This window comes from Methylopila jiangsuensis (assembly GCF_027922305.1).
Lineage (GTDB): Bacteria > Pseudomonadota > Alphaproteobacteria > Rhizobiales > Methylopilaceae > Methylopila > Methylopila jiangsuensis.
In genome coordinates this window covers 651083-706549 of the sequence record NZ_BSFK01000016.1, presented here as the reverse complement: position 1 = coordinate 706549, position 55467 = coordinate 651083, and the positions used below count along the sequence as shown (strand labels likewise).

Annotated in this window: 54 protein-coding genes and 1 tRNA gene (2 of these 55 only partly in view); 18 read left to right on the top strand and 37 right to left on the bottom strand. The window is 71.2% G+C overall.

All coding sequences use genetic code 11. The annotated features are described in order from the left end of the window. The 8 genes from PKE85_RS16185 to PKE85_RS16150 form a co-directional block, all read right to left on the bottom strand. Window positions 1-1225, bottom strand: partial view of a S41 family peptidase gene (locus PKE85_RS16185; protein ID WP_487353020.1) — the 5' portion only. 104 nt of this gene lie to the left of the window's left edge; 1225 of the gene's 1329 nt are visible here — the first part of the coding sequence; its start codon is at window positions 1223-1225; the stop codon falls past the left edge of the window. Beyond that, the gene (locus PKE85_RS16180; protein ID WP_271205793.1) at window positions 1225-2499 is read right to left on the bottom strand and encodes a murein hydrolase activator EnvC family protein; all 1275 of its coding nucleotides are present in this window, start codon (window positions 2497-2499) and stop codon (window positions 1225-1227) included. The genes PKE85_RS16185 and PKE85_RS16180 overlap by 1 nt, the downstream gene beginning before the upstream one ends. A 60-nt stretch (window positions 2500-2559) precedes the next feature. Further along, window positions 2560-3042 (bottom strand): 23S rRNA (pseudouridine(1915)-N(3))-methyltransferase RlmH, encoded by a 483-nt coding sequence (gene rlmH / locus PKE85_RS16175; RefSeq protein WP_271205792.1) that lies wholly within the window; start codon window positions 3040-3042, stop codon window positions 2560-2562. A gap of 18 nt (window positions 3043-3060) precedes the next feature. Next, window positions 3061-3444 (bottom strand): ribosome silencing factor, encoded by a 384-nt coding sequence (gene rsfS, locus PKE85_RS16170; protein WP_271205791.1) that lies wholly within the window; start codon window positions 3442-3444, stop codon window positions 3061-3063. Window positions 3445-3594: 150 nt separating this feature from the next. Beyond that, window positions 3595-4197 carry a nicotinate-nucleotide adenylyltransferase gene (locus tag PKE85_RS16165; protein WP_271205790.1) on the bottom strand — a complete coding sequence of 201 codons (603 nt, stop codon included), beginning with the start codon at window positions 4195-4197 and terminating at the stop codon, window positions 3595-3597. Continuing rightward, the gene (locus PKE85_RS16160; RefSeq protein ID WP_271205789.1) at window positions 4194-5477 is read right to left on the bottom strand and encodes a glutamate-5-semialdehyde dehydrogenase; all 1284 of its coding nucleotides are present in this window, start codon (window positions 5475-5477) and stop codon (window positions 4194-4196) included. Before PKE85_RS16160 ends, PKE85_RS16165 begins: the two co-directional genes overlap by 4 nt. An 87-nt stretch (window positions 5478-5564) precedes the next feature. After that, window positions 5565-6689: a glutamate 5-kinase gene (gene proB, locus PKE85_RS16155; RefSeq protein ID WP_271205788.1), complete on the bottom strand. Its 1125-nt coding sequence runs from the start codon at window positions 6687-6689 to the stop codon at window positions 5565-5567. Window positions 6690-6747: 58 nt separating this feature from the next. Further along, window positions 6748-7692, bottom strand: a complete 945-nt coding sequence (locus PKE85_RS16150) for a hydrogen peroxide-inducible genes activator (RefSeq protein ID WP_271205787.1) — start codon at window positions 7690-7692, stop codon at window positions 6748-6750. Window positions 7693-7896: 204 nt separating this feature from the next. Here PKE85_RS16150 and PKE85_RS16145 point away from each other — a divergent pair, with 204 nt between their 5' ends. The 3 genes from PKE85_RS16145 (at window position 7897) to PKE85_RS16135 (ending at window position 10005) form a co-directional block, all read left to right on the top strand. Beyond that, the gene (locus PKE85_RS16145; protein WP_271205786.1) at window positions 7897-8451 is read left to right on the top strand and encodes a peroxiredoxin; all 555 of its coding nucleotides are present in this window, start codon (window positions 7897-7899) and stop codon (window positions 8449-8451) included. 259 nt (window positions 8452-8710) lie between these two features. Next, on the top strand, window positions 8711-9262 hold the full coding sequence (gene ahpD, locus PKE85_RS16140; protein WP_271205785.1) for an alkylhydroperoxidase, AhpD family: 552 nt from the start codon (window positions 8711-8713) through the stop codon (window positions 9260-9262). A 200-nt stretch (window positions 9263-9462) separates the two neighbouring features. Continuing rightward, window positions 9463-10005, top strand: a complete 543-nt coding sequence (locus PKE85_RS16135; RefSeq protein ID WP_271205784.1) for a flavin reductase family protein — start codon at window positions 9463-9465, stop codon at window positions 10003-10005. 179 nt (window positions 10006-10184) lie between these two features. Here PKE85_RS16135 and PKE85_RS16130 read toward each other — a convergent pair whose 3' ends face one another. The 5 genes from PKE85_RS16130 to rplU all read right to left on the bottom strand — a co-directional run bounded on the left by PKE85_RS16130 (window position 10185) and on the right by rplU (window position 14159). Then, window positions 10185-10907 carry a glyoxalase superfamily protein gene (locus tag PKE85_RS16130; protein WP_271205783.1) on the bottom strand — a complete coding sequence of 241 codons (723 nt, stop codon included), beginning with the start codon at window positions 10905-10907 and terminating at the stop codon, window positions 10185-10187. 201 nt (window positions 10908-11108) lie between these two features. Beyond that, window positions 11109-12155 carry a GTPase ObgE gene (gene obgE / locus PKE85_RS16125; RefSeq protein ID WP_271205782.1) on the bottom strand — a complete coding sequence of 349 codons (1047 nt, stop codon included), beginning with the start codon at window positions 12153-12155 and terminating at the stop codon, window positions 11109-11111. 101 nt (window positions 12156-12256) lie between these two features. After that, on the bottom strand, window positions 12257-13408 hold the full coding sequence (locus PKE85_RS16120) for a GNAT family N-acetyltransferase (RefSeq protein WP_271205781.1): 1152 nt from the start codon (window positions 13406-13408) through the stop codon (window positions 12257-12259). A gap of 128 nt (window positions 13409-13536) precedes the next feature. Beyond that, window positions 13537-13812 carry a 50S ribosomal protein L27 gene (gene rpmA, locus PKE85_RS16115; RefSeq protein ID WP_271205780.1) on the bottom strand — a complete coding sequence of 92 codons (276 nt, stop codon included), beginning with the start codon at window positions 13810-13812 and terminating at the stop codon, window positions 13537-13539. 26 nt (window positions 13813-13838) lie between these two features. Continuing rightward, entirely contained in the window at window positions 13839-14159 is a 321-nt protein-coding gene (gene rplU / locus PKE85_RS16110; protein ID WP_271205779.1) for a 50S ribosomal protein L21, read from the bottom strand. Between the two features lie 438 nt (window positions 14160-14597). Between rplU and PKE85_RS16105 the strand changes: the two genes are divergently transcribed. After that, a tRNA-Gly gene (locus PKE85_RS16105) sits at window positions 14598-14672 on the top strand. A gap of 283 nt (window positions 14673-14955) precedes the next feature. Here PKE85_RS16105 and PKE85_RS16100 read toward each other — a convergent pair. The 6 genes from PKE85_RS16100 to PKE85_RS16075 all read right to left on the bottom strand — a co-directional run bounded on the left by PKE85_RS16100 (window position 14956) and on the right by PKE85_RS16075 (window position 21466). Continuing rightward, window positions 14956-16155 (bottom strand): DUF3644 domain-containing protein, encoded by a 1200-nt coding sequence (locus tag PKE85_RS16100; RefSeq protein WP_271205778.1) that lies wholly within the window; start codon window positions 16153-16155, stop codon window positions 14956-14958. Between the two features lie 69 nt (window positions 16156-16224). Then, window positions 16225-16806 carry a hypothetical protein gene (locus PKE85_RS16095; protein ID WP_271205777.1) on the bottom strand — a complete coding sequence of 194 codons (582 nt, stop codon included), beginning with the start codon at window positions 16804-16806 and terminating at the stop codon, window positions 16225-16227. A 31-nt stretch (window positions 16807-16837) separates the two neighbouring features. Continuing rightward, complete coding sequence (locus tag PKE85_RS16090; RefSeq protein ID WP_271205776.1) at window positions 16838-17686, bottom strand: hypothetical protein; 849 nt, start codon at window positions 17684-17686, stop codon at window positions 16838-16840. Beyond that, a complete protein-coding gene (locus PKE85_RS16085; protein WP_271205775.1) occupies window positions 17662-18471 on the bottom strand; it encodes a metallophosphoesterase family protein in 810 nt (269 codons plus the stop codon). The genes PKE85_RS16090 and PKE85_RS16085 overlap by 25 nt, the downstream gene beginning before the upstream one ends. Continuing rightward, window positions 18468-20825, bottom strand: coding sequence for an ATP-dependent helicase (locus tag PKE85_RS16080; RefSeq protein ID WP_271206089.1), 2358 nt, complete (start codon window positions 20823-20825; stop codon window positions 18468-18470). Before PKE85_RS16080 ends, PKE85_RS16085 begins: the two co-directional genes overlap by 4 nt. Window positions 20826-20983: 158 nt before the next feature. Then, a complete protein-coding gene (locus PKE85_RS16075) occupies window positions 20984-21466 on the bottom strand; it encodes an acyl-CoA thioesterase (RefSeq protein WP_271205774.1) in 483 nt (160 codons plus the stop codon). Between the two features lie 168 nt (window positions 21467-21634). On the opposite strand from PKE85_RS16075, the gene PKE85_RS16070 reads away from it, so the two are divergent. Further along, window positions 21635-25138 carry an AsmA family protein gene (locus PKE85_RS16070; protein ID WP_271205773.1) on the top strand — a complete coding sequence of 1168 codons (3504 nt, stop codon included), beginning with the start codon at window positions 21635-21637 and terminating at the stop codon, window positions 25136-25138. A gap of 55 nt (window positions 25139-25193) precedes the next feature. On the opposite strand, the gene PKE85_RS16065 is transcribed toward PKE85_RS16070, so the two are convergent. Beyond that, complete coding sequence (locus tag PKE85_RS16065) at window positions 25194-25424, bottom strand: ribbon-helix-helix domain-containing protein (RefSeq protein ID WP_378774952.1); 231 nt, start codon at window positions 25422-25424, stop codon at window positions 25194-25196. A 134-nt stretch (window positions 25425-25558) separates the two neighbouring features. Beyond that, complete coding sequence (locus tag PKE85_RS16060) at window positions 25559-25753, bottom strand: DUF4169 family protein (RefSeq protein WP_271205772.1); 195 nt, start codon at window positions 25751-25753, stop codon at window positions 25559-25561. Between the two features lie 162 nt (window positions 25754-25915). Here PKE85_RS16060 and PKE85_RS16055 point away from each other — a divergent pair, with 162 nt between their 5' ends. The 5 genes from PKE85_RS16055 (at window position 25916) to PKE85_RS16035 (ending at window position 31038) form a co-directional block, all read left to right on the top strand. Next, window positions 25916-26434, top strand: coding sequence for a 2Fe-2S iron-sulfur cluster-binding protein (locus tag PKE85_RS16055; RefSeq protein ID WP_271205771.1), 519 nt, complete (start codon window positions 25916-25918; stop codon window positions 26432-26434). Beyond that, the gene (locus PKE85_RS16050) at window positions 26431-27447 is read left to right on the top strand and encodes an FAD binding domain-containing protein (RefSeq protein WP_271205770.1); all 1017 of its coding nucleotides are present in this window, start codon (window positions 26431-26433) and stop codon (window positions 27445-27447) included. Before PKE85_RS16055 ends, PKE85_RS16050 begins: the two co-directional genes overlap by 4 nt. 11 nt (window positions 27448-27458) lie before the next feature. Next, entirely contained in the window at window positions 27459-29690 is a 2232-nt protein-coding gene (locus PKE85_RS16045) for a xanthine dehydrogenase family protein molybdopterin-binding subunit (RefSeq protein WP_271205769.1), read from the top strand. Between the two features lie 98 nt (window positions 29691-29788). After that, on the top strand, window positions 29789-30637 hold the full coding sequence (locus PKE85_RS16040) for a TIGR02587 family membrane protein (protein ID WP_271205768.1): 849 nt from the start codon (window positions 29789-29791) through the stop codon (window positions 30635-30637). Beyond that, a complete protein-coding gene (locus tag PKE85_RS16035; RefSeq protein WP_271205767.1) occupies window positions 30634-31038 on the top strand; it encodes a TIGR02588 family protein in 405 nt (134 codons plus the stop codon). Before PKE85_RS16040 ends, PKE85_RS16035 begins: the two co-directional genes overlap by 4 nt. Before the next feature lie 19 nt (window positions 31039-31057). On the opposite strand, the gene PKE85_RS16030 is transcribed toward PKE85_RS16035, so the two are convergent. From PKE85_RS16030 to PKE85_RS16000, 7 genes are all read right to left on the bottom strand, one after another. Further along, window positions 31058-32206 (bottom strand): c-type cytochrome, encoded by a 1149-nt coding sequence (locus PKE85_RS16030; RefSeq protein WP_271205766.1) that lies wholly within the window; start codon window positions 32204-32206, stop codon window positions 31058-31060. Next, window positions 32203-32844 (bottom strand): cytochrome c oxidase assembly protein, encoded by a 642-nt coding sequence (locus tag PKE85_RS16025; RefSeq protein ID WP_271205765.1) that lies wholly within the window; start codon window positions 32842-32844, stop codon window positions 32203-32205. The genes PKE85_RS16030 and PKE85_RS16025 overlap by 4 nt, the downstream gene beginning before the upstream one ends. Further along, window positions 32841-33236 (bottom strand): hypothetical protein, encoded by a 396-nt coding sequence (locus PKE85_RS16020; protein ID WP_271205764.1) that lies wholly within the window; start codon window positions 33234-33236, stop codon window positions 32841-32843. Before PKE85_RS16020 ends, PKE85_RS16025 begins: the two co-directional genes overlap by 4 nt. Further along, window positions 33236-35773, bottom strand: a complete 2538-nt coding sequence (ctaD, locus tag PKE85_RS16015; protein ID WP_271205763.1) for a cytochrome c oxidase subunit I — start codon at window positions 35771-35773, stop codon at window positions 33236-33238. Before ctaD ends, PKE85_RS16020 begins: the two co-directional genes overlap by 1 nt. A 118-nt stretch (window positions 35774-35891) precedes the next feature. Further along, window positions 35892-36824, bottom strand: coding sequence for a cytochrome c oxidase subunit II (gene coxB / locus PKE85_RS16010; RefSeq protein WP_271206087.1), 933 nt, complete (start codon window positions 36822-36824; stop codon window positions 35892-35894). 163 nt (window positions 36825-36987) lie between these two features. Continuing rightward, a complete protein-coding gene (locus PKE85_RS16005) occupies window positions 36988-37626 on the bottom strand; it encodes a LysE family translocator (protein ID WP_271205762.1) in 639 nt (212 codons plus the stop codon). Window positions 37627-37755: 129 nt separating this feature from the next. Continuing rightward, the gene (locus PKE85_RS16000; RefSeq protein WP_271205761.1) at window positions 37756-39090 is read right to left on the bottom strand and encodes a dihydroorotase; all 1335 of its coding nucleotides are present in this window, start codon (window positions 39088-39090) and stop codon (window positions 37756-37758) included. A gap of 96 nt (window positions 39091-39186) precedes the next feature. Here PKE85_RS16000 and ygfZ point away from each other — a divergent pair, with 96 nt between their 5' ends. Together ygfZ and PKE85_RS15990 are read left to right on the top strand one after the other, a co-directional pair. Then, on the top strand, window positions 39187-40044 hold the full coding sequence (gene ygfZ, locus PKE85_RS15995; protein ID WP_271205760.1) for a CAF17-like 4Fe-4S cluster assembly/insertion protein YgfZ: 858 nt from the start codon (window positions 39187-39189) through the stop codon (window positions 40042-40044). Further along, window positions 40041-40628: a DNA-3-methyladenine glycosylase I gene (locus PKE85_RS15990; protein WP_271205759.1), complete on the top strand. Its 588-nt coding sequence runs from the start codon at window positions 40041-40043 to the stop codon at window positions 40626-40628. The genes ygfZ and PKE85_RS15990 overlap by 4 nt, the downstream gene beginning before the upstream one ends. A gap of 100 nt (window positions 40629-40728) precedes the next feature. Here the strand turns inward: PKE85_RS15990 and PKE85_RS15985 are convergent, their stop codons facing one another. The 6 genes from PKE85_RS15985 to PKE85_RS15960 all read right to left on the bottom strand — a co-directional run bounded on the left by PKE85_RS15985 (window position 40729) and on the right by PKE85_RS15960 (window position 46061). Further along, window positions 40729-41496, bottom strand: coding sequence for a 2-keto-4-pentenoate hydratase (locus PKE85_RS15985; RefSeq protein WP_271205758.1), 768 nt, complete (start codon window positions 41494-41496; stop codon window positions 40729-40731). Window positions 41497-41579: 83 nt separating this feature from the next. Next, the gene (locus PKE85_RS15980; RefSeq protein ID WP_271205757.1) at window positions 41580-41924 is read right to left on the bottom strand and encodes a hypothetical protein; all 345 of its coding nucleotides are present in this window, start codon (window positions 41922-41924) and stop codon (window positions 41580-41582) included. Between the two features lie 121 nt (window positions 41925-42045). Beyond that, window positions 42046-42933 (bottom strand): LysR family transcriptional regulator, encoded by an 888-nt coding sequence (locus PKE85_RS15975; protein ID WP_271205756.1) that lies wholly within the window; start codon window positions 42931-42933, stop codon window positions 42046-42048. Between the two features lie 84 nt (window positions 42934-43017). Beyond that, window positions 43018-44460 carry a phospholipase D-like domain-containing protein gene (locus PKE85_RS15970; protein ID WP_271205755.1) on the bottom strand — a complete coding sequence of 481 codons (1443 nt, stop codon included), beginning with the start codon at window positions 44458-44460 and terminating at the stop codon, window positions 43018-43020. A gap of 60 nt (window positions 44461-44520) precedes the next feature. Then, window positions 44521-45501 carry an NUDIX hydrolase gene (locus PKE85_RS15965; protein WP_271205754.1) on the bottom strand — a complete coding sequence of 327 codons (981 nt, stop codon included), beginning with the start codon at window positions 45499-45501 and terminating at the stop codon, window positions 44521-44523. Next, window positions 45498-46061 carry a tyrosine phosphatase family protein gene (locus PKE85_RS15960; RefSeq protein ID WP_271205753.1) on the bottom strand — a complete coding sequence of 188 codons (564 nt, stop codon included), beginning with the start codon at window positions 46059-46061 and terminating at the stop codon, window positions 45498-45500. Before PKE85_RS15960 ends, PKE85_RS15965 begins: the two co-directional genes overlap by 4 nt. A gap of 185 nt (window positions 46062-46246) precedes the next feature. Between PKE85_RS15960 and PKE85_RS15955 the strand changes: the two genes are divergently transcribed. Next, entirely contained in the window at window positions 46247-46714 is a 468-nt protein-coding gene (locus tag PKE85_RS15955) for a hypothetical protein (protein WP_271205752.1), read from the top strand. Window positions 46715-46758: 44 nt separating this feature from the next. Here PKE85_RS15955 and PKE85_RS15950 read toward each other — a convergent pair whose 3' ends face one another. After that, window positions 46759-47313: an HD family hydrolase gene (locus PKE85_RS15950; protein ID WP_271206086.1), complete on the bottom strand. Its 555-nt coding sequence runs from the start codon at window positions 47311-47313 to the stop codon at window positions 46759-46761. A 77-nt stretch (window positions 47314-47390) separates the two neighbouring features. After that, window positions 47391-48632: an alpha/beta hydrolase gene (locus PKE85_RS15945; RefSeq protein ID WP_271205751.1), complete on the bottom strand. Its 1242-nt coding sequence runs from the start codon at window positions 48630-48632 to the stop codon at window positions 47391-47393. Between the two features lie 313 nt (window positions 48633-48945). On the opposite strand from PKE85_RS15945, the gene PKE85_RS15940 reads away from it, so the two are divergent. The 5 genes from PKE85_RS15940 to PKE85_RS15920 all read left to right on the top strand — a co-directional run bounded on the left by PKE85_RS15940 (window position 48946) and on the right by PKE85_RS15920 (window position 54866). Next, complete coding sequence (locus tag PKE85_RS15940) at window positions 48946-50913, top strand: OmpA family protein (protein ID WP_271205750.1); 1968 nt, start codon at window positions 48946-48948, stop codon at window positions 50911-50913. 213 nt (window positions 50914-51126) lie between these two features. Continuing rightward, window positions 51127-52527, top strand: a complete 1401-nt coding sequence (locus tag PKE85_RS15935; RefSeq protein WP_271205749.1) for an APC family permease — start codon at window positions 51127-51129, stop codon at window positions 52525-52527. A gap of 19 nt (window positions 52528-52546) precedes the next feature. Continuing rightward, window positions 52547-53488 (top strand): diacylglycerol/lipid kinase family protein, encoded by a 942-nt coding sequence (locus PKE85_RS15930; protein WP_271205748.1) that lies wholly within the window; start codon window positions 52547-52549, stop codon window positions 53486-53488. Then, window positions 53485-54351 carry a metallophosphoesterase family protein gene (locus PKE85_RS15925; protein ID WP_271205747.1) on the top strand — a complete coding sequence of 289 codons (867 nt, stop codon included), beginning with the start codon at window positions 53485-53487 and terminating at the stop codon, window positions 54349-54351. The genes PKE85_RS15930 and PKE85_RS15925 overlap by 4 nt, the downstream gene beginning before the upstream one ends. Window positions 54352-54431: 80 nt before the next feature. Continuing rightward, the gene (locus tag PKE85_RS15920) at window positions 54432-54866 is read left to right on the top strand and encodes a YqaA family protein (RefSeq protein WP_271205746.1); all 435 of its coding nucleotides are present in this window, start codon (window positions 54432-54434) and stop codon (window positions 54864-54866) included. Window positions 54867-54869: 3 nt separating this feature from the next. Here the strand turns inward: PKE85_RS15920 and PKE85_RS15915 are convergent, their stop codons facing one another. Further along, window positions 54870-55467, bottom strand: the 3' portion of a protein-coding gene (locus PKE85_RS15915) for a hypothetical protein (protein ID WP_271205745.1). It continues 1070 nt past the right edge of the window; the window shows 598 of its 1668 coding nt (coding positions 1071-1668); its start codon lies off the right edge, out of view — the gene reads right to left on this strand; its stop codon occupies window positions 54870-54872.

Here is a 55467-nt window from a genome sequence, read left to right as displayed (position 1 = left end):
CGGCCGGAACGTAGGCCGAGGAGCCCGAGGCCTCGTCGTCGCCGTTCTTCAGGTGGCCCTTCAGGCCGGCTTCGCCCTTGGTCTCGTCCTTGCCCTTCACGTCGTCCGGGATCTCCTGGACGCTCTCGATGTCGGGCACGATGCCCTTGGCCTGGATCGACTTGCCGGACGGGGTGTAGTAGCGCGCGGTGGTGAGCCGGATGGCGCCGTTGCCGCCCAGCGGGATGATGGTCTGCACCGAGCCCTTGCCGAAGGACCGGGTGCCGAGGATGGTCGCCCGGCGGTGGTCCTGCAGCGCGCCGGCCACGATCTCCGAGGCCGAGGCCGAGCCGCCGTTCACCAGCACGATGATCGGCTTGCCCTTGGCGAGGTCGCCGGAGCGGGCGTTGAAGCGCTGCGACTCGTCCGGGTTGCGGCCGCGGGTGGAGACGATCTCGCCCCGCTCCAGGAAGGCGTCGGACACGGCGATGGCCTGATCCAGCAGACCGCCCGGATTGTTGCGCAGGTCGAGCACGTAGCCCTTGAGCTTCGACTTGTCGATTTTCTGCTCGAAGTCGTCCAGCGACTTCTTCAGGCCCTCGAAGGTCTGCTGGTTGAACTGGCTGACGCGGATGTAGCCGATGTCGTCGCCCTCGACGTTCGACTTCACCGAGCGGATGCGGATGATGTCGCGCACGATCTTGATCTTGACCGGCTCGGCCGCGCCCTCGCGGGTGACGGTCAGCTCGATCGGCGTGTTCACCGGCCCGCGCATCTTCTCCACCGCCTGGTTCAGGCTGAGGCCGGAGATCGACTGGCCGTCCAGATGGGTGATGATGTCCTTGGCGCGGACGCCGGCGCGGGCGGCGGGCGTGTCGTCGATGGCGCCCTCGACGCGGACCTGATTCTCGAACATCTGCACTTCGATGCCGAGGCCGCCGAACTCGCCGGAGGTCTGGGTCTGCATCTCCTTGAACGCCTTGGCGTCCATGAAGCTGGAATGGGGGTCGAGGCCGGAGAGCATGCCGTTGACGGCCGATTCGATCAGCTTCGAATCGTCCGGCTTCTCCACGTAATCGGCGCGCACCCGCTCGAACACGTCGCCGAACAGATTGAGCTGGCGGTAGGTGTCGGCGTTGCCGGCGGCCTCCGCGGGAGCGCCGAAGAAGGCCCTCGGCTGCAGCGCCATGCCGGCCGCCGAAGCGCCGAACACCGCGCCGACCAGAACCAGGGAAACCTTACGCATCATCCGCCCACCTTCTCGCCAGGGGCGCCGGCCCACCAAGGCGATGGGTCTATAGCGCCGCCGTTCTTGCGGAACTCGACGTAGAGGACGGGCCGGGATGCGCCGGCGGCCTGCTCTGCGCCTGACGGATCGCCGCTCATCGTGGCGACGGGCTCTCCCGCCAGCACGAACTGTTTGAGGCCGACGGTGATCCGGTCCATTCCCGCAAGGAGCACATGATAGCCACCGCCCGCGTCCAGGATCAAGAGTTGGCCGTAGGACCGAAACGGGCCGGCGTAGACCACCCAGCCGTCGCAGGGGGCGCTGACCGGCGCGCCGGGCCGGGTTCCGATCGACACGCCCCTGGACGGCCCCCCCGGACCGTTCGGCCGCCCGAAGGCCACCAGCCGCGGCCCGGCGGCGGGAAACGGCAGCTTGCCCCGCGCCTGCTCGAACGGCATCGCGGGCGCAAGCCGGGTCGCCGATTCGAGCGCCGCCAGATCGCCGCGCCGGCGCGCGTCCTCGGCGGCCTTCTCCGCCGCCGCGCGGGTGTCGGCGATCTCGCGCTCCACGCGCGCCACCAGCGCCTCCAGGTCCCGCACTTCCCGGCCGATCTCCTCCGAGCGGCCCGCCTCGGCGGTCAGATCCTGCTCGCGCTGGCCGAGCTGGCGCTGGCGCTCCTCCATCAGCGCGGCCACGCGGGCGCGCTCCTCGCCGAGCTGCTCGATCTCGCCCGCAAGCGCGTCGCGCTCGCGGGTCATCAGGCCTTTCAGCCGCTCCATCTCCCGAAGGTCGGAGGCGAGCTCCTCGGCCTCGGCGCGCATGTCCGGCACCACGGCGCCCAGCAGGATGGCGGAGCGCACCGCCTCCAGCGCGTCGCGGGGGCGCACCAGCAGCGCCGGCGGCGGCTTGCGGCCCATGCGCTGCAGGGTGGCGATCACCTCCGCCAGCACCCCGCGCCGGGCCTCCAGCGAGGCCTTGAGCTGGCGCTCCGATTCGCCGAGTTCGGACAGCCGGGTCTCGCGCTGCTGCACCTGCGGCTCGCGCTCGCGGATGGCGGCGGCGGAGGCCACCAGCGCCTCCTGCAGCTTGCCGCGCTCGCCGCGCATGGCTTCGATCTCGGCGGCGATGCGCTGGCGCGCCTCTTCGGACAGCTTGAGCTTCTCCCGCGCCTCGTCCAGCGCCCGGCGCTGCGCGGCGGAGGCCTCCGGCTCGGCGGGGGCCGCGTCCTGCGCATGCGCGGACGACAGCGCGCAGCAGGCGGCGAGGACGAAGGCGAGCGTTCGGCGCGTCATGCGGGCGATTGAAGGCTCAGGTGGATTAAGGTTTCGTCAACCACGATCGCGGGATCGCGGTCAGACGCGATGATAGGGGTGGCCGGCCAGGATCGTCGACGCCCGATAGAGCTGTTCGGCCAGCAGCACGCGCACGATCTGGTGCGGCCAGGTCATGGCGCCGAAGGCGAGCCGCGCCGTGGCGCGGGCCAGAAACTCCGGGGCCAGCCCGTCGGCGCCGCCGATGACGAAGGCCACACCCGCCGCGCCGTCGTCGCGCCGGCGGCCGAGATCGGCGGCGAAGGCCTCGCTCGAGGGCGACCGGCCGCCCTCGTCCAGCGCGTAGATCAGGAGTTTGGGATCGAGCGCCGCCAAGAGCGCGGCCGCCTCGTCGCGCTTGCGGTCGTCCGGGCGGCGGGCGCGGCTCTCGTCCAGCTCCACCACCTCGGGCGGGCCGAGGGCGACGCCCCGGCCCATCTGGCCCGCGCGCTCCAGATAGCGCGCCACGAGCTCGCGCTCCGGCCCGGCCTTCAGGCGGCCCACGGCCGCGACGACGACGCGCATGCGGTCAGACGCGAGCGGTCAGGAGACCGCGCCCTCCACCGGCCGGCCTTCGGACCACATCTTCTCCAGATTGTAGAAGGCGCGGACCTCGGGGCGGAACAGGTGGACGATCACGTCGCCCACGTCGATCAGCACCCAGTCGCAATGCGGCAGCCCCTCGACGAGGGCCTTGCCGAATCCCTTGGCCCTCAGCTCCTCGACCAGCTTGTCGGCGATGGCGCCCACATGCCGGTTCGAGCGGCCGGTGGCGATCACCATCTCGTCGGCCAGCGCGGATTTCCCGCGCAGGTCGATGACCACGGTGTCTTCCGCCTTGTTGTCGTCGAGCACGTCGAGGATGAGATGAAGCAGCGCCGGGTCCGCCGCAGCGGGCGTGCCGGCGCCGATGTGAGCCGCCGCCACGGGCGTCTCCTTCAGCGCTATGGTGGACAGGGGTTTTTCCTTCCCGTCTGCCGTCCTCTCGAGGCCGGAGACCTCCCCGGCGAGGACATATTAAGGTTTTTGGCGGGCTTTTTTCAACCGAAACCGCTTAACGCCCCGCCGCGGCGGCCTTCACGCCTGCGAAACCGCGGCTCTGAGAGCTGTGGACGACAGGGTCGAGCGGCGATCGTGCAGCAGCACCCAGGCCGGCGGAGACGCGTCCGCGAGCCGCGGCGCGTCCCGTTCAGGCAGCCGCGCCGCCTTGAGTCGCCCGCCCGCGAACGCGCCGCGCAGGGTCGCGCCCGGCCGGTCCACCACCGCGAACGGCGTCTCCGCCGCCATCTCCCGCCAGCGCCGCCAGCGGTGCAGGCCGGCGAGGTTGTCCGCGCCCATGATCCAGACGAAGCGCGCGGCCGGGCAGCGCAGCCTGAGCGCCTTGAGCGTGTCGGCGGTGTAGCGGGCGCCGAGCGCCTCCTCGACCCCCGTGACCACGATGCGCGGGTGGCGCGCGATCTTCCGCGCCGCCGCGACCCGATCCGCCACCGAGGGCAGGCCAGCGGTGTCCTTGAGCGGATTGCCGGGAGAGACCAGCCACCACACCCGGTCGAGCCGCAGCCGCCGCAGCGCGATCAGCGACACCAGCCGGTGCCCGGCGTGCGGGGGGTTGAACGACCCGCCGAACAGCCCGATCCTGAGGCCGGGCGGATGCGGCGGCAGCCGGACCGGCCCTCTCACGGCCGGGTCTGGCCGGTTCCGTGCAGGCGGTAGTTGAACGAGGTCAGCTGCTCCACGCCCACCGGCCCGCGGGCGTGCATGCGCCCGGTGGCGATGCCGATCTCGGCGCCGAAGCCGAACTCGCCGCCGTCCGCGAACTGGGTCGAGGCGTTGTGCGCCACGATGGCGCTGTCCACCTCGCGCAGGAAGCGCTCCGCCAGCGCCTCGTCCCCGGTCACGATGGCGTCGGTGTGGTGCGAACCGTAGTCGGCGATGTGCGCCAGCGCCGCGTCGATCCCGTCCACCACCCTGGCCGCTATGATGGCGTCGAGGAACTCCGTGCCCCAGTCGTCCTCGGTCGCGGAGGTCACGCGGGGATCGACCGCGCGCACGGCCGCGTCGCCGCGCACGGCGCAGCCGGCGGCCAGCAGGTCCTGAACCAGCGGCGCGAGATGGGTCTGCGCCACGGAGCGGTCCACCAGCAGCGTTTCGGCCGCGCCGCAGACGCCGGTGCGGCGCATCTTGGCGTTGAGCACGATGGCGCGCGCCATGGCGAGGTCGGCGCCCGCCGCCACATAGACGTGGTTGTTGCCGTCGAGATGGGCGAAGACCGGCACCCGCGCCTCCGCCTGAACCCGGGCCACCAGCCCCTTGCCGCCCCGGGGCACGATCACGTCCAGATTGCCGTCGAGGCCCGCCAGCATCTCGCCCACCGCCGCGCGGTCGCGGGTCGGCACCAGCTGGATGGCGTCCTCCGGCAGGCCGGCTTCCCGCAGGCCGTGGACCAGCGCGGCGTGGATCGCGGCCGAGGAGCGGAAGCTGTCGGTTCCGCCGCGCAGGATGGCGGCGTTGCCGGCCTTCAGGCACAGCGCGCCCGCATCCGCCGTGACGTTCGGGCGGCTCTCGTAGATCACGCCGATCACGCCGAGCGGGGTGCGCACGCGCTCGATGCGCAGGCCGTTGGGCCGGGTCCAGTCGGCGATCACCTCGCCGACCGGATCGGGCAGGCCCGCGACCGTCTCCAGCCCCTCCGCCACGGCTTCGAGGCGCGGAACCGTCAGCGTCAGCCGGTCGAGGAACGAGCCCGCCACGCCCGCGGCGCGGGCGCCGGCGAGATCGGCCTCGTTGGCGACGAGAATCTGCGTCGTGGTGGCGCGGATGCGCGCGGCCGCCGCCCGCAGCGCCGCGTCCTTCGCCGCCCGCGGCGCCAGCGCCAGCGCCCGCGAGGCCGCGCGCGCGCGCCGGCCCAGCTCCAGCATGATGGCGTCCACTTCGATGAGCCGTTCGGCGGCGGCGGACATGACGCAAGCTCCCTTCACACGCGAAGGCGCGATGTAGCGCGTTTCGCGCGGGGCGTCATCACGGGCGGGCGGGAGGGCTCCCGCGCGTCACGCGCCGGTCATCACCAGATCGTCGCGGTGGATGAGCGCGGAGCGGCCGCGATAGCCGAGCAGCGCCTCGATCTCGGCGGACGGGTGGCCGGCGATGCGGGCGGCCTCGTCCGCGTCATAGGCCACGAGGCCGCGCGCCACCTCCTCGCCGTCCGGCGCGCGCACCACCACGGCGTCGCCGCGGGCGAAGGCGCCTTCCACGCGGGTGACGCCCGCCGGCAGCAGCGAGCGGCCGCGGTTGAGCGCGGAGGCCGCGCCCGCGTCCACGAACAGCGCGCCCCGGGGCGCCACCACGCCGGCGATCCAGCGCTTGCGCGCCTGCGCGGGGTTCTCGCTCGGCAGGAACCAGGTGCAGCGGCCGCCGTCCTCCACCGCCTTGAGCGGGCTGTCCACCTTGCCGGAAGCGATCATCATGTGCATGCCGGCGCCGGTGGCGATGCGGGCCGCGGCGATCTTGGTGCGCATGCCGCCGCGGGACAGCTCCGAGCCCGCGTCGCCGGCGATGGCCTCCACCTGCGAGGTCACGCGCTCCACCACGGGAATGTGGGTCGCGTTCGGGTCCTGGTTCGGCGGCGCGGTGTAGAGCCCGTCGATGTCGGACAGCAGCACCAGGCAGTCCGCCCCCGCCATGGAGGCGACGCGGGCGGCGAGCCGGTCGTTGTCGCCGTAACGGATCTCGGAGGTGGCCACCGTGTCGTTCTCGTTCACCACCGGCACGGCGTGGAGCGCCAGCAGCCGGGCGAGCGTGGCGCGGGCGTTGAGGTAGCGGCCGCGCTCTTCGGTGTCGCCCAGCGTCAGCAGAAGCTGGCCGGCGGTGATGGCGTGGGCGCCCAGCACCTCGGACCACGCGCGGGCGAGCGCGATCTGGCCGACGGAGGCCGCCGCCTGGCTGTCCTCCAGCCTGAGCGGCCCCTTGGGCAGGCCGAGCACCGTGCGGCCGAGCGCGATCGCGCCGGACGACACCACGACCACCTCCGCGCCGCGGCGGGCGTGGCGGGCCAGATCGTCCGCGAGGCTTTCGAGCCAGCGCCGCTTCAGCGCGCCCGCGGTCTGGTCCACGAGCAGCGCCGAGCCGATCTTGACCACGATGCGGTTGAAGGAAGCGAGTGTGGGCGTCGTCACGACAGTCCGCCGGTCTGGTGGGAAGGCGGGTTCCGCATAGGCCCGCGCGGCGCCGCGTTCAAGCCCGGCGGCGCATGGCGGACCTGTCGGCCAGCGCGTCGAAATGCCGTTCGCACAGGCCCTGCAGGTGCTCGGCGAACAGCGCGAACTCCGCCCGGCGGCTCGCGCCCTTGCGCCACACCAGCACCAGACTGCGGGACGAACGGTCGCCGTCGCAGGGGATCATCTTCAGCGGCGCGCCGTCGGCGACGCCCGCCGCCACTGCGATCTCCGGCAGGATGGTGAGGCCGAGGCCGTTGGCGGCGAGCTGCACCAGCGTGGCGATGCTCATGGCCTTGACCTCGCCCAGCTCGTCCTCGGCGCCGAGCCCGGTCAGGTTCAGCACCTGGTCCCGCAGGCAATGGCCCGGCTCCAGCAGCAGGATGCGCTCGCCCGCGAGCTCCTCCGCCACCACCGAGGGACGGCCCGCCAGCCGATGGCCGTTGGCGGCGGCGACGAAGAAGCGGTCCTGCCAGAACGGCGCGGTTTCGCAATCGTCCACCGCCAGCGGCAGCGCCATGATGGCCGCGTCGAGCGCCCCGGAGCGGATGTCGCCGATCAGGGTGCGGCTCAGCGCCTCCCGCACCGACAGGCTCAGCTCCGGAAACGCCTCGCGGATGCTGGGCAGGGCGCGCGGCAGCAGGAACGGCGCGACGGACGGGATGACGCCGAGCCTGAGCCACGAGGTCAGCGGCCGCTCCGCCTGCGCCAGCAGGTTCGGCAGATCGTCCACCTGCGCCACGATCGAGACCGCCCGGTCCACCAGCGCGGCGCCGGCGGCGGTGAGCTCGAACCGGCGGCCGCTGCGCTCGGCGAGCCGCACGCCGAGCGTGGTCTCCATCTCCTGGATGGCGGCGCTCAGCGTCGATTGCGTCACGCCCACGCGCCGGGCCGCGGCGGAGAACGAGCCCAGCTCCGCCAGGGCCACGAAATAGCGCAGCTGCCGCAGCGAAAGGTTGATCACGGTCCGCTCTCCGAAACGCGGCCCCGCCGCGGATTATCGAATGTGGCGATAGTTGGTTTCTTTTTTATCGGTTGGACCGGCGTATAGACCATATGCGAAACAGTTTCACATGCGAGCGCGGTGAAAGCGGCGGACATATTGTCCCGCCCGCGCGTCCCCGCGCGCGCCGGTCACATCCACCCTTGAGCTCATCGGAGCGGATCCATGCTCGGCATCGGCGACACCCTTCCCGAATTCACCGTCACCGGCGTGAAGCCGGGCTTCAACGAACACGAGGAAGGCGGCGTCTCGGCCTTCGAGCCGGTCACCCGCGACAGCTTCCCCGGCAAGTGGAAGATCATCTTCTTCTACCCGAAGGACTTCACCTTCGTCTGCCCGACCGAGATCGCCGAATTCGCCAAGCTGGCGCCCGAGTTCGAGGACCGCGACGCGGTGGTGCTCGGCGGCTCGGCCGACAACGAGTTCGTCAAGCTCGCCTGGCGCCGCAACCACAAGGACCTCGACAAGCTGCCGATCTGGTCCTTCGCCGACACCAGGGGCGAGCTGATCGACGGCCTCGGCGTGCGCTCCGGCGACGGCGTGCCCTACCGTTACACCTTCGTGGTGGACCCGGACAACGTGATCCAGCACGTCTACGCCACCAACCTCAACGTCGGCCGCGCGCCCAAGGACACGCTGCGCGTGCTCGACGCGCTGCAGACCGACGAGCTCTGCCCCTGCAACCGCCAGGTCGGCGGCGAAACCCTGAAGGCGGCCTGATCCGCACTAAAGAGCCTGTTTGAAACCTCGCTCGCCGTCATGCCCGAGCTTGTCTCGGGCATCCACGACTTGAACGTTCAAGCTTGTGATGCCGCCGAAGTCTTGGATAACTGCCTGTGGCGGGCATGACGCGAGCCTAGATTGCGCACTCGCGCAACTTCCAAACAGGCGCCAAGCGCGCGCCACTCGAGCGCGCCGTCATGCCTGCGCCATCGCGCGGACCTGACGGTTCGCCCGTCATCTCCGAGAGAGAACCCTCATGTCGATCGATGCGCTGAAGTCGGCGATCCCGGATTTCGCCAAGGATGTCCGGCTCAACCTGTCCTCCATGGCCTCGGACGAGAGCCTGACGGACCAGCAGAAATACGGCCTGTTCGTCGCCTGCGGCATCGCCTCCCGCAACGCCGCGGTGCGCGACGCGCTGATCGCCGAGGCCGCGCCGAAGCTGTCGCCGGCGGCGCTCGCCGCCGCCAAGTCGGCCGCCGCCATCATGGGCATGAACAACGTCTACTACCGCTTCGTGCATCTGGCCGCGAACAAGGAATACCAGACCATGCCAGCCAAGCTGCGCATGAACGTCATCGGCAATCCGGGCGTGGACAAGATCGACTTCGAGCTGTGGTCGCTCGCCGTCTCCGCCATCAACGGCTGCGGCCTGTGCATCGACTCGCACGAAGAGGTGCTGCGCAAGGGCGAGGTCTCGACCGCGACCATCCAGACCGCGGTGCGCTTCGCCGCCATCATCGCCTCGGCCGCGATCGCGCTGGAGGCCGCCGAGAGCGACACAGGCGCCAGCGCCGCCGCGGCGTGACCTGCGGCTGATCTCCGCCGCGGAAATCAGGGCGACATCCGGCGCGGCGATGTCGCCCTTCCGACTCGTGCTTTCAGAACCTGAGGCCGCCCTCGCCGGAGCGCGGGGCGGCGGCGTCTGGCACGTCCCGGGCTGGGCGGAAAAATAAGCGTAGGATCGGAAGCCGCGTCCGGTTTCCTCGCGCCCCGAAAGACCTCCACATGCGCCCGCTTGCTCTTGGAAAGGCGTTCACGCTCCTCGAACCGGGCCCCGCCGTTCTGGTGACCACCAACGACGGGAAACAGAACAATGTCATGACCATCACCTGGACCATGGTCATGGGGTTCTCGGCGGAATTCGCCATCACCACGGGGCCCTGGAACTATTCCTACGACGCCCTGCGGTCATCCCGGGAATGCGTGATCGCGATCCCGACCATCGACATGCTCGACACCATCGTCGGAATTGGAACCTGCTCCGGCGAAGACACGGACAAGTTCCGGACATTCGGCCTGACGGCTCTGCCAGGGCGACATGTGGGCGCGCCTCTCGTCAAGGAATGTCTGGCGAATATCGAATGCCGCGTCACGGACATCGTCGAACGACACAGCATTGTCGTGCTCGAGGGCGTGGCGGCCTATTACGACGACGCCCGCAAGGAGAAGCGCATGCTGCACGCCGTCGGCGACGGCACCTTCATCGCCGACGGCCGCAGGTTCGATCGCAGGGAGATGATGCGCTCCAAGCTGCCTCCGGGGCTGTGACGGCGGCGGCCCCAGCCTCACCTCGCCCCTGTTCTGGAAGGGGCGGACGTCCCGCCGCGCCTGCCGTCGGCGGAAGAAGCGCAAGCCTCAGGAGCAATGGTCGGCGCAGCCCCTGAGGACGGCGTTGGCGAGCCTGTTCCGGAGCAGGACCAGCGGAACGCCCGACTTGCCGGGCGCGATCAGGAAGCGCCGAATCCCAGATTGACGGGATGCGGGGGCAAGCTCCGCTTGCGTCTCGGAGACGGCAGATCGGTGACAGGCGTATCGCAGGCGACGATCGTCAGATCAAACCCGCGGGCGCGAATCTGCCCCCTCCCCCGTAAGAAGAAGCCATAGTGGAGGCTCTCCGCGCGTTCCGGCACGTCGAGGACGATCACGCGATCCGTCCATTCGCTCGTCCCGGTGATCGCGCCGTCGGTCGGACGCTCCATCATGTTGTCAAAGCGCAGGACAGCCCCGGTGGCGTCGTCGACCCGCATCCAGATCGAGCCAAGCCCCGCTTCCGTGGCCTGAAGCCTCGCCGCCAGCCGGAGCTTTCGGCCGCGATACTCCCCGGCGGAGACGCTCTGCATCAGACACCCGAACAGATCGGCCCGTTCCTCCCCCAGCGCGGGGTCGGTCAAAGCCTCGATCAGAGCGACGCCCGGCGTATCCGGGTCCAACCCCAACTGGAATTTCGTGGCGTCGGTCATGGTCGTCGGACGCCACCCCGCAGCCTGCGGCAGAGGCGCCCGGCGAGAGCCCAGCCGCGCGATGAGCGCGGACAGCGTGTTCCAGTCGGCGGCCCCGAATTGCTTCGCGACAAGTTCGAGACAGACGCCGTGGGGCAGCGCGTGGCCCTTCTCCGCCAGAGCCTCCCTGAGATCCCTGGCCATGGATTTGGCGTTCAGAAAGTTGCGCACGGGCTCAAGCCTTCCCGGGCGGCGGACAAGGTCAGGGCTCGCATTGCTGACGGGCCGCCCAGAGGGGTCGAACCGATGATCGGCGGCGCATTCACCATTCCCGAGACGGGAGCGAGCGGCGGGCTGCGCAGGCCCAACGCGATCGGAGCATGAGTCGGCGCCCGCCGCAAAGACAAAGCGGCGGCGCGAAAACCAGTGGCGTTACGGCCGCCAGCTCTCCTGCTTCAGCTTCGGCATGGCCTCCGCCTCCTCCTGCGCCTTGGCCTCGTCGATGACGGCGAGCAACTGGCGCAGGGTCGCCTCCACCGCCTCGCCGGACTGGGACGACAGCGCGATCGGCGTGCGCTTGGCGGCGCGCTTCAGGCGGGCGAGCTGCTCTTTCCGGAGCTCCGGCGACAGCGAATCCGCCTTGGACAGCGCCACGATCTCGGGCTTGTCCGTCAGGCCGCCGCCATAGGCCTCCAGCTCGCCGCGCACCACCTTGTAGGCCTGGCCCGCATGCTCGCAGGTCCCGTCCACCAGATGCAGCAGCACCCGGCAGCGCTCCACATGGCCGAGGAAGCGGTCGCCCAGGCCCACGCCCTCATGGGCGCCCTCGATCAGGCCCGGAATGTCCGCCATCACGAACTCGCGCCCGTCCACGCCCACCACGCCCAGATTGGGGTGCAGCGTGGTGAAGGGGTAGTCGGCGATCTTGGGCCGCGCCGCCGAGACCGCGGCGAGAAAGGTGGACTTGCCGGCGTTCGGCAGGCCCACGAGGCCGGCGTCGGCGATCAGCTTCAGCCGCAGCCAGACCCAGCGCTCCTCGCCCTCCTGCCCCGGATTGGCGCGGCGCGGGGCCTGGTTGGTGGCGGTCTTGAAATAGGCGTTGCCGAAGCCGCCGTTGCCGCCGCGGCAGAGCACGATCCGCTGGCCCACCTCGGTCAGGTCGGCGAGCAGCGTCTCCTCGTCCTCGTCCAGCACCTGGGTGCCCACCGGCACCTTCAGCACGGTGTCGCCGCCATTGGCGCCGGTGCGGTTCTTGCCCATGCCGTGGACGCCGGTCTTGGCCTTGAAGTGCTGCTTGAAGCGGTAGTCGATCAGGGTGTTGAGGCCCTGCACGCACTCCACCACCACGTCGCCGCCGCGGCCGCCGTCGCCGCCGTCCGGGCCGCCGAACTCGATGAACTTCTCGCGCCGGAACGAGACGCAGCCCGCGCCGCCGTCGCCGGAGCGCACATAGACCTTGGCCTGATCGAGAAACTTCATGGCGCCACGCAACTTCGTTTCGGCCGGGGCCAAGGCGGCCGCCGGGTCGGTGAGGTCATAGCACGAGCCGGGGGCGGACGCCGCCCGGCCCGTGCGTGGAATCAGCCCGCCGCCAGATGGAACGCCGCCGGCGCCCATTCACGGAAGGACAGGAAGGTGTCGCGGTCCAGCCGGAACTGGTCCGCCGCCACCGGCCCGCCGGCGGAGGGACGGACCAGGCCCGAGCCCTCCCACTGGAAGCCGCAGCGGATGATCACCTGCCGCGTCGCCCAGTCCGTGGAGCGGCAGCTGGTGCGCACGGCGTCGGCCGCGCCCCAGCGGAACGCGGCCTCGATGGTCGCCCGCGCCGCCTCCGTCATCAGGCCGCGGCCGCGATGATCGACGCCGAGCCAGAAGCCGAGATCGACCACGCCCGGCTCCGCCGCCCGCCAGCCGATCGTGCCCACCAGTTCGCCGGTCTCCTTCAGCCGCATCAGCAGCCGGAGACTCGCCGGGCGCGGCTCCCGCGCCGCGCGCAGGATGAAGACGCGCGCCTCGTCGAGCTGCCCCAGCATGGCCGCGGTCTGGGCGGTGGCGAGCCCCACCGGCCGGTCCGCCGGCAGCCGCGCCGTCTCCTCCACATCCGCAAGCGTCGGCGTGCGCAAGTGAAGCCGCGCCGTCTCGATCGCCGGCTGGCGCGCCCTCCAGTCCGCGCGCGTGAGCCGGGAGATCACATGCTCCACCGTGTCGCGCCGCGCCAGCGACCGCTCCCGCGTCACGCCGCAGGGCTGGAAGCCGAGCCGGCGGAGCAGCCGCCCGGAGGCGGGGTTGTCCACCATGTGCAGCGCCTCGGTCGCCGCCATCCTCGTGGCCGCGAAGGCGAAATCCAAGAAGGCGCCGACCGCGCGCGTCCCGATCCCCCGCCCCTGCCACGGCCGCGCCAGCCAGTAGCCGAGCCTCACGGCCCCGCCGGCCGGGCTGAGCGAGACCATGCCGGCGAGGGCGCCGTCCACCGACACGCCCGCGCACAGCAGCGCCCGATCCTGCTCCGCCCGGTCGAGCCAGTCCTGCGCGTCCGCCAGCGTGTAAGGGTGCGGCACCCGGCCGAGGTTGCGGGCGACCTCGAAATCGCCGAGGCCCGCGGCGATGGCCGGGGCGTCGGCGGCGGTCAGGCGGCGCAGCCGCACCGCAGGCGAAGCGGTCTGGCAATCCTCGGCGAACAGCGACGGCGCGAAGCTGAAGCCGGGCGGGGAAACGTCGTGCTGGGGCGGCATGGGACCGGCCTTCCGAAACGGCGGCGGGGGAGAACGGATCGCCCGTCTCCCCCGCCGTTCGGACCTCTCGGTCTCAGTCCGTCCGCCGGGGATCAGGGCCCGGCGGGACGCGTCGCGTCAGCCCGCCGTCATTCCGCAGCTTCGGCCGCTGCGGCCGTGGTGACGTTCACGTAGGTGCGGCCGTTGGCTTTCGACACGAACAGCACCTTGCCTTCCGCGGTGGCGAACAGGGTGTGGTCCTTGCCGATGCCGACATTCGCGCCCGGATGCCAGCGCGTGCCGCGCTGACGCACGATGATGTTGCCCGGAATCACGGCTTCGCCGCCGAACTTCTTGACGCCGAGGCGCCGGCCTTCGGAGTCGCGGCCGTTGCGGGAGGAGCCGCCTGCCTTCTTGTGAGCCATCGGTGTTCTCCTTCTGCCTCAGCCGATCAGTTCTTGGCGCCCGACAGGCCCACGATCTTCACGATCGTGTAGTCCTGGCGATGGCCGCGCTTGCGCTTGGAGTTCTGGCGGCGACGCTTCTTGAAGGCGATGACCTTCTCGCCGCGCGCGTGCTCGACGATCTCGGCCGCGACCGAGGCGCCCGAGACGAAGGGCGCGCCGATCGACACGTCCTCGCCCGCGCCGATGGCGAGAATCTCGCCGAACTCCACCTTCGCGCCGGCGTCGCCCGAAAGCTTGCCGACGGTGATCACGTCGCCTTCGGCGACCCGGTGCTGCTTGCCACCGGTCTTGATGACTGCGAACATCGTTTTGTCCCGTGTTCCTGCCGCGCTCGACGAACCGGCGCGGCTTCTTGGCAGTCTGGGTTGGTCCCAAACAATGCGGCGCGGCAAGCCGATGAGGCCCGCCGCGCCAGCGCGTGGAGCTACCCGAAAACCCCTCTGCGGTCAAGGACGCGCGCGCCGCCGTCCGTTGAACCGCCCGCGGTCACGGCGCGCGCGACGGATTCGGGCGTCGCGGGACGCGCCGGTGCCCTATCCGGACGGCGCGTCAGGGCCTTGCGTTCGATCGTCCCGCGCCGGCTGCGGCCGGGCCTGCCTCAAGGAGCTCTTGCGTTGGCCGCCCCGCCATCCACAGGCCCGCGGCGGCGGCGACGGGAAAGTGCGACGGCCCTGTTGCAATCCTCCGCGGCTTGGGGCATAGACCGCCTCGTCGCCGGCCGGAAACGATCGGCGCAAAAGTGAGCGGGCGTAGCTCAGGGGTAGAGCACAACCTTGCCAAGGTTGGGGTCGAGGGTTCGAATCCCTTCGCCCGCTCCAATTATCTTTTAATATAGGTATGTTACGTCAGGCCGCCGCAAGGCGGCCTCGTCGTTTCAATTCCGGGTCGCCACCGGGTCGCCACGCGGATGAAATGGCTCTCGGGTTCATGCGTCGCCCCTCCTCATTCCGTCGCCCTGCCGATATAGAGGTAGAGGTAGCGATAGAGCGCTGGGGGTAGTTCGCTTCCCACGGCCCGCTCTCGCGATCTCACATAGCGCTGTAGAGAGCGGGCGGCGGGAAGGGAACGGGGGCATTCGTTGGTGGGTGGGGAGGACGGGCGCTATTTGTATTTTTCGCCGCGCTCTTGGCAGTGCGCCCGCACACGTGCAATCCAGGCGTCAAACCAAACCAACGTTCCTTTGTAGTCCCCCGCACAACCGAAGCCCTTCGCCGGTTCTTTGGCATCAAGGCTCCTCCATAGTTCGGTATGATTGTGCTGCTTGAAAGTTGAATAGCCTTCGGCCTGCATCGTTTTGACCACTTGCGCCGCGGTGTATCGCTTTTTGTTGACTTCCTTTAGCAGTACCCGACTAACTTCTCTTGCTTCCTCCGAATCCGCCTTAATAAACTCAATGGCGAGATCGGCGTTTGACGCGCGGTTACCGACCTTCGGGACAAAGGCCACGCGGTAGGCAAAACGCGGGTCAGCTTGTTCCTCTTCGGTAAGTCCGTGATGAAAGTCGTTCATCATCGCTTCGATGTGGGCTGGAAGCGAACTTGCCTTCTTGAGCACCGCGCGCTGATCTGAGCTGAAGGTTACGAACTGGAGTGCTATGGGCAAGCGCCGCTCCAGACCGTACTGCGTGCCGAAAAGGGATTTGATCGAGTCGTTGAAATTGATGCAGCAGGCTTGAAGTTTCGCGCTGACCGCGTCGTCTATCCGGCCGGTAGAACGATGTTCAATTTCGTGTCGGATTTCCAAAAGAAACTCAATGTTCTTAATGGCGCCCACAGGAACAGGGCATCGCGCATGTTTGAGGCATCCCCCCAGTTCCCAATAACAATCTTCGCCCTGCTTTGTCTTCTTAATGGCACCGTCCGCCTCCTTGTAGCGGTAGTCGATACCTTCGCGCCGAAACCATGCGTGCAAAAGGTAGGTCCAGGCGATGATACTGCTCACGATGAACAGTTCAGAGCGAAAGGTTAGGCCAGCTCCGTTGAAGATGTGAACGGCGGCAATCATTGCCTCTCGCGCCTTAATGAGAAGCTCGTCTCCTCGAATGCTCAGGCCCGTCTGCGGGTCCACGTCAGGCCATGTCGCCAAGAATTCGCCCAAAGCCTCATTGGTCGCCGCTTTGACTGCTGTGTGTTTCTCGTTCTTTCTGATTTCAGCGATGGCGCGGTGGTTCACCGAGCGCGTTGGACGTGTGAAGTACGCAAGAATGTCTTGGTCGTTCGGCCAATCCCCTCGCGCAACCATCGCCTTGATAAGCGCGATTTCCCATTTTTCGAGACCATTTCCCCGTCTGCGGATCGGCACGTATCTCTGTCCCCCAAAGCGGCCACCCAGGCCTGCCCCTACTCTTCAAACGCCACCGTCAGCCGTCGTTCACGCCGCGTAGTCAATGGCTATTGGACTGGCGTAAAGGCCTTCCGCGCTCGTAGCTGCCATCACCGCTGCTCTCACGTCTTCTTTCGTCATGTCCAGCATTCGGTAGGCTCCGCTCTTGGTCTTGGAAACGGCCTCTATACGCCGATAGGTTTCCAGATTGCCCGCAGCATACTCAGCCAGCCCTTTCAGCTTGGGCATGGCGTCGGCCAAGTAGTCCCCGTGCGGATCGACCAAATCGGCCGCAACGCTGCCATCATCCAGCCGGGAAAAGAAGATGAAATCCGAGCGTAGAAGCCTATTCTCGCCAGCTTCCTCGTAGATCACCCCCAGCGAGTCTTGGCTTGCACGGTCAGGGTTCCGGTACCAGCCGATGCTTCCTTCCCGTTGAAGCTCGGCATTGAGCACGGCGGGTTCCCATGTCAAACCGGCGCTGTTCGGAAATATGCCATCCCCGTCACATAGCAAATGACGTTCGTATCGGGGCAGATCGTATTCCTTACCGTTCGGCTCTCTCGCGGTCGTCGGTTGAAGCCACATATGCGGACGCGCAATATCGACCGGGAGCGGATCGGCGCTCATTTTGCTGATCTGCCGATAGACTTCCTGCCGCTCATCGGTGATGAGCCTTGATGTCGTCGTGGTATTTGCCCAGCCAATCCTTCGCTAGTCTCTCGGCGGCGGCCTTAAGGTCGCTTTTGACACCCAGCACAAGGCCGATTGCGGCGATGGTGGTATGGGCTTCGATGAGCGCTTCTTCCTCGTCATCTGCGTCGTCTATCTGCGATGCCAAATGCTCGGCATAGGTTGTCGCCAAGTCGGGACTGATCGTCCGACCGGCGCGCCTGTATGCGTCTTCGATCACGGCGTAGTCGGCAGCTTCTACGAAATCATCGAAGGTCATCGCCTGTGTCTGCACGTCCGTCAGAACGGCCTTGCCTTCGACGGTCAGGACCGACTGGCGCGCGTTCTTGATCTCTGCGGCGTATCGCGCTTGCACATCGTCCAGCACCTTGTGCATCTCGGCATGGGCCTTCTTGCCGGCATCAGGCAGAAGCGCGTCCATTGCCAGTTCATGCGCCAGCGCGGTGAGGCGCTTGACTGGGCGGGCTTGCTTCCTCGTCAGGGTTTGCGACGGTAAGAACAGGAGCTTTTCCCAAACATCCTCAGGAATCGCCGGATTCGGCTTCATCTCGCGGGGGTTGATGAGGACACGACGGCCCGGTAACTCCTCTCCACTTTCGCCACCGGTCATCAACTCGGTGACGACTGCGGTGACGGATTGCTTGTTGAAGTGCGGCAGGAGGCAGTCCACGGCGTTCAGGCGGTCATTGCCCGACATGCGGCGCGCGAGCGGCGTTCGCACCATGCGCCCAAGTAGCTGTGTGATGTGGGTCTTGTCGGTCGCGGCGCGGATGTTCGGCGATTGGGCGCGCCTCAGCCCAAGATCGCCCGCACGCAATCCTTCGCCTCCACCCGGCCCTCCCAGTCGCGGGGATAGCCGAGCGAGACCTCGTGATAGGCGACGCCGGCGTCGCGCTTCACGCCCCGCATGTGGATGTGGCCGTAAACCACGGCGCAGGCGTTGTAGCGCGACGGCCAGCGCTGCGTCCGCGTGGTGCCGCACCAGGGCGAAAAGCGCGGGATGCGGGGCAGGCGCACGTCGCGGGCGCGCAGCGGCCAGTGGTTGACGAGCACGGTGGGCAGGCCGTCGGCGCAGGCCGCCTCCAGCCGGCGCTCGGTCTCCGCGCAGCGCGCCCGGCACCAGGCGGCGCGGTCGGCGTAGGGCGCGGGGTCGAGCCGCAGTTCGTCCACGCTGCCTATGCCCTCCTCCCGCGCCCAGAGCACCACGTCCTCGATCGCCACGTCCGACGGCCGGAAGCTGTAGTCGAACAGGGTAAACAGCGGCGCGATCCGCACGGCCCGGCCCCCGAAGGCCACGACCGGATAGGGATCCTCCGGCGTCAGCACGCCTCGCGCCCGGCACAGCGCCGCCATGCGCTCGTAGCGCTCCACGCCGCCGGGAGCGGAGCGCGGCAGCCGCCAGAGTTCATGGTTGCCCGGCGTCCAGACCAGCTGCGCGTAACGCGGCTGCAGCGCGTCGAAGGCGAGGTTCAGGTGGTCCTCGGTCTCGCCCACGTCGCCGGCGAGGATCAGCCAGTCGTCGGGGCGCGCGTCGAAACGCGCGAGCGCCAGACGGTTGGCGGCGGAGGACAGGTGCAGGTCGGAGACGGCGTAGAGCTTCACGCGGCCTTGACGAAGCTGTCGACCACGCGCTTGTGCCCGGCCTTGTCGAAGGCGACGGTGAGCTTGTTGCCGTCCACCTCCACCACCGTGCCGTTGCCGAACTTCTGGTGGAACACCCGCGCGCCCTCCTTGAAGGCGGAGCGCGGGGCGGAGGACGAGGCCACCAGCTCGCCCTCGATGGTCATGGGCCCGCTCCGGCGCGCGCCGGGACCGGGCGAGGCGGCGCCCCGGCTCTCCTGCGCCCTGCGCCAGCCCGGCGTGTCATAGGTGGAGGCGAAGGGCTCCGCCTTGTCGAACCGGCTCGCGCCATAGGCGCCGCCCATGCCGCCATAGGCCCCGCCGTAAGCGGCGGGGGCCTCGATCACGTCCACGTCCGCCTCCGGCAGCTCGTCCAGGAAGCGCGACGGGATCGACGACTGCCACAGCCCGTGGATGCGGCGGTTGGAGGCGAACCACACCTTGGCGCGCCGCCGGGCGCGGGTGAGGCCCACGTAGGCGAGCCGCCGCTCCTCCTCGAGGCCGGCGCGGCCGCTCTCGTCCAGCGCGCGCTGGTGGGGGAACAGCCCCTCCTCCCAGCCCGGCAGGAACACGGTGTCGTATTCGAGCCCCTTGGCGGCGTGCAGCGTCATGATGGTGACCGCGTCCTCGCCCCGGCCGGCGTCCGCGTCCATCACCAGCGACACATGCTCGAGGAAGCCGCGCAGGTTCTCGAACGGCTCCATGGAGCGCACCAGCTCCTTCAGGTTCTCGAGCCGCCCCTGGGCCTCCGCGGACCGGTCCTTGGTCCACATGTCGGTGTAGCCGCTTTCCTCCAGCACCCGCTCGGCGAGCTCGGACTGGGGAACGTTGTCCACCAGCGCCGCCCAGCGGTCGAAGGCCTGCACCAGCTCCTTAAGCGCCGCCTTGGGCTTCGGCTTGAGGTCCGGCCCCGCCACCAGCCGCCGCGCGGCCTCCAGCATGGGCACCTCGTCGGCGCGGGAGCGCTCGGTGATCTGCTTCAGCGCCGCGTCGCCCAGCCCCCGCTTCGGCGTGTTGACGATGCGCTCGAAAGCGAGCCCGTCCGCCGGGCTCGCCACCACGCGCAGATAGGCCATGGCGTCGCGGATTTCGGCGCGCTCGTAGAAGCGCGGGCCGCCGATGACCCGGTACGGCAGGCCGAGCGTGATGAAGCGTTCCTCGAACTCGCGCATCTGGAACGAGGCCCGCACCAGAATGGCGATCTCGTCCAGTTTGTGGCCCTTGGACTGCAGCGCCTCGATCTCGTCGCCGATCTGGCGCGCCTCCTCGCCGGAATCCCACGCGCCGGCCACCGTCACCTTGTCGCCGAGCTCGGTCTGGGGCTTGAGCGTCTTGCCGAGCCGGCCCTGATTGTGGGCGATGAGATGGGAGGCCGCATTCAGGATGTGGCCGGTGGAGCGGTAGTTCCGTTCGAGCCGCACCACCTTGGCGCCCGGAAAGTCCCGGTCGAAGCGCAGGATGTTCTCCACCTCGGCGCCGCGCCAGCCGTAGATCGACTGGTCGTCGTCGCCGACGCAGGCGAGGTTGGTCGAGCCCCGCGCCAGCAGCCTGAGCCACAGATACTGCGCCACGTTGGTGTCCTGATACTCGTCCACCAGCATGTATCTGAAGCGGCGGTGATACTGCTCCAGCACGTCCGGGTGGTCGCGGAACAGCTTGATCGGCTCCAGCAGCAGATCGCCGAAGTCCACCGCGTTGAGCTGCTTCAGCCGCGCCTGATAGAGGGCGTAGAGTTCCGCGCCGCGGCCGTTGGCGAAGCCCTGCGCCTCGCCCGCCGGCACGTCCTTCGGGGCGAGCGCCCGGTTCTTCCAGCCGTCGATGGCGAAGGCGAGCTGGCGCGCAGGCCAGCGCTTGTCGTCGATGTTCTCGGCGGCGAGCACCTGCTTCAGCAGCCGGATCTGGTCGTCGGTGTCGAGGATGGTGAAGCTGGAGGCGAGCCCCGCCAGCTCCGCGTGCCGGCGCAGGATGCGCGTGCCGATGGAGTGGAAGGTGCCGAGCCACTGCATGCCCTCCGCCGCCTGTCCCAGCAGCTTCCCCACCCGCTCGCGCATCTCCCGCGCGGCCTTGTTGGTGAAGGTGACGGCGAGGATCTCGTACGGCCGCGCCAGCCCCAGCGCGAGGATGTGGGCGATGCGGGTGGTGAGCACCCGGGTCTTGCCGGTGCCGGCGCCCGCCAGCACCAGCAGCGGGCCGTCCAGCGTCTCCACCGCCTCGCGCTGCTCGGGGTTCAGGCCCGACAGGTAGTCGGCCGCGGCCGCCGGGCGCGCCATGGCGGCGGCGCGGGCGGCGATGCCGCCGGGGCGCGGCGCCGGAACGACGTCGTCCGCCTCGGACAGCGGATCGAACGGATAGGCGGAGGATGCGGACAACGGCGTCAGGTCTTTCGCGGCGGGCTTCGGGGCGCGCGCGGCGATTCGGCTGAGCGCGCGATCAGCGGTGAAGATGGCGCCCCCTGGCGCCGATTGCGAGGCTTTGCGTTCGCCAAAGGTTCCGGTCAGCGCTTCATGCCGACCGCGCGGCCGCGCCAGTGGAGCGCCGCCACCGCCTCCCGGTCGCGCTCGATCCGCGCCGCAATCAGGGCCTGCACCTCGTCCGGGAACGGCGTCACCCGCCGGGTGGCGATGGACACCGACAGCGTCACGCCCTCCACCGTGGTCACGACCGCGCCGTCGTCCCGCCGCACCAGCTCCACCGTCCAGATGACGCGCTTGGCGTCGGCCTCGGCCAGCAGCACCCGGCCGACGATCTCGTCGCCCGCGTTCATCTCCGCCAGGTAGCGCACATGCATCTCGCCCGCGAAGGTGGTGAGCCCGTAGGCCGAGCCGTACTCGTCCGGTCCGGCGCGGAACTCGGCGAAGGCGAGGTCGATCGCCCGGTCCACCAGCACCAGATGATAGGCCATGTTGACGTGGCCGTTGTGGTCGAGGAACGACGGCTCGATCGCAAGCGGCGGCGTGATGAAGGCGCTGTCGGTCATGAAATCCTCGCCGGCGGGGGATATGCGCGGCGTTTAGAGCCCAGCGCGCCCGGAAAAGCGACCCCGGCGGGGAGCGGCGCAGGGTCGCTTTTCGTCACTCCACGTCGGGCGGCGCTTTCGTGTAACGTCCGCCGACCGTCCACGCCTTCAGTTAACGGAAGCCCGTTCGTGAACAACACGCTGACCGCACTGGGGCTTGCGCTGGTGCTCGCGCTCGCCGCCGCGCTGGTGGGTCCGCTGTTCGTGGACTGGAGCGCCTATCGCGACGAGGTGGCGCGGCAGGCGGGCGCCCTGCTGGGCGCGCCGGCGACCGTGGCCGGTCCCGTGGACGTGCGCCTGCTGCCGAGCCCCTATCTTCGCGTGCGCGGCCTGTCCGCCGGCGCCGGGGACGGCCGCCTGCTGGCCGAGGAGGTGGAGCTGACGCTCTCCGTTGGCGCGCTGCTCCGGCGCGATCTCAACGCCGAGCGGGTGCGTCTGGTGCGGCCCCGGCTGCTGCTTTCGGTGGGCGCGGACGGCGCGGTGACGACGCCGGTGGGCGCGGGAGCGGGCGCCGGGGCCGAGCGCATCTCGTTCTCCCGCGCCGAGATCGAGGACGGCCGGGTGGAGCTGTCCGCGCCCGCCGGCCGGGTCACGCTGTCGGCGGTTTCCGGTTTTGCGGAAGCGGGCTCGCTGAAGGGGCCGTTCCGGTTCGAGGGCCGCGCCGTCACCGCGCTCGGACCCGCCACGCTGCGGCTGTCCACCGCCCGCGCCGACGCCGCCGGGGCGCTGCGTCTGAAACTCTCCGCCACGCTCGACGGACGCCCCGAGACCCTCGACCTCGACGGCGCGCTGACGCTCGCGAAACAGCCGCGCTTCGACGGCCAGATCGTGCTCGCGCGACCTCCAGCCCGCGACGACGCGACGACGCCCTGGCGCGCGGCGGCAAAGATCGCCGGCGACGCCGGACGGCTGGCGCTGTCCGCGCTCGACCTGCGTCGCGGGCCGGAGGACAAGGCGCTGAAGCTCGGCGGCGAGGGCGCCCTGACGCTCTCGCCCAAGCCGCGCCTCGCGCTCGCGCTCGACGCCCGCCAGCTCGACCTCGACCGGACGGCGCCCGGCGTGGGCGACGGCGCGGCGAGCCGGTTCGCAGCGCTCGGCGACGCGCTCAGCCCCTTCTCCCGGCCGCCGCTCGACATAGGCCTGACGCTCGATCTGGGAAGCGTGGTGGCCGCGGGCGACGTGGCCCGGAGCGTGGCGCTCGACCTTTCGGCCACGGGCGGCGAGTGGCGGCTGAACCGCGCGGAGGCCCTGCTGCCCGGCGGAACCCGCGTCTCGGCCCGCGGCGCCGTGGCGGTGGTGGGCGACGGCGCCGGCTTCGCAGGCCCCGTGACGCTGGAGACCGACGACCTCCCGGCGCTGCGGCGCTGGCTGCGCGGCGGACCTGAAGCCCAGCCCGGCCTGCGGCGGCTCGCGCTGTCGGGCGCGCTCCGGGCGCATGCGAACGGCTTCGCCCTCGACGACGCCCGCCTGACCGCGGATGGCGGCCAGGCCACCGGCCGCGTCGCCTGGCGCGAGGCGGAGCCGGGCGGCCGCTCGCTGCTGGAGCTGGCGCTGACCGCTGACCGGCTCGATCTGGACGCGCCCGGCCTCGACGAGCTGCGCGGCGCGCTGGCCGGCGGCGGCGACGTGGCGGTCGCGATCGACGCGCGCGAACTGAAAGCCTTCGACGTGGCGTTCTCCGGCGTCTCGGTGGACGCCGCCTACGACCGCGACGGCCTCGACCTGCGCCGGCTCGCCATCGGCGACGCCGGCGGCGCGCGGCTGTCCGGCGCCGGACGCCTGACGCTGGGCGCCGCCACGCCGGAGGGCGACCTCGCCTTCGACATCGCCGCCGATCGTTTCGACGGGCTGCTGGCGCTGGCGCGCGCCGCGGGGCTGTCCTCGCCCATGGCCGACGCGCTGGGTCGACGCGCCGCGCCCCTCGCCCCTGCGACGCTGGCGCTCGACCTCCACATCGACCCCGACGGCGCCGTGGCCACGCTGAAGGGCGAGGCGGCCGACGGCCCGCTGGACGCCCGCCTCGCCGCGGCGAGGCCCGCATGGGACGCGGAGGCGGAGCTTTCGCTGGCGCTGAAAACGCCCGAGGGCGCGCGCCTCGCCGCGCTCGCCGGCCTGCCGCGCCTCAGCCCCGCCGCACGGGACGACGGCGGCGCGCTGACCCTGTCGCTGAAGGGGCCGCTGAACGGGACGTTGCGCGGCGACGTCTCCGCCTCCGCGCTCGGGGTGGAGGCGGCCGCGTCCGGAACGCTGAACGTCCCCGCCGCGACCGCCGAGGGGACCGCACGCCTGATGGCGCAGGACGCCGCCACGCTGCTGGAGGCGTTCGGCCGGGCGACGCCCGGCGTCTGGCCCGCCGCCCCGGCGGAGCTTCGCGCACAGGCGCGCTACGCAGAGGGCGGGCTCGCATTCGACGGGCTCTCGGGCCGCGTCGGCGGCCGCGCCATCGCCGGCCGGCTGGAGTTCTCCGCGGCGGGCGCGCTGTCCGGCGAGCTTGCGCTGGACGAGGCCCCGGCCGCGGCGGTTCTGGCGCTCGCGCTCGGCCACCCCGCGCCCGGCGCGGCGACGAAGGGCTCCATCTGGCCGGCCGAGCCGTTCGGGCCGCCGCCGCTCGCCGGCCTCGACGGCCGGGTCGCGGTCACGCTCAAGACCCTCACGCTGGCGCCCGGCCGCGCGGCGACCGACGCCCGTTTCACCCTCGCCGCCCGGCCGACATCGATCGCGATCGAGGATCTCGCCGCCGGCTTCGCCGGAGGCCGGCTCACGGGCGCGCTGTCCGCGTCGCGCGCGGGCGCCGACGCCACGCTGGCGCTGAAGCTGGCGCTCGCCGACGCCGACCCGCGCGCGGCGTCCGCCTTCGGACCCGTGTCGCCCGTCTCGGGCCGCGCGGAGCTGACGCTCGACCTGCAGGGCTCGGGTCGCTCGCCCCGCGCGCTGGTCGCGAGCCTCGCGGGCGCCGGGACCGCCACGCTGCGCGACGGCGCGGTGGCGCGGCTCGATCCCGCCGCTCCGGGTCAGGTGGAGCCGCTGGTGGAGAACGGCCTCGCGCTGGAGACCGCGACGATCGCCGCCGCGCTGGAGCCGCTGCTCGGCAAGAGCGACCTCGCCGCGCCGCGCGTCACGGCCGCCTTCAGCGTTTCGGGGGGCGTCGCCCGCTCGGGACCGATCGAGTCCGCCCGCGGCGATCTCGGCGGCGCGGCGGCGCTGGACCTGTCGCGGCTGGCGCTCGACGCCGATCTGCTGCTGGGCCCCCGGGCCTCGCCCACCCCGCCGCTCGGCGTGTCGTTCGAGGGCCCGCTCGTCCAGCCCGTCCGGCGGCTCGACGCCGCGGCGCTCACCGGCTGGCTGTCGGTACGGGCGGTGGAGCGCGAGACCCGGCGCATCGAGGCGCTGGAGGCGGAGATGCAGGAGCGCGCCCGGCTCGCGCGCGAGCGTGCGGCCGCCGAGGAGCGCCGGCGGGCGGAGGAGAAACGCCGTCAGGACGAGGAACGCCAGCGCCGGGAGGCGGAGGAGCGGGAGAAGGCCGCGCGCGAGGCCGAGGAGCGCGCCCGCGCGGCGGCCGAGCAGCCGGCGCCCGAGCTTCCCGCCCGGCCCGACCTCAGCACGCCGCCGGCCGGGTCGTTCGCGCCGCGCTGACGCGGCGCGCCGTCATGCGTTCAGGAGAGGGGGTCCGGTCTCGACCGCGGCGGCCTCAGCCGCGCACGGCACCGATCGCACCGGCGCGGCGACGGTAATGGTCCAGGACATGCAGCCGCACGGCGGAGGACAGGTTGCCGCCCTTGCGGCCGGCGTCGATCTCCGCCACCAGGCTGCGCAGCGACTGGCCGCGCTCGCGGGCGATGTCCTTCAGCGCGAGCCAGAAGGCGTCCTCCAGGCTGACGCTGGTCTTGTGGCCGGCGACCACGATCGAGCGCTTGACGATGTCCGGACTGACCGCATCGCCGATCACGACGCCCGCGCTGTCCCCCGACAGCACGATGGCGTCCGCACGATCTTCTCCGAGGCCCAGATCGGCCTCGATGCTTCCAAGTTCCGTCACGGTTCCTGACGCCCCCGTCATTCGCGTCCGTCGCCCCCGTCGTCGCGACGGTGCCCTTCCAGCCGCCGATCCTCGAGCGCGCGGCGCGCGTCCTCGACGGCCGTCTCGTCCTTGCGCCGGCCGAAGCGGATCCGGTTCGCGGAAGCCTCAGCTTCCTTGCGATCCCGGTCCCGTTGCTTGCGCGCCTGACGCAGGTTGACGATCTCTGCCATTGCGGCTTGCTCATACACGTTGACGACGGGGAAATCGAGCGCCCATGCGCCTCGCGTCGGCAACACGGCGTGAGGTGGAGCGGAACGACATCAGCTTTGAATTGTTCTTGATCCAGAAAGCGCCGCCTCGCGGGAGGCGCAGCCAGCACCGGGAGATGTCCCTTGGATCAGAACGACCGCCGCCCCGGCGCCGAGCTCGTGCCGGTCACGCTCGTCGTCAACGGCGAGACCCGACGGCTGGAGATCGAGCCGGCGGTGACCCTGCTCGACCTTCTGCGCGAGCGCCTCCATCTCACCGGAACCAAGAAGGGCTGCGACCAGGGCCAGTGCGGCGCCTGCACCGTGCTCGTGGACGGCCGGCGGGTGAACGCCTGCCTGCAGCTGGCGGTGATGCGGGACGGATGCGACGTGGTCACCATCGAAGGCCTTGGGACGCCAGACGACCTTCATCCGATGCAGGCCGCCTTCGTGGCCCGGGACGCCTTCCAGTGCGGCTACTGCACGCCGGGGCAGATCTGCTCCGCCGTGGCGCTCGTTGCGGAGGGACAGGCGCGAACCCCGGACGAGATCCGCGAGCTGATGAGCGGCAACCTGTGCCGCTGCGGCGCCTATTCCAACATCGCCGCCGCCATCGGCGACGTCATGGCCGGCGCCGCCGGCGCGAAGGAGGCCGCGGAATGACGCCCTTCTCCTACCTGCGCGCCCAAAGCCTTCAGGACGCCATCGCGGCGCTTGCGGCGGAGCCCGGCTCCCGGGTCATCGCCGGCGGCACCAACCTCGTCGACCTGATGAAATACGACGTGGAGGCCCCCCGCCGGCTGGTGGACATCACCCGGCTGCCGCTCCACGGCGTCATCCCGACGGACGCCGGCGGGCTACGCATCGGCGCGCTGACGCCCAACTCCGACCTCGCCTACCATCCGCAGGCGGCGCGCGACTACCCGCTGCTCGCCAGCGCCATTCTCGCCGGCGCCTCGGCCCAGCTGCGCAACGCCGCCACCACCGGCGGCAACCTGCTGCAGCGCACCCGCTGCCCCTACTTCTACGACGTGGCCACGGCCTGCAACAAACGCGCGCCGGGCTCCGGCTGTTCGGCGCGAACCGGGATCAACCGCAACGCCGCCATCCTTGGCGCGAGCGAGGCCTGCGTCGCCACCCACCCGTCCGACATGTGCGTGGCGCTCGCGGCGCTGGAGGCGATCGTGCATGTGGAGGGGCCGAACGGGGCCCGCGCGCTGCCGATCGCCGATCTGCACCGCCTGCCCGGCGACGCGCCCGAGCGGGACGTCACGCTGGACCGCGGCGAGATCATCACCGCGGTGGAGCTGCCGTCGCCGCGCTTCGGCCGCCATCACAGCTATCTGAAGCTGCGCGACCGGCTGTCCTACGCCTTCGCCCTGGTCTCCGTCGCCGCGGCGCTGGAGATCGCGGGAGGCCGCGTCGTCACGGCCCGTCTGGCGCTGGGCGGCGTCGCGCACAAGCCCTGGCGCATACGCGAGGCGGAAGCCCTGCTCGAAGGCGCCGCGCCCTCCCGCGCAGCGTTCGCCGAGGCGGCCGATCGCCTGCTGCAGGGCGCGGTCGGCCTTGGCGGCAACGACTTCAAGATCCCGCTCGCCCGCCGGGCGATCATCCGCGCCCTGACACAGGCCGCCGACGGCGCGCCCCAGAGCCAGTCGCGCAAGGTCATCAATTGAGGGCCGGCGAAATGAACGACGTTCTTGCCTATGTGGGCCGTCCGCAGCCTCGCGTGGATGGACCGCTGAAAGTGACCGGCCGGGCCCGCTACGCCGCCGAAGTCGCCGTCGAGGGCATGGCCTACGGCGCTGTGGCGTCGAGCGCCATCGCCCGCGGCCGCATCCGGAGCCTGCATCTTGCGGCGGCCAAAGCCGCGCCCGGCGTGATCGCCGTGCTCAGCCACGAGCGCGATCCGGGCCTGCCCGATGAAGACGATCCCTATCTGAAGGACATGGGGGCGGTTCCGGGCAGTCCATTCCGGCCGTTCTGCGACGACCGCATCCACTTCAGCGGCCAGCCGATCGCTCTGGTGATCGCGGACAGCCACGAGCACGCCCGCGACGCCGCGGCGCTGATCACGGCGGACTACGACGCCGAGACGCCCCAGGTGGACCTGATGGCCGCAAAGGCTGCGGCCTATGTCCCGCCCGAGCCGCGGTCGGGCATTCCGCCGCCGCCTCCTCCCCGCGGCGACGCGCAGGCGGCGTTCGCCGCGGCGCCGGTGCGGCTTCAGGAGGACTACCGGGTCGCGGCCGAGCACCACAACCCCATGGAGACCATGGCGACCACCGTGGTCTGGGAGGGCGACGGCCGCCTCGCCATCCACACCAAGACCCAGGGGGTGAACAATCCGAAGACCTACGTCTGCGCCGTGTTCGGGCTCGATCCCGACGCGGTGAGGGTGATCTCGCCCTTCGTGGGCGGCGCCTTCGGCATGGCGCTCCGGCCGCACTACGACCTGCTGCTGGCGACGCTCGCCGCGCTGACGCTGAAGCGCTCCGTCCGCCTCACGCTGACCCGCCAGCAGATGTACACCATGGGCTGGCGCCCGGACACGCTGCACACGGTGGCGCTGTCCGCCTCCGAGGACGGCCGCCTGACCTCGATCCGCCATGCGGCGGTGCAGGCCACCTCACGTTACGAGGACTATCAGGAGCCGACCGTGAACTGGTCGGGCCTGCTCTACGCCTGTCCCAACGTCACTCTGTCCTACGAACTGGCGAAGCTCGACACCTCGACGCCGTCGGACATGCGCGCCCCCGGCGCGGCGCTCGGCCTCTACGCGCTCGAAGCCGCGATGGACGAACTGGCCTCCAGGCTGAAGATCGACCCGCTGGAGCTGCGGCTCCGGAACTACGCCGAGCGCGACTTCAACGAAGACAAGCCGTTCTCGTCCAAGGAGCTGAAAGCCTGCTACCGCCAGGGCGCCGAGCGTTTCGGCTGGGACAGGCGCCGCCCGGAGCCCCGCTCCATGCGCGACGGGTCCGAACTCGTCGGCCTCGGCATGGCCACCGGCTGCTGGGAGGCGATGATGCAGCCCCACGCCGCCCGGGCGACGCTCGACGCGGAGGGGCGGCTGGAGGTGGCCTGCGGCACCGCCGACATCGGCACCGGCGCCTACACCATCCTCAGCCAGATCGCCGCCGAGGCGCTGGGCCTGCCCATCGAACGGGTCACGGCGAAGCTCGGCGACACCACCCTTCCCAAGGCGCCGGTGGAGGGCGGCTCCTGGGGCGCGGCCTCGGCCGGCAGCGCGGTTCAGGCCGCCTGCGCGGCGCTGAAGGAGAAGCTGCTGGCGCAGGCGCGCGGCATGAACGGCGCCTTCGCGAACGCCGCCATCGCCCATGCGCGCTTCACCGCCGACGGCGTGGCGCTGGCGTCCGATCCAGCCGCGACCGTGGCCTACGCCGATCTCGTCCGCGCCGCCGGCGGCGACGGGATCGCGGCGGAGACCGAGTTCGAGCCGGACGAGGAGTTCACGAAAAAATACGCCTCCTACACCCACTCCGCCGTGTTCGCGGAGGTGCGGGTGGACGAGGAGCTGGGCGTGATCCGGGTGGCGCGCCTGGTCAGCGCCGTCGCCGCCGGCCGCATCCTCAACCCCGCCACCGCCCGCAGCCAGATCCTCGGCGGCGCGGTGATGGGCCTTGGCATGGCGCTGCACGAGGAGACCGTGTGGGATGCCACGCTCGGGCGGATCATGAACGCCAATCTGGGCGAGTACCACATTCCGAGCCATGCGGACGCTCCGGACATCGAGGTCATTTTCGTGGACGAGGACGACCGGGCCAACCCGCTCGGCGTGAAGGGCCTCGGCGAGATCGGCATCGTCGGCGTGGCGGCGGCCATCGCCAACGCCGTGTTCCACGCCACCGGACGGCGGGTGCGCCATCTGCCGATCACCCTCGACAAGCTGCTTTAAACGCGGCGTTCCAAGGCGGGCCCCGCGCCTGACGTTGCGCGGCGCGCGCCCTATCTTCCCGGCGTCCGGCGGTTCCGGACGCCGGAGCCTTGTCATCCATGTCCGCCGCCGCCCCCTCTCTCACGCCGCGCCAGATCGAACGCCGCTTCCTGCTGGGGCTTGGCCGGGCGGCGGGCGGGGCGGTGGTGTTCTCCCTGCCCGTTCTGATGACCATGGAGATGTGGTCGCTCGGCGCGGGCATGGACCGGCTGCGGCTGCTGGCGCTGGTGGCCGCGCTGCTGCCGCTGCTGGTGGCGCTGTCCCATTTCATCGGCTTCGAGGAGACCGACGGCTGGCTCGACGACCTGCGGGACGGGCTGGTGGCCTTCGCGGTGGGCTTCGTCGTCTCGGCGGTGATCCTGTCGCTGTTCGGGCTGATCGAGCCGCGCATGTCCTTCGACGAGATCATGGGCGCGATCGTGATCGAGACCGTGCCGGCCAGCATCGGGGCCGCGGTGGCGCAGGGGCAGTTCGGCCAGCCGGACGAGGCCGACCACGCCCACGACCGCGCCGCCGGCTACTGGGGCGAGCTGGTGTTCATGGCGACCGGCGCGCTGTTCCTGTCCTTCAGCGTCGCGCCCACGGAAGAGGTGGACCTGATCGCGGCCGAGATGACGCCGTTCCACATGCTGCTGCTGGCGCTGGTCTCGATCGCGGCCCTGCATCTCGTGGTCTACATGCTGCGGTTCTCCGGCCAGGAGTCCGCCGATCCCGAAGGCGCTCCCGGCTGGAGCGTGTTCCTGCGCTACACGCTCGCGGGCTACGCGGTGGCGCTCATCGTCTGCGCCGGGCTGATGTGGGCCTTCGGCCGCTTCGACGATCTCGGGGCGGTGGCGGCGGTGCGGCTGCTGGTGGTGCTCGGCTTTCCCGCCGCGATCGGCGCGGCCTTCGCGAGGTTGATCGTATGAGCGAGGCGGACGACGGGCCGGCGCCGCGGCCGGTGGCGCGGCTGGAATGGGCGGTGGCGGCGCTGGGCGCGGCGCTCGCCTGCGGGGTGCTCGGCGTTCTGGCCTACGAGGCCCTGACCTATGAGGACGGGCCGCCGGAGCTGGTCGCGACCGTGCGCGACGTCCGCGCCACCGCCGGCGGCCATGTGGCGCGCTTCGTGATGGAGAACCGCGGCCCGAGCGCGGCGGCCGAAGTCACCGTGATCGCGCGGCTGAAGCACGGCGGCGCGGTGGTGGAGGAGCGGCGGGTGACGCTCGACTACGTGGCCCGCATGTCCTCGCGCGAGGCGGGGGTGGTGTTCGAGCGCGATCCCGCGACCGCCGAACTGGAGCTGCGCGCCGCCTCCTACCGCCGGCCGTGACGGCGCGACGTCCCCGGCGTCACTCGCCGGGCGGCAGCGCGGCGTAATAGGCGGCGACGGCGCGGATGTCGTCCTTCTCCATGTGGAAGGCGATCTTGCGCATGATCTCCCGGAACGGCCCGCCGCCGCGGCTGTCGTCCTCCTTCTCCCACAGCAGGAGCTGCTGCTCCAGATAGTTCGCATGCTGGCCCGCGAGCTTCGGGTAGGCCGGATTGCGCGCCGTGGGCGCCGGCCCGTGGCAGGAGACGCAGGCGGGCGTTCCGGTGGCGCGCACGCCCTCACGGGCGATCTTCTCGCCGCGGGCCACCAGCTCCGGGTCCGGCGTCGCGGCCGGAACGACCGGGCGGCGCGGCTGGGCGGCGTAGTGCTCCGCGAGCGCCGCGATCTCCGCGTAAGGGATGCGCGCCGCCGCGGTCTGCATGACGCCGCTGTGGCGCGTGCCGACCGCATAGGCCGACAGCGCGTCGTAGATGTAGTCCTCGCTCTGGCCGGCGATCACGGGGAAGGCGTCGCCGTCGCGGCCCATGCCGTCGCGCCCGTGGCACCGGGCGCAGTCCGCCAGCACGTCCGGGCGCGGCGCCGGCCCCTGCGGCCCGTGGGCGATGGCGACGAGCCCGCCCACCGCGCCATCGGTCTCCGCCCCCATGGCGAGCCGGGCGTACTCCTGTTCCGACAGGTCCGGCAGCCGTTTCAGGAAGGCCACCACGGCCCAGACCTCGTCCTCGCGCTCACTCCCCGACACCCAGGCCGGCATGCCGGTGAACTTCACGCCGTTCTTCACGATCCAGAACAGGTGCTTCGGCTCCCAGCTCGGAACCGTCCTGGCGAGATCGGGCGCGACCGGCGACATCTCGTGGATGATCGGCGAGCGCGGCCGGCCCGGCGCGCCGTGGCAGCTGGCGCAGCCGCTGGCGTAATGCCCGGCGCCGCGGGCGATCATGGCGGGCGAGTCCAGCGTGTCCGGCGCCTCGATGGCGAGGGTGCGCGTCTTGACCGAGTTGATCATGACGTAGTGCAGGAACCAGTCCGTGATCGGCCAGTGGGGCGTGGTGGCCGCCACGTTGAACAGGCCGGACCACGCGAAGGCCAGCACGCCGACGGCGAGCCCCACGGCGGCCAGCGCCGCCCGGAGCGGCGTGATCAGCACATTGAGCCGCCAGCCCGTCATCGCGCGTCGTCTCCCGGAACCAGAACGTCCTCCCTGAGCAGTCGGGCCGCGAGCGTGAGGCCGGCCGCGAAATAGACCCCGCCGCCCACCAGCAGCATGATCACCCCGCCGAGATGCTGCTGCCCGAGCAGCGACGCGCCCCCGCAGAGCGCCGGGTCGTAGAGCGGCCGGGTGGTGGTCGCGAGCAGCACGCCCAGCAGGGTCATGTGAATGGAGGTCAGCAGCATGGCGAGCACGCCCTGCCCGGCCCGGCTCATGTCCGCCGCGCCCGCGCGCCCGAAGCAGGCGAGCCACAGCCAGAGCCCCGCGAACAGGAAGGTCGCCTGCTCGGCCGCGAAGGCGGTCATGCTCGCCCGCGCCAGATCATGGGCGCCCGGCGCGTGCCAGCCCCACACCGCCAGCAGCTCGAACAGCGAGGCGGGCACCGCCGCGAACAGCGCCGGCGCGCGGCCCGTGGGATCGAGGCGCGAACCCGCAAGGGCGAGCGCGATCAGCGGCGCCGCCACCGCCACCACCGCCATGTGCCGGATCATGTGGGCCGCGAAGCCGCCGCCCAGCGCCGCCTCCGTCCCCGGCGCCCAGGCGGCGGCGAGGACCGCGAGCCCGAACCCGAGCAGCATGGCGGCGGCGCGGCTCACCGGCAGTCCCCGATGAACACGGCCGGCAGCGCCACGAACACGACGCCGACCGCCGACAGGCCGCAGAGCAGCAGGGTGGCGTAGCCGAGGAACTGCTGGCGGTCGTCGCGGGTGGCGTCGTCGTAGGGCGGTTCGGCGTCGCCGTCGCGCCAGTGCCCCAGCGCCTGCCGGGTCGAGAGGGCGATCACGCCGAGCGCCGCAAGCGTCGCGACGCCGATGGCGATCCGCGCCGGCGTCAGGTCGGGCCAGGCGGCGCCGGTGAACACGCGGGCGTCCGCCATGGTCTTGGCGCAGGCGGTGGCGGCGATGACGTAGGACGTCAGGAAATGCGCCGCCCAGGCGGTGGGCGCGGCGATCAGGGTGATCAGGCTGGCGCGGGCGGAGGCGATCATCACCGCACCGCCAGCGGGAACAGCGCCAGCGTCGCGACCGTGACGCCGAGCGTGACGAGGGCGAAGTGCCAGAACAGCGCCACGTTGTGGATGTCGATGTCGTAGGCCGCGGTCAGCCGGCCGCCCAGCGAACGGGCGAGGCAGTAGAGCGTCATGATCACGCCGACGCCCAGGTGGACCGCGGTCCAGATGGCGATGATCCACACGGTCGCCGGATAGACGTGGGACTTGGGGTCGAGCCCGCTCGCATGCGGCCCCCACAGCAGCGCCGCGGCCGAGGCCGCCGCCAGCGCCACGGCGAACACGAGCAGCAGCCGCAGCGCCTGCGGCCTGTCGGCGGCGTTGGCGCGGCGGGCGGCGAGCATCGCGCCCCAGGCCGCCGCGCCCAGCGCCATGGCGAGGCCCGGCCACACGAGGCCCGGACCCGCCCCCGGACCGCCCGGGAAGCCGGAGGCGTGAATGGTCCAGTAGAAGAAGTAGCCGAAGATCAGGCTGGCGAAGGCGGACATGTCGCCGATCATGGTGATGAACATCGCCCACCACCCGACCGAGTCCGGCCCGGACACGTAGAGCGGCAGCTTGAGGCCGAGCCCGACGTCCTTCTCCGCCTTCTCCGGGATCACCGCCGTGCCCCGCCACAGCCAGGTCACGATCGCGGCCAGCGCCGCGATGGAGAACAGGATGGTCAGCGTCCAGGCGTAGAAGGTGGCGGCGATGAAGGCGCCGCCGGTGAGAACCGCCGCGCCCATGGGCATGAAGGAGTTGCCGGGCACCCTGAGGCACTGGACCGGCCGCGCGTCCAGCACCGAGGTGATCAGCGTCTCGCGCTGTCCCTCCTCGGCGTCGGGCAGGTAGAACCGGCCCTCGTCGTAGTCGCGCACGAAGTTCGGCTGCTGCCACAGCGGATAGCGGGTGCTGACGATCGGCACCGTGCGCACGCCCCATTCCTTGCCGGGATTCTCCGACAGCCACTCCAGCGTGCCCGCGTTCCACGGGTTGCGCGGGGCGTAGGGCTCCTTGCCCTTGGGGCGCAGCACATCCCAGGTCACCACCAGCACGCCGGCGGCGAACACGAAGGCGCCAACCGTGGAGACCATGTTCAGCGCGTCGAAGCCGAGCCCCTCGGCGTAGGTGAACACGCGCCGCGGCATGCCGCGCAGGCCGGTGACGTGCATCGGCAGGAAGGTGACGTTGAAGCCGATGAACATCAGCCAGAAGCCCCATTTTCCGAGGCGGTCCGACAGCTTCCGGTCCTTCACGAAGGGGTAGAAGTAATAGACGCCCGCGATCAGCGGGAAGAACATGCCGCCGACCAGCGTGTAGTGCAGATGCGCCACCACGAAATAGGTGTCGTGCGCCTGCCAGTCGAACGGCGCGAGCGCCACCATGACGCCGGTCAGCCCGCCGAACACGAAGATGCCGAGCGCGCCGATGGCGAACAGCATGGGCACGGAATAGACCACCCGGCCCGCGAGCAGGGTGGCGAGGAACACGAAGATCTGCACGCCGGTCGGGATCGCCACCGCCTCGGAGGCGGCGGAAAAGAAGGCGAGCGAGATCGACGGCAGGCCGGTCGTGAACATGTGGTGGACCCACAGCCCGAACGACAGGAATCCGGTGCCGACCGCCGCCAGCACGATCCAGGAGTAGCCGAGGATGGGGCGCTGGGCGAAGGTCGGCACGATCATGGCGAGCAGCGCGATCGCCGGCAGGAACACGATGTAGACCTCCGGGTGGCCGAAGATCCAGAACAGGTGCTGCCACAGCAGCGGGTCGCCGCCGCGCGCCGGATCGAAGAACGGCCAGTCGAACATCCGCTCCATCTCGAACAGGATGTCGCCGGCGATCAGCGGCGGGAAGGCGAACAGGATCATCGCCGCCACCACCAGCACGTACCAGGCGTAGAGCGGCATCAGGTTGATGCGCATGCCGGGCGGGCGGCACTTCAGCGTGCCGACGATCAGCTCCACCGCCGCCGCGATGGAGGCCACCTCGATGAAGGACAGGCCCAGCAGCCAGACGTCGGCGCCGATGCCGGTCTGCTTGTGGTCGGTGGAGAGCGGCGGGTACATGAACCAGCCGCCGTCCGGCGCGGCGTTGAAGAAGATCGAGCCGCAGACGAACACGCCGCCGATCAGGAAGCACCAGTAGCCGAAGGAGGACAGCCGCGGGAACGGCAGGTCCCGGGCGCCCAGCATCTCCGGCAGGATCAGGATCGCCACCGCCTCGAAGATCGGCACCGCGAACAGGAACATCATCGCCGTGCCGTGCAGCGTGAAGACCTGATTGTAGAAGGTGGCCGACAGGAAATCGTTGCCCGGCACGGCGAGCTGGGTGCGGATCATCAGCCCCAGCACGCCCGCGAACAGGAAGAACGCGAACGACGTGCCGGTGTACCAGAGCCCGACCTCGGAATTGTTGACGGCCGACCAGTAGCGGACGCCCTTCGGGGTCTCCCACGTCCGGGTCAGGCGCTCCTCCTGCGCCTTGCGCAGTTCGGGATCGTCCTGGGCCGAGGACAGCGCGGCGTCGGTCATGGCGCGACCTTTCCCTGCGATGCGCCGTCTTCGCCGCGCGCCCTGTGCGGATCGGCTTTCAAGGGCTCGATGGCTCCGTTCCAGGCCTGCGTTCGAGCGTCGTTCGTCCGCCGGCCGCTCATTTCAGGCTCCCGAGATAGGCGGCGATGGCGGCGAGCTCCTCGCCGGGCAGATTGGGATAGGCCGGCATCTTGGCGCGGGGTTTCAGCGCGCCGGTCTCGCGAACGAAGCGGGCGATGTTGTCGGGCGTGTTGGCGAGCGTCGCCGCGCCGAGCGTGGCGCGGGCGCCGAAGCGGGTCAGGTCCGGCCCCACCTCGCCCGCCGCCTCCGTGCCCGCCACCCGGTGGCAGGCGCCGCAGCCGTGACGCAGGAACAGCTCGCGCCCCCGCGCCGCCTCGCCCTCGGGCGGCGACGGCGGCGTCGCCTGCGCGGCGAGCCAGGCCGAAAACGCCGCCTTCTCTATCGCCACAACGTCGAAGGCCATCAGCGCGTGGCTCGCGCCGCAGAATTCGGTGCAGGCCCCGCGGTAGGTTCCCGGCTTTTCCGCCTTCAGCACCAGCCGGTTCTCCCGGCCGGGAATCATGTCCACCTTGCCGCCGAGCGCGGGGATCCAGAAGGCGTGGATCACGTCGGGGCTCGTGAGACCGAATTCCACCCGTTCGCCCACCGGCACGCGGATCTCGTTGGCGGAGACGACCGCGGGCCCGTCCGCCGGGCGGTAGGTCACCCGCCACCAGAACTGCTCGCCGGAGACGTCGATCCGCAGCCCCTCCCCCGGCTCGCGCAGCTGCGGCATCAGCCCGAGGCCGAAGACCAGCAGCGCGGCGAGAACCACGGTCGGGAACACCACGCCGCCCCACAGAATCAGCCGCCAGCCGACCGCCTCCTCGTGCGGATCGGGCCGGATGCGGGTGGCGTAGACCGCGACGCCCAGCACCAGGCACCAGACCACGCCGGCCCCGATCGCCATGACCCAGAACAGGGTTGCGACCTCGCGCGCCTCGTGGCCGGCCGGATCGAGCGCCGACTGGACGCCGGAGCAGGACGACAGGCCGAGCCCGAACAGGGCGAGAGCGGGGAGCGTGAACCGGAGAGCGGCGATGGCGGGCCTCGATGGCGCGTCAGGGACGATGGGCAGCTAGCGCGCGCCCCGGCCCCGGCCCAGCCCCGATCCGACCAAATTTTCGACATGTTCCAGAAAAGACGCAGCCGGCTCAGTAGCCGAGCGCCACGCTCAGCAGCACCACGAGCCCGAACAGCGCCACCGCGCCGCCGGACAGGGTGTTGATGCGGCCGAGCCAGCGCTCGGCGATGCGCTCCCGCAGCCGGCTCGCGCCCATGGAGAGCATCAGCCACCAGGCCGCGCTGCCGATGGTGACGCCGAGCGTGAGCAGCGCCGCGGTCTCGAAGTCGCCGGGCTTGTCGCCGATGCCGACAAGTCCGCCGAAGATGGCGACGAAGCCCAGAAGCACGGCGGGATTGGTGGCGGTGAGCGCGAAGGAGGTGAAGGCGGCGTTGAACAGCGACAGCCGCGTGTCGTTGGCCGGCGCGGCGTTGGTGGAGCGGGGCGCATAGAGCAGCTTGACGCCGAAGGCGAGCATGATCGCGCCGCCCAGCACCTTGATGACGGCGAGATGCCCCTCGACGAAATTGGAGATGGCGGTGACGCCGAAGGCGGCCATTCCGGCGAACAGCACGTCCGCCACGAAGGCGCCCGTCCCCGCCGCCATGGCGGAGGCCGCGCCGTTGCGCACCGCCCGGTGGATGCACATCACGTTGACCGGACCGACGGGCGCGTTCACGCCCACGCCGATGGCGATGCCCGTCGCGATCAGCGAGACGTCGTCGATCACGAAAGGCGCCTCCTGAAGCGAATCGGGAGCGGAGCGTGGAGCCCGGCCAGCGGCCTACCTCTTAGGACGCCCCGCCAACGCGATGCAACATGGCGCCCCACCCGACGGGGACAAGCGGCGGCGCGCCGATCATCCGCGCGGCAGGGCGTCGAGGAAGCGCACCGGCTCGCCGGTTCCGGGCGCGGCGATCTCGCCCTCCCACATCACCCGGCGGCCGCGGATGACGGTCCCCACCGGCCAGCCCTGCACCGGGACGCCGTCATAGGGCGTCCACTGGCTGCGGGAGCCGATCCAGTCGTTCGTGATGGTCCGGCGACGCTTGAGGTCGACCACGGTCACGTCGGCGTCGTAGCCCACCGCGAGCCGGCCCTTGCGGGCGATGCCGAAGATGCGCGACGGGCCGTGGCTCGTCAGGTCCACGAAACGGGCGAGGCTGAGACGGCCCGCCGCCACATGGTCGAGCATGATCGGCACCAGCGTCTGCACCCCGGTCATGCCCGAGGGGCTGTCGGGATAGGCCTTGGCCTTCTCCTCCAGCGTGTGGGGGGCGTGGTCGGAGCCGAGCACGTCGACGATCCCTTGGGTGAGGCCCCACCAGACGCCGGCGCGGTGGGCGTCGTCGCGCACGGGTGGGTTCATCTGCGCCCGCGTCCCCAGCCGCTCATAGGCGTCCGAGCCCAGCGTCAGGTGGTGGGGCGTGGTCTCCACCGTCGCTACGTCCTTGAAGTCGGCGAGGAAGCGCATCTCCTCGGCGGTGGAGATGTGCAGCACATGCACCTTGGCCCCGTGCTGGCGGGCGATGGCGGTGAGGCGGCGGGTGCATTTCAGCGCCGCCTCCGGATCGCGCCACACCGGGTGGCTCGCGGGATCGCCGGGAACGCGCAGGCCCTTGCGTTCGGACAGGCGCGGCTCGTCCTCGGAATGCACAGAGACCCGGCGGCGGGTGCGCTTCAGGATCTCGGACACGCCCGCGTCGTCCGACACCAGCAGCGAGCCGGTGGACGAGCCCATGAAGATCTTGATGCCGGCCGCCCCCGGCAGGCGCTCGAGCTCGGCCACGTCCTTCGCGTTCTCATGCGTGCCGCCCACGAAGAAGGCGTGGTCGCAATGCATGCGGCCGCGGGCCGCGGCGAGCTTGTCGGCCAGCGCCTCGGCGGTCACGGTGAGCGGATTGGTGTTCGGCATCTCGAACACGGCGGTGACGCCGCCCAGCACCGCGGCGCGGGAGCCGGTCTCCAGATCCTCCTTGTGGGTCGCGCCCGGCTCGCGGAAATGGACCTGGGTGTCGATCACCCCCGGCAGCAGGTGAAGCCCCGAGCAGTCCACGGTCTCGCCGGCGGAGGCGCGGGCGAGGTCGCCGATCCCGGCGATGCGGCCGCCGCGCACGCCGATGTCGGCGCGGCGCTCGCCGTCGTGGTTCGCCACCACGCCGCCCTTGAGGATGAGATCGAAGGCTTCGGCCATCGCGGCCTCCCGGATGAAGGTTCGGCTTGAAGACGGGGCTCGCCGGGGCCTACCTTCGCGCGACCTCGAAGGCAACTGGCGGAAGGAGCTTTTCGCATGCGCGCCGCATTTCTCGAAGGCCGCGGGCTGCTGCGGGTCGGCGGCGCCGAAGCGGGCCCGTTCCTCGACAACCTGCTCACCAACGACGTTTCGGGCCTCGCGCCGGGACAGGCGGCCTACGCCGCGCTGCTCACGCCCCAGGGCAAGATCATCGCCGACATGATCGTCTCCCGCTCGGGAGACGGCTTCCGGCTCGACCTGCCGAAGCCGCTCGCCGCCGACGTGGCCCGGCGGCTCACGCTCTACAAGCTGCGCTCCAAGGTGGAGATCGCCGACGAGAGCGGCGCCTTCCGGGTGGCGGCGCTGTGGGGCGACGGGCTGCTGCCCGCCTTCGAGGGCGAAGCGGTTCAGGATCCGCGCCTGCCGGCGCTCGGCCAGCGGGCCTATCTGCCGGCCGGCGCCGCGCTTCCCGGCGGCCTGCCCGACAGCCTCGACGCCTGGCGCGCCCATCGGGTGGCGCTCGGCGTTCCCATCGGCGGGCTCGATTTCGTCTATGGCGACACCTTCCCGCACGAAGCCTGCATGGACCAGCTCAACGGCGTCAGCTTCAAGAAGGGCTGCTACGTGGGGCAGGAGATCGTGAGCCGCATGGAGCATCGCGGCACCGCCCGCACCCGCGTGACGCCGGTGCTGCTGGACGGCCGGCCTTCGATCGGGGAAGCGGTCATGGCGGGCGAAAGGACCATCGGCCGCATGGGCTCGTCGGTGGAGGGCCGCGGCCTCGCGCTGCTGCGCCTCGACCGGGCGGCGGAGGCGGCGGCCGCCGGCCAGCCGCTGATCGCAGGCTCCGCCATGCTGACGCTGGAGAAGCCCGCCTGGGCCCGCTTCGCCTATCCCGGCGAGGGCGCGGCGTGAGCGAAAGCGCGCCGCTGCACCCGGACGGCCATCGCCGCTGCCGCTGGTGCGGGACCGATCCGTTCTACGTGGCCTATCACGATGACGAATGGGGGAGGCCTGAGCGCGACCCCCGCGCGCTTTACGAGAAGCTGATGCTGGACGGGTTCCAGGCCGGGCTCGCCTGGATCACCATCCTGCGCAAGCGCGACGGCTTCCGCGCCGCCTTCCAGGGCTTCGACCCGGAGATCGTGGCCCGCTTCGGCGAGGACGACGTGGCCCGCCTGCTGGGGGACGCCGGGATCGTGCGCTCGCGCCTGAAGATCGAGGGCGCGGTGAAGTCCGCCCGCGCCTATCTCGCCATGCGCGACCGGGGCGAGGATTTCTCGGACTATCTCTGGGGCTTCGTGGACGGCGCGCCGATCGTGAACCGCTGGCGGGAGATCGCCGAGGTGCCGGCCTCGACGCCGCTGTCGGAGACCCTCTCCAGAGACCTGAAGCGGCGCGGCTTCACCTTCTGCGGCCCGGTGATCGTCTACGCCTTCATGCAGGCGGTCGGCATGGTGGACGACCACCTGACCGACTGCTTCCGCCACGGCGGCTGAAGCCTCGCGTCCAAAGGCGGAGCCACGACATCGTCATGCCCGCCGTGCGGCGGGCATGACGTGCGTTTCGAACGCCGGCTTCCGACGTTTGAAGAGGCGTTCAGCCCCCGAAGGTCGCCTCAACCGATCCAAGCTCCGCGAACTCCACCCGCACCCTCTGGCCGGGCTTGGCCTGCAGGAACGGCGTGGCGGAGCCGGTGGTCACCACGTCGCCCGCCTTCAGGAAGCGGTCGGTTCCCCGCAGGTGGTTCGCGAGCCAGACCAGCAGCCGGGTCGGGTCGCCCGCGGTGTTGCCGCCCTCGTGGTCGAAGACGATCTCGCCGTCCACCGACAGCCGCACCGGCAGCGCGCCGAGCGGCGTCGCGGGCGCCGCCGGGGCGGGCGCGCCCAGCACCAGCGCGCCGTGGCTCTGGCGATCCGCCACCTTCCAGGGCTTGGGCTGGCCGCGCCAGCCGTCGAAGGCGCTTTCCAGCACCTCGATCGCCGGGCGCCAGCTCGCCACCGCGGCCAGCACCTCGTCGGTCGCGTAAGGCTCGTCGCGGGCGGGAAGGTCGCGGCCGAGCTGCACGGCGATCTCGCCTTCCACCGCGCCGAGCGCATAGGCCGGCAGCGCCGCCGGGCCGTCGAACAGGGTGTCGGCGGTCAGCGCCCCGGCGGCGGGCGTCGCCTCCGGCGAGGCCGCGCCCACCTTCCAGCCGCGGATGGGGCCAAGCGCCTCGACCGCCGCGAAGTGGATCGCCGTGGCTTCCTCATCGTCGGCGATCTCGAAGGGCGGCGTCGCGAGACGCCGCCCTTCGCCGCGCGCGTCGGCCAGCAGGCGCACGGCCTCGGCGATCCTGCCGGCGCGGTCGGTCGGAAGCGTGGTCATCGGCGGATCCTCGGCTGGCCTTTGAGACGGCCCGCATTGGTCCTGATTTCAGGGGCCGCGTCGAGCCCCCGACGCCGCCGACGTCACCAGCAGCGACGCACCAGCCGCCCCCAGGAGTTCACGTAGGTGCGGCAGCGGCGCCGCCGGTAATAGCGCCGGGGACGACGGTAGTAGCCGTAGCGGCGGTGGCCGTAATGGCGCCTGTGGCGGCGGCGATACCTGCGGCGGCGGTGGTGCTGCGCGTTCTCCACGGAGGACCCGTCGGGCGCCACGCCGCCCTCGGCCATGTCCACGGGCTCCGCGGCGGGAAGGGCTTCGGCCGGGCGCGCGCTCAGGGGCGCGGCGCCTGCCGGGCGCGCCGCGAACACGGGCAGCGCGGCGGCCCCGCAGGCTCCGAGCAGCCCGAGGACCAGAGATCGTCGATCCATAATCGTCTCCTTGTCAGCCCCAGGGGGCCGACAGTGGGCGAGCGGTCGCGGCCTGTCTATGCGCGCTGCGGCGAGGTTCTTTCGGCGCCACGGCGAAGCGGGCCGCAGTCAGCGCGGCGTCTTACGCCGGCTCGCGCGCGCCCTCGAACAGGTCCCGGCGGCGGCCGAGCTCCTGGCCCATATAGTCCATGAAGGCGCGCACCCGGGCGCTCGCCCGCAGGTCCGGGTGGGTCAGCAGCCACAGCGAGGCGGGCGACTGGTTCGGCGGATCGAACAGCCGCACCAGCCCCGGCGTGGAGCAGCCGATGAAGCAGGGCAGCGGCCCGACGCCGATGCCGGCCGCCACCGCCTCCGCCATGCCGAGCACGGTGGAGAGCCTGTAGACCATCTTGCGCTCGCCCATGGTCTCCCGAAGCCAGCGCTGCAGCGGCGCCAGCATGTCGCCCGGCCCGATCCAGGGCAGGTCGGCGAGCTCCTCCAGCGTCGTCACGGGCGTGAGCGGCGCGGCGCCGTAGACCGCCCAGCGGATGTCGGCGAGGCGGCGGCCCACCAGCGTCTCGGGCGGGTTGGAGGTGGCGCGGATGGCCACGTCCGCATCGCGCTTTGACAGGTTGAGCGGCGCGTTGCCCACCACAACGTCCAGCGTGATGTCGGGATAGGCCTTGCGGAAACCGGCGAACAGGCCGGTGAGCTGGTGGATGAGCATGGAGTCGTTGGTGGTGATCCGCAGATCCCCCGCGGGCGCCAGATCCTGCCCCGACACCCGGCGCTCGAAGGCGAGGATGTCCTCGCCCATGCGCTCGGCGATCTCCACCATCTCCTCGCCCGCGGGGGTGAGCGCGTAGCCGGCGCGGCCGCGCTCGAACAGCCGGGCGCCGAGCCGCTCCTCCAGCGCGCCGAGCCGGCGGAACACCGTCGAGGCGTTGACGCCGAGCGTGACCGCCGCGCCCGCGAGCGAACGGCGTTCGGAGATGCATTTGACCAGTCGGAAGTCGTCCCAGGCGAGCATGCGGCGTCCCGGCGAAGAGAGATGTGCGCTGCCGCAAGGATGTAAGACAACGCAAGCCCCTTGTCTGCAGAATCGCAGAGACGGTCAGCGCAGCCCCACGCGCCGCCGCAGCCGCCGCCACAGGCCCGGCGGGCGTTCGGGATCGACCAGATCGGTCTCGGACAGCGCGTCCTCGATCTCGCCCACCTCCCGCGCCTCCAGCGGAACCAGCCGGCGCCCCTGTCCCGAAAGCGACTCGATCGCCCGGATCAGCGACCCCTCCCGCCCGATGGCGGCTGCGACCTCCTCCGGCGTGGAACCAAGATGCTCCGCCAGCAGATCGTCGCGCAGCCGGGCGATCGCGGCGCGCAAGGCCCCGTCGTCCCCGCCCGCCTCGATCGCCAGATCGCATTCGGTGTCGAAGCCCATGGAGCGGTTGTTGAGGTTGGACGAGCCGACCCGGATCAGGCGGTCGTCCACCACAAGGATCTTGGCGTGCACATAGATCGGCTCGCCCTCGGGCGTCGCCGGCCAGAAGATGCGGAAGCGCCCGTGCCGGTCCGCCCGGCGCACGACGCGCACCAGCTTGGCGCGGGCGGCGCCCATGGTGGCCTCCTCCAGCCATCCGTCCTGGGATTCCGGGTTGATCACCACGATCTCAGGCCCGTCCGGCTCGGCGAGCCGCCTGGCCATGGCCTCCGCCACCGCGCGGGAGGCGAAATACTGGCTCTCCACGTAAAGCGTGCGCCTCGCCGCGGCGATGGCCGCGAGCGTGAGGCGCTCGATCTCGACGATCTGCTTCTGGTCGTTGAAGGCGCCCACCGTGCGCGCCACGCCCACATCGACGCCGGTGAGCGTCGGCTTGAGAAACTCCGGCCAGGGATCGCAGGCGTCGCCGTCGCAGGCGGCCGGCTCCAGCGTCTCGCCGGTGGCGCGGCGCCAGCGTTCGCGGGCGAGATCGCCGAGCGCCCGCGCCGCCTCGCCGTCCACGCAGCATGTGGCGTCGTGCCAGGGGGGCAGCGCCCGGCCCCAGGGCGAGCGGCGGCGGTCGTCCTCTGCGCGGTGCTCCCGGGTGTCCCAGCGGCCGAGCGTCATGTCGATGCCGCCGCAGAAGGCCAGCGCGTCGTCGATCACCACGATCTTCTGGTGGTGGGCCGCGATCGGCGGATGCTCCGCGTCCATCTTCAGGGTGATGTTCTTCCGCATCATCCACTGCATCAGGTAGATCGGCGTCTCGCCCCGGCCGAGCGTCTCGATCAGGCTGAGGTTCCACTTCAGCAGGCGGATGCGCACCTCGGGCCGCCGGTCCGCGATGAACTTGAGGAACGGTCCCAGCCGGTTGGGGCCTTCGAGCGTGGCGCGTCCCGGCTCCAGCTCGATGCGGGAGTCGAAGTCCCAGCCGATCAGCGTCACCGAACGGCGCGCGGACAGGATCGCCTGCTTGGCGGCGCGGTAATAGTCCGCCGCGTCCACGATGAAGGCGAAGCGGTCGGCGCGGGCTTCGCGCCAGCAGGTGTCGCCCGGAACGAGCACGCGATCGGTCGGCATGGTGGTGAAGAGCCTCGGTGTCCGGCGCAGCGTTATAGCGCGCCCGCAGCCCACGTCCCGTCAGCCGCGGCCGAATCGCAGACCCGGCGCCGGACGCTCCTCCAGCACCTCGCGGCGGAAGCGGTAGAGCTGGGCCGGGCGGCCGCCGGTGGCGGTCTCCGCGGCGCCGGTGGGCTCCACCAGCGCGGTCGCCTCCACCAGCCGGCGGAAGTTCTGCTTGTGCAGATGGCGCCCCGCGATGGCCTCCACCGTGCGCTGCAGGGCGGTGAGCGTGAAGTCGCGCGGCATCAGCTCGAACACCACGGGCCGGTACTTCAGCTTGGCGCGCAGCCGCCCCATGGCGGTGGCGAGGATGCGGCGGTGGTCGTCGCGCAGGGCCTGACCGAGCCTGGGCGTGTCGGCGGCCGCGCGGGCGAGCGCCGCCGGACGGCCGTCGCGGCGGGCCTCCTCCACGAGGCCCGCCTCATAGAGCAGCTCGTAGCGGTCCAGCACCTTCTCCTCGTCCCAGGGCGCGCCGTCGAGGCCGAAGCACTGCCGGGCGCGCACGATGCGCGGCAGCGCCCGGCCGGTGACGGCCTCCGGCGCCTCGGCGGTCCAGCGTTCGAGCGCGGGCAGGATCGCGGCGTCCAGCATCTCGGGCCGGCGGCGGCGCCAGTCCTCCCACGGGAAGAAGGCGTACCAGGGCTGGAAACTCGCCCCGATCTTGGCCAGCTCCGCAACGTCCCTGGGCCGCCGGGTCAGCGCCAGATAGCCGATGGAGACCACATGGGGGGCGGTGTCGTCCGGCGAAGCGGCGCGGCCGCGATCGCCGAAGGTGTAGAGCTGCTCCACATAGCCCACGTCCAGCGCGGTCTGGCGGGCGATGGAGGCCCGCAGCGCGATCTCCAGCGTGCGCCGCGTCAGCGGATCGAACGGACCGGACGGCAGGCCGAGGGGCGTACGCGCGTCCGCCGCCTGCGCCACCAGGATGAGCGGCGCGTCGCCCTCCACCGCCACCACGGCGGCGGACAGGCCGATCTCGACGGTGGCGGCCGCGCTCATGACCGCGCCCCCGGCGCCGGAAGCCGGCTAAGCGCCAGCGCGAACAGCTCGCCCTCATACGCCTCCGCCCCGCGTCCCAGCGCGGCGATGGCCGCGCTCATGCGCCCGTCGCGCCCGAGCAGGGCGTCCGCCAGCGCCACGATGCGCGGATTGGGGGTGGCGCTGGGGCTGAGGCGCCGCAGCTCCCCGGCGATCGCGGCTTCGTCCATGTCCGGCCGGCGGGCGCAGGCGATGGCGTAGGCCATGGCCGGCGAGCGGCTGACGCCCGCGTAGCACTGCACGATCAGGGGCCGCGGATCCCGCGCCGCGAAGGCGAGCGCCGCCGCCACATGGGAGCCGTCCGGCGCCACAAAGCCGGAGCGCGGCGCGGCGATGTCGTTGAAGGCGAGGAGCAGCCGGTCCGCCTCGATCAGGCCCTCGGGCGCGGGCTCCGACGGGTCGGAGGTGAGGGTCAGCAGCCGCGCGTCAGGCGCGCGCCGGAACGCCTCCGCAAGGCGCGAGCGCGGGCAGACGATCACTTCGGCGTCCGTCGCACGCCCCTTCCAAGCCTCTGCGCTCAAAAGCGAAATCTCTCCAGCCTCACCGGAATTTGCCATCAGAGTCATCATATGATCACATCATCGCGCCGATCACGCATTCGCCATCTGGCGATCGGCGAAAGTCCGGAATTTCATGCGTGAAATCCCGTCATGCCCCAGCGGCGCGCCATTCCGGCCCCGCTCGGAAGAGAAGGACTTTTCCAACAATGGCTCAACTCGATCTTTCCGGCGCCCTCAGCTTTCTCGATCTCAACGAGGTCGCCGCAGGCGCGGTCGGCGCCGTGGGCGACCTCGTCGACACGGCCGGAGGCGTCGTCACCGACCTGCCGGTCGCGGGCGACGCGCTGGCGCCGGTGGTGGGCGGCGTCGGCGACGCCGTGCATGGGCTCGGCGGCGCGACGCTGGACGCGGTCGGCGCGGTGACCGATCTGGTCGGCGCCGAGGTCGCGACCGTGGAGGGCGTCGCCAACGTCGCGCTCGGCGCGGTGGACGACGTCGTCGGCGCGGTCGGCGGCGTCGTGGGCGATCTGCCGGTGGTGGGCGGCGTGCTCGGGCCGCTTCTGGGCGCGGCCTATGACGGCGTCGGCTCCGTCGCGGACGGAGCGCTTGGAACGGTCGACGCCACGCTCGGCGCGGTCGGCGGCCTGCTCGACGATCTCAACCTGTTCGGCTGAGCCTCGAAACGCGACGGCGCCGCTCTTTCCCCGAGGCGGCGTCGTCACGCGGTCAGCGCCGCGAAGCGCGCGAGAAAGCGCTCCGCGGCCTGATCCGCCGGCCACGGCGTCAGGTCCGCGTCGGCCGGCGCGCCCTCGGGCCGCCCGAAGACGCGGCGGGCCTCGGCGAGCGAAAAGCCCGCGAGCCGGGTCGCCTCCAGAAAGGCCGCGGTGCGGTCGGCCCGCTTCAGGATGCGGTTCACGGCGTCGCCCCGCTCCGGCGGCAGGCCGAAGCGCACGTGGATCGCCCGCATCAGCCGGTCCTCCACCGCCTTGTACTCGCCGCCCAGCACCGCCTTGAACGGGCTGATCATGTCGCCGATGACGTATTCCGGCGCGTCGTGCAGCAGCACGGCGAGGCGCAGCTCCGCGCCGCAGCCGGGCGAGAGCCGCGCGGCCACCTGCTCCACCAGCACCGAATGCTGCGCCACCGAAAAGATGTGGGCGCCGGCCGTCTGGCCGTTCCAGCGCGCCACCCGCGCCAGCCCGTGGGCGATGTCGGCGATCTCCACGTCGAGCGGCGACGGATCCAGCAGGTTCAGCCGCCGGCCGGACAGCATGCGCTGCCAGGCGCGGGGCTCCGGCTCGGGCCCGGGTTTCGAGGGCCCCGGTTTCGGAAGCCCCGGCGTCGCGCCGCTCACCGGAGGGTGTCTAGGGTTCCGCCGGCCTGGCCGCGCAGGTCCCGCAGCCGCTCGCCGTAGTTGCGGCGGCTCGCGGGATCGACGATCGCGATCGGCGCCGTCACCACCGCGCCCGCGGCGGAACCGGCGGTGGCGGCCACGCCCGCCGCCGCCTCGCCCACCCGCTCGCCGAGCGACAGCTCGCTGGCGGAGATTTCCTGCCCCGCCACCAGCCGTCCGCCGATGGCCTGCACCACCGCCGGGCTCTGGGCGAACTTGCCATGCGCCAGCGGATCGGCCGTCTTCAGGTCGGTGAGGTCGAAAGCGTCGATGCGCGCCTGCTCGAACTCGCTGCGGTAGGGCTCCGCCTTGGGGTCGATCGCGCCGAGGCGCGGCACCGCGCCGGCGATGCGGCTCGACACCTTCAGCGCCCGGTCGTCCCGGGAGACGAACACCGTGAAGCGCGGGCGCGCGTTGGGCTTGCCCATCTCGCCGAGCTGCTGCTTGAACACGTCCACGTCCACGTCCGGCGCCGCGAGGATGACGTTGCGGATCTTGGGCGCGATGCGCCCGTCGCGGATCGCCATCTGCCGCAGCGCCTCCATGGTGAGGAAGCTGCCCATGGAGTGCGCCAGCACCGAAACGTCCTTCACGTCCGGCTCGTCGGCGAGGCTCTGCAGCACCTCCTCCAGCGCGTCGCGGGAGTAGTTGGTGCTTTCGCGGTCGTAATTGTAGGCGAAGACGCTGGCGCGGGACGGCCAGGTGAACAGCGCAGGCACCGCGTCGGTGCGGCTGTCGTGCACGATCTGCGCGAAGCGGTAGACCGCGTCTTCGTAGGTGTTGTTGAAGCCGTGAACGAACAGCAGCACGTGGCGCTTGCCGCCGGCCTGCCGGCGGAACCAGACGCGGGCCTCGTCGCGGCTGACGGGCGTCGCCTCCAGCGTGGCGAACTCCTTGGTGGGGTCCGGCGGCAGCCGTTTGGGCCACTGCACCTCGCCGGCGACCCGGCCCGCGTCCGGCGGCACCGAAACGCCGATGCGGGTGAGCGAGATGCGGCTCGCCCGCTCGCCGGAGAACAGCACGCCGGGATCGGACGAGGGCTTGCGGGTGGTGGCGGCCATCAGCTCCACCCGGGATGCGCCGGGGGCCAGCGCCTGCGGCGCGATCGGCGTCAGCACGCCCACGGCGCGGCCGCCGCAGCCGGACAGACACGCGGCGAGCGCGAGGCACAGTCCAAGCGACAGTTTCCGCAACGCCATGCCATTCCGCCCGGTTCATTTTGCGTTCAGTTCGTCTAGCCCACTTCTAGTCGCGCGGCCATAGCGGAGGGCGGCACAGAGACCTGAGATGGAACCTCGCGTGGGCTCAGTGCGTTTCCGAAGTCCTCGCGCCGCCATCCGGCTAGGACGCCGCACGCCTATATCGACTTAAGAAGCATAAAAACCTGAAACGTCTTACGCTCAAAATGTAGAGTCGCCTTGGGCCGGCCGCATTCTGCGCTCAGACACAGACGAAATCATGGGGCAATACGCGCTCTTCACAGGAGAGCGCAGGCGGAAACGAACAAGGTTGATGATGAAAGCGACCCGATTTCTTCTCCTCGCCGGCGCCGCGCTTCCGGCCCTGGCTTTCGCGATCCCCTACTCCGCGCCGCCGGCCTTCGCGCAGGGCGTCGAGCGCGCGCTGGTGACGGCGCAGGCGGACGGCGAGCGCCCCGAGAGGCGCGAGCGTCCGGAACGCGGCGAACGGGCCGAAAAACCCGACCGGGCGGAGCGGCCGGAGCGTTCCGAACGTCAGGAGCGCCCCGATCGCGCGGAACGACAGGAGCGCCAGCCCAAGCCCGAGCGCGCGGAGCGGCCGGAGCGCACCGAGAAGCCGGACCGTCCGGAGAGGCCGGAGCGCGCCGAACGTCCGGACAAGCCCGTCCGCGCCGAGAAGCCCGAACGGGCGGAGCGTCCGGACCGCGCCGACCGACCTGAAAAGGTCGAGCGCCCGGATCGTCCCGAGCGCGCCGAGAAGCCGGACCGTCCCGATCGGGAGCAGGCCGGTCAGACGCGCGAGCAGCGCGTGCGCGAACTGCGCGAACGTCAGGAGGAGCGCAAGCAGCAGACGGACAAGGCTCGCGAGGACCGCAAGGACCCGACCGACAAAAAGGATCAGGCCGAGCGTGACCGGCCGGATCGGCGTGACCAGGCGCAGGACGGCAAGGAGTCCAGCCGGGAAGATCGCCTTCGCGAACTGCGGGAGCGCCGGGACCAGGATCGCAAGGATCAGGCCGACAAGGCCCGCGAGGACCGCAAGGACGCACGTGATCAGGCGGAGCAGGATCGCCGGGACCGTCGCGACCAGGCGGATCAGAACCGTGACGAGCGGCTGAAGGAGCAGCGCGACCGTCGGGACGACGCCCGCGACGACCGCCGCGACCGCGCCGACGAGACCCGCGACGACCGGCTGAAGGACCTCCGAGACCGCCGCGACGACGCCCGCGACGATCGCCGGGACGACCGGGACCGCCGCGACGAGGCCCGGGACCGCCGGGACGAGCGGGATCGTCGTGAGGAGGGCCGCACCGCCGATCAGGAGCGGCGCATCAACGACCTGCAGCGCCGCATCCGCGACGAGCGCCGCGACGCCCGCAGCGAGCAGGACCGCCTGAACGACCGCATCGACCGGCTGCGCTCGGAGCGGCGCGAGCGGCGCGAAGGCGACCGGGTGATCATCACCGAGGGCGACCGCACCATCATCCGCGAGGGCGGCCGCACCATCATCCGCCGGGACGAAGGCTCGCGCTTCCGCTACGGCGCGCGCGACTGGCGCGAGGAGCGGCGCGGCGACGAGACGGTGCGCATCTCGGTGCGGCCCGACGGCTCGGAGATCTACACCTATGTGGACGACGACGGCCGCCTGCTGCGCCGCTCCCGCCGCTACCGCGGCGAGGAGGTGGTGCTGATCGACAACCGGCCGCGCGGCCCCCGCAACAGCGTGTTCGTGCCGCTCGACCTGCCCCCGCCGGTGATCGACATCCCGCGCGAGGAGTATGTGGTCGACGCCGACCGCGCCTCCTACCGCCAGATCGAGACCGCCTTCACCGCTCCGCCGGTGCGCAAGCTGGAGCGCAAGTACACGCTGGACGAGATCCGCTACAACCCGCCAGTGCGCGACAGCGTGCGCAGCGTCGACATCGACTCGATCACCTTCGACACCGGCTCCTGGGACGTGCGCGACGACCAGATCACCAAGCTCGAGAACATCGGCCTGGCGATGGAGGACGCGATCAAGAAGGACCCCAAGACCATCTTCATGGTCGAGGGCTACACCGACGCGGTCGGCTCCGACGAGGACAACCTCTCGCTGTCCGACCGGCGCGCGGAGTCGGTCGCCGAGGTGCTGACCAAATATTTCAGCATCCCGGCCGAGAACCTGACCACCCAGGGCTACGGCGAGCAGTACCTCAAGGTGAAGACGGACGGCCCCGAGGAGCGCAACCGCCGCGTCGCCATCCGCAACATCACCCCGCTGCTGCAGACCAGCCAGAACTGACCGGTCGCGATCCGGCGCCCCCGCCGGGTCGCGCCCGCATCTCGGTGAAAGGCGCGCCCCACGGCGCGCCTTTTTCGTTCGCGCCTGTTTCTCACGCAGAAATCCGGAGCGCTCCACCCCCGGCGCCGCTGGTTGCGCTTAAAGCCCGCCCTAAAGTCTTCACGATGGGAAAACGCCGACGCGAGCGGCGTCCACGAGGGGAGATCGAAGCGCATGAGCGCATCCGACGTCGCAGCCACCACGGGTCCGGACGGCGAGCCCACGCTCGACCGCTCCGTCACGCTGTTCCAGATCACGCTTTACGGCCTCGGCTCCATGCTGGGCGCGGGCATCTACGGCCTCGTCGGCCAGGCCGCCGGCCAGCTCGGCAGCGCGGTGTGGATGGCCTTCGTCGTTTCGATGATCGCCGCCATGCTGACGGGCCTGTCCTACGCCAACGTGGTCTCCCGCCACCCCAAGGCCGGCGGCGCGGCCTATGTGACCCAGCGCGCCTACGGCATTCCCATGCTGTCCTACGTGGTCGGCCTCGCGGTGGTGTGCTCGGGGCTGACCTCCATCGCCACCCAGTCCAACGTGGTGGCGGCGAGCGTGCAGAAGCTGCTCGGGCTCGAGGCCGTGCCGGTCTGGGTTCTGGCCTTCGGCTTCCTGCTGATCGTCGCCGGCATCCTGCTGCGCGGCATCAAGGAATCCATGTATTTCAACGTGGTCTGCACCATCATCGAGGCCTCGGGCCTGCTGCTGGTGATCGCGGTCTCGGTGTCCTACTGGGGGTCCAACCCGCTGACCGAGTTCCCGCCCGAGACGAGCCACAACGGCGACATGGGCGCGATCGCGGTCCTGATCATGCAGGGCGCGGTGCTGACCTTCTTCTCCTTCATCGGCTTCGAGGACATGCTGAACGTGTCCGAGGAGTGCAAGGACGCGAGCCGCAACGTGCCGCTCGCCATCATCCTCGCCATGGTGGGCGCCACCATCATCTACATGGCGGTGGCGATCTCCGCGGTGTCGGTGATGCACTGGAGCGAACTGCCGAAGGAGCTGGCGCTGGTCGAGGTGGTGAAGCGCGCCGCGCCGTGGTTCCCACCCATCATCCTGTCGGTGGTCACCATCTTCGCCGTGTCGAACACGGCCCTCGTCAACTGGATCATGGGCTCGCGCCTGCTCTACGGCATGTCCCGGCAGGGGCTGATGCCGCAGGCGCTCGGCAAGGTGCACGCCACCCGCCGCACGCCCCACGTGGCGATCCTGACGCTGCTGGCGATCGTGATGGTCCTGTCCCTGCTCGGCGACATCAAGGCGCTGGCCCAGGCGACGGTGCTGCTGCTGCTGACCGTGTTCACGGTGGTGAACGTGGCGCTCGTGGTGCTGAAGCGTCGCCCGGACGAGAAGCCGGGCAAGTTCGAGGTGCCGATCATCGTGCCGATCCTCGGCGCCATCGTCTGCGGCTCGCTGATCGTGGTGCGGCTGTTCCAGGCCGGCGGCGTCGTGGCGCCGGCCATCGCCTTCGGCCTGATCGCGCTGATCGCGCTGATGTATTTCGTCACCGGCGCCGGTCGCGACCAGGAGCGTCTGCAGCGCTTCATCGAACAGGACGACGCGGCGGCGGAAGCGTGACCCGGAAGGCGGTGGGCAGGTGAAGGTCGCGCTCGTCGTCAACCGCTCCGCCGGGGCCCTGCTCGGGCGGAGCGACGCGGCGGAGGAGATCGCGGGCAAGCTCTCCGCCTCCGGCTTCGACGTGGTCGACGTTTTCGACGGAGGCTCCGGCGACGTGGTCGCGCGCATGGAGCGCGCCCGCGACTCCGGGGCGGAGGCCGTGGTCACGGCGGGCGGGAGCAGCAGCGTCGCCGCCGCGGCGCAGATTCTGGCGGGAACCGACATCGCGCTCGCGCCCCTGCCCTTCGGCACCATGAACCTGCTGGCGAAGGACCTGAAGCTGCCGCTGGACCTCGACGCCGCCATCGCCGCCATGGCGGACGGGGAGGTGCGCGCCATCGACGTGGGCGAAGTGTCGGGCCATGTGTTCCTGTGCAACTCCATGCTGGGCCTGCCGTCGCGGCTGGCGGAGCGGCGGGAGAAGGGCCGGGAGCACATGGGCGCGCTCGGCTGGTGGCGGCTGGTCGCCGCCGGGCTGAAGGGCCTCTATCGCTATCCGCCCATGCGTGTCGGGCTCGATCTCGGCGACGGCCCGGTGACGCTGCGCTCCAAGGCGATCGTGGTGGCGAACAACGCCTATGACGAGGGCTTCGGCTCCGTGCTCACCCGCTCCCGGCTCGACGGCGGCGAGCTGACGCTCTACGCCACCCGCAGGCTCAGCGTCTGGCCGCTGCTGCGGCTTTCGGCCCGCATGGCGCTCGGCGACTGGACCCGGGACGCGGATCTGGAGACCCACCAGGTGCCGGCGCTCACCGTGACCAGCCGGCGCCGGCTGCTCCGGGTGATGAACGACGGCGAGACCATGCTGCTGAAACCGCCGCTGCGCTACGTGATCCGGCCGAGGGCGTTGAAGGTGCTGGCCCCGCGCGTCGCCGACGGCGCCGAGCCCGCGCCCATGCTCACGGAGAACGCCGCGCCGTGACCCGTCTGGTCCATATGTCCGACATTCACTTCGACCGGGTCGATCCGGTGGTGGTGGAGGCGCTCCGGGCCGAGATCAACGCCGATCCGCCGGATCTGGTGGTGGTCTCCGGCGACCTGACCCAGCACGCCTACCGCCACGAGTACCGCGCCGCGGGCGCCTTCCTGCGCAGCCTGAAGGCCCCCGTGTTCGCGGTGCCCGGCAACCACGACATCACCTACATCCACCTCGCCCAGCGCTTCCTCGACCCTTACGCCCGCTGGCGGCGCTTCATCTCCCGCGAGATCGAGCCGACCTGGACCGACGACACCGTGGCCGTCATCGGCCTCAACACCGCGCGCCGCATGGCCTGGGGCTTCGACTGGTCGAAGGGGCGGTTCGGGCTGCGCCAGCTCCGGCGGCTGGAGAAGCGCCTCGCGGCGCTGCCGCCGCATCTCACCCGCATCGTGGTGGCGCACCATCCGCTGCACGCGCCCGAAAGCGCGCCCGATCTCGACGTGGTCGGCCATGCCGACGAGGCCGTGGCCTGCTTCCTGCGCAACAATGTGCGGCTCGTGCTTGCGGGCCACCTGCACCGCGGCTACGTGCATGTGCACGAGATCCCCGGCGAAGGCCGCCGCCCCATGAAGGTGGTCCAGGCCTCCACCGCCACCTCCACCCGGCTCCGGGGCGAGCCGAACGCCTATCACCGCCTCACCGTGGCCAAGGACGGCGTGGTGGAGCTGGAGGTGCGGGCCTGGACCGGCGAGCGCTGGGACGTGGCCCCACGCCGGCTTCAGGGCGCGCCTCACACGGCCTGGAGCGGGCCGCCGGAGGTGGCGGAGATCGCCGGCCGGGACCACTCGCCCGCCGGCCTCGGCTGACGCCGTCCGCCGAAAGCGCTGGATGCGCCATGCCGGCTGGGGCATGAGGGCGCCATAGCGACGCCCCGGATCTCCGCCTCATGACCGACTTCGGCGCCTACGGCGGCCTGTTCCTCGCCGCCCTGCTCGCCGCGACGCTGCTTCCCGCCCAGTCCGAGGCCGCGCTCGCCGGGCTGATCGCGCTGGGGCGGCAGCCGGTCTGGGCGTTGGTGGCGGTGGCGAGCCTCGGCAACGTGCTGGGCGCGCTGATCAACTGGCGGCTGGGGCGTGAGGTGGAGCGGTTCAGCGGCCGGCGCTGGTTTCCGGTCTCGCCCGCAGGCCTCGACCGCGCCGCCGGCTGGTATCGCCGGTTCGGCCGCTGGTCGCTGCTCCTGAGCTGGGCGCCGATCATCGGCGACCCGCTCACCCTCGTGGCCGGCATGCTGCGCGAGCCGCTGGGGAGTTTCCTGGCGCTGGTCACGCTGGCGAAGGTCGGGCGCTACGTGCTGCTGGCGCTGGCCGTCACCGCCGCCTGAGCCTCAGCGCAGGACGCGGCGGTGCAGCGTCCAGCACGGCGTCAGCGGCCGGGCCTCGAATTCGGCTTTAAGCGTCGCCGCGAACCACGGCGTCATGGGCTCCGCGCCCGGCGCCTGCACGATCAGGCAGGTGGGCTCGAACACCGTGTCCGCGCCGGCGAGATAGGCCCGCGCCTGCTCCGGCGTCATGGGCGCCACGGTGCGGCCCACGTCATGCACGATCCACGTTCCCACCGCCGGCCGCGCGTCGAGCGCCAGCCCGAACAGGTCGACGCCGGACAGCGTCATGACCCGGCCGAACGACGCCGCCTCCCCCGCGGGCAGGCGTTTCAGCGCCTCGTCCACCGTGCGCCACTGCGCCAGATAGAGCGTGTGATCCGACAGCCGCACGCCGTCGGCGGCGATCCGGCGGGCGGCATCGCCCGTCTCGCCCTCAAGTCCCCACAGCGCGGCCTGCGCCTCCTGCGGCCTGAGCAGGCCTTCGGCCACGGTGGCGCCCGGCAGGTAGCGCTGGACCATCTCCACCGCGATCGGAGCCCCGAGCCGGTTCAGCGCAGAGGCCGCGGCGATCTGGAACGCCAGCACGGCGAGCGCGCCGGCC

What these genes read in the sequence shown, in the direction of transcription:
- PKE85_RS16180 (WP_271205793.1), bottom strand. Translation starts at nt 2,499, where the DNA reads ATGACGCGCCGAACGCTCGCCTTCGTCCTCGCCGCCTGCTGCGCGCTG.
- rlmH (WP_271205792.1), bottom strand. Translation starts at nt 3,042, where the DNA reads ATGCGCGTCGTCGTCGCGGCCGTGGGCCGCCTGAAGGCCGGGCCGGAG.
- PKE85_RS16160 (WP_271205789.1), bottom strand. Translation starts at nt 5,477, where the DNA reads ATGTCCGCCGCCGCCGAACGGCTCATCGAAGTGGACGCCATCATGCTG.
- PKE85_RS16145 (WP_271205786.1), top strand. Translation starts at nt 7,897, where the DNA reads ATGCTCGGCATCGGCGACACCCTTCCCGAATTCACCGTCACCGGCGTG.
- ahpD (WP_271205785.1), top strand. Translation starts at nt 8,711, where the DNA reads ATGTCGATCGATGCGCTGAAGTCGGCGATCCCGGATTTCGCCAAGGAT.
- PKE85_RS16135 (WP_271205784.1), top strand. Translation starts at nt 9,463, where the DNA reads ATGCGCCCGCTTGCTCTTGGAAAGGCGTTCACGCTCCTCGAACCGGGC.
- obgE (WP_271205782.1), bottom strand. Translation starts at nt 12,155, where the DNA reads ATGAAGTTTCTCGATCAGGCCAAGGTCTATGTGCGCTCCGGCGACGGC.
- PKE85_RS16120 (WP_271205781.1), bottom strand. Translation starts at nt 13,408, where the DNA reads ATGCCGCCCCAGCACGACGTTTCCCCGCCCGGCTTCAGCTTCGCGCCG.
- rpmA (WP_271205780.1), bottom strand. Translation starts at nt 13,812, where the DNA reads ATGGCTCACAAGAAGGCAGGCGGCTCCTCCCGCAACGGCCGCGACTCC.
- rplU (WP_271205779.1), bottom strand. Translation starts at nt 14,159, where the DNA reads ATGTTCGCAGTCATCAAGACCGGTGGCAAGCAGCACCGGGTCGCCGAA.
- PKE85_RS16095 (WP_271205777.1), bottom strand. Translation starts at nt 16,806, where the DNA reads ATGAGCGCCGATCCGCTCCCGGTCGATATTGCGCGTCCGCATATGTGG.
- PKE85_RS16075 (WP_271205774.1), bottom strand. Translation starts at nt 21,466, where the DNA reads ATGACCGACAGCGCCTTCATCACGCCGCCGCTTGCGATCGAGCCGTCG.
- PKE85_RS16060 (WP_271205772.1), bottom strand. Translation starts at nt 25,753, where the DNA reads ATGGCAGAGATCGTCAACCTGCGTCAGGCGCGCAAGCAACGGGACCGG.
- PKE85_RS16050 (WP_271205770.1), top strand. Translation starts at nt 26,431, where the DNA reads ATGACGCCCTTCTCCTACCTGCGCGCCCAAAGCCTTCAGGACGCCATC.
- PKE85_RS16045 (WP_271205769.1), top strand. Translation starts at nt 27,459, where the DNA reads ATGAACGACGTTCTTGCCTATGTGGGCCGTCCGCAGCCTCGCGTGGAT.
- PKE85_RS16040 (WP_271205768.1), top strand. Translation starts at nt 29,789, where the DNA reads ATGTCCGCCGCCGCCCCCTCTCTCACGCCGCGCCAGATCGAACGCCGC.
- PKE85_RS16035 (WP_271205767.1), top strand. Translation starts at nt 30,634, where the DNA reads ATGAGCGAGGCGGACGACGGGCCGGCGCCGCGGCCGGTGGCGCGGCTG.
- PKE85_RS16030 (WP_271205766.1), bottom strand. Translation starts at nt 32,206, where the DNA reads ATGACGGGCTGGCGGCTCAATGTGCTGATCACGCCGCTCCGGGCGGCG.
- PKE85_RS16020 (WP_271205764.1), bottom strand. Translation starts at nt 33,236, where the DNA reads ATGATCGCCTCCGCCCGCGCCAGCCTGATCACCCTGATCGCCGCGCCC.
- ctaD (WP_271205763.1), bottom strand. Translation starts at nt 35,773, where the DNA reads ATGACCGACGCCGCGCTGTCCTCGGCCCAGGACGATCCCGAACTGCGC.
- PKE85_RS16000 (WP_271205761.1), bottom strand. Translation starts at nt 39,090, where the DNA reads ATGGCCGAAGCCTTCGATCTCATCCTCAAGGGCGGCGTGGTGGCGAAC.
- ygfZ (WP_271205760.1), top strand. Translation starts at nt 39,187, where the DNA reads ATGCGCGCCGCATTTCTCGAAGGCCGCGGGCTGCTGCGGGTCGGCGGC.
- PKE85_RS15985 (WP_271205758.1), bottom strand. Translation starts at nt 41,496, where the DNA reads ATGACCACGCTTCCGACCGACCGCGCCGGCAGGATCGCCGAGGCCGTG.
- PKE85_RS15980 (WP_271205757.1), bottom strand. Translation starts at nt 41,924, where the DNA reads ATGGATCGACGATCTCTGGTCCTCGGGCTGCTCGGAGCCTGCGGGGCC.
- PKE85_RS15975 (WP_271205756.1), bottom strand. Translation starts at nt 42,933, where the DNA reads ATGCTCGCCTGGGACGACTTCCGACTGGTCAAATGCATCTCCGAACGC.
- PKE85_RS15970 (WP_271205755.1), bottom strand. Translation starts at nt 44,460, where the DNA reads ATGCCGACCGATCGCGTGCTCGTTCCGGGCGACACCTGCTGGCGCGAA.
- PKE85_RS15965 (WP_271205754.1), bottom strand. Translation starts at nt 45,501, where the DNA reads ATGAGCGCGGCCGCCACCGTCGAGATCGGCCTGTCCGCCGCCGTGGTG.
- PKE85_RS15955 (WP_271205752.1), top strand. Translation starts at nt 46,247, where the DNA reads ATGGCTCAACTCGATCTTTCCGGCGCCCTCAGCTTTCTCGATCTCAAC.
- PKE85_RS15950 (WP_271206086.1), bottom strand. Translation starts at nt 47,313, where the DNA reads ATGCTGTCCGGCCGGCGGCTGAACCTGCTGGATCCGTCGCCGCTCGAC.
- PKE85_RS15945 (WP_271205751.1), bottom strand. Translation starts at nt 48,632, where the DNA reads ATGGCGTTGCGGAAACTGTCGCTTGGACTGTGCCTCGCGCTCGCCGCG.
- PKE85_RS15940 (WP_271205750.1), top strand. Translation starts at nt 48,946, where the DNA reads ATGATGAAAGCGACCCGATTTCTTCTCCTCGCCGGCGCCGCGCTTCCG.
- PKE85_RS15935 (WP_271205749.1), top strand. Translation starts at nt 51,127, where the DNA reads ATGAGCGCATCCGACGTCGCAGCCACCACGGGTCCGGACGGCGAGCCC.
- PKE85_RS15920 (WP_271205746.1), top strand. Translation starts at nt 54,432, where the DNA reads ATGACCGACTTCGGCGCCTACGGCGGCCTGTTCCTCGCCGCCCTGCTC.